This window comes from Spirillospora sp. NPDC049024 (assembly GCF_040649235.1).
GTDB lineage: Bacteria > Actinomycetota > Actinomycetes > Streptosporangiales > Streptosporangiaceae > Spirillospora.
Genome location: NZ_JBEZFD010000013.1, coordinates 113,530 through 169,094, shown reverse-complemented (window position 1 = coordinate 169,094; position 55,565 = coordinate 113,530). Strand labels below are relative to the sequence as shown.

51 protein-coding genes and 3 tRNA genes (2 of these 54 only partly in view) are annotated in these 55,565 nt (G+C 73.1%); 21 read left to right on the top strand and 33 right to left on the bottom strand.

The genetic code is table 11. The annotated features are described in order from the left end of the window. The 6 genes from AB0C21_RS24525 to AB0C21_RS24500 all read left to right on the top strand — a co-directional run. Positions 1–608, top strand: the 3' portion of a protein-coding gene (locus tag AB0C21_RS24525) for a DoxX family membrane protein (protein ID WP_500207191.1). 442 nt of this gene lie to the left of the window's left edge; the window shows 608 of its 1,050 coding nt (coding positions 443–1,050); its start codon lies off the left edge, out of view; the stop codon is at positions 606–608. 108 nt (positions 609–716) lie between these two features. Beyond that, positions 717–1,310: a sigma-70 family RNA polymerase sigma factor gene (locus AB0C21_RS24520; protein WP_500207189.1), complete on the top strand. Its 594-nt coding sequence runs from the start codon at positions 717–719 to the stop codon at positions 1,308–1,310. Further along, positions 1,307–2,029: an anti-sigma factor family protein gene (locus tag AB0C21_RS24515; protein ID WP_500207188.1), complete on the top strand. Its 723-nt coding sequence runs from the start codon at positions 1,307–1,309 to the stop codon at positions 2,027–2,029. Before AB0C21_RS24520 ends, AB0C21_RS24515 begins: the two co-directional genes overlap by 4 nt. An 86-nt stretch (positions 2,030–2,115) precedes the next feature. Continuing rightward, positions 2,116–3,387 (top strand): 3-phosphoshikimate 1-carboxyvinyltransferase, encoded by a 1,272-nt coding sequence (gene aroA, locus AB0C21_RS24510; RefSeq protein ID WP_500207187.1) that lies wholly within the window; start codon positions 2,116–2,118, stop codon positions 3,385–3,387. 17 nt (positions 3,388–3,404) lie between these two features. Beyond that, complete coding sequence (gene rsgA, locus AB0C21_RS24505) at positions 3,405–4,412, top strand: ribosome small subunit-dependent GTPase A (RefSeq protein ID WP_500207350.1); 1,008 nt, start codon at positions 3,405–3,407, stop codon at positions 4,410–4,412. Positions 4,413–4,469: 57 nt separating this feature from the next. Next, the gene (locus AB0C21_RS24500) at positions 4,470–5,972 is read left to right on the top strand and encodes an FAD-binding oxidoreductase (protein ID WP_500207185.1); all 1,503 of its coding nucleotides are present in this window, start codon (positions 4,470–4,472) and stop codon (positions 5,970–5,972) included. On the opposite strand, the gene AB0C21_RS24495 is transcribed toward AB0C21_RS24500, so the two are convergent. Next, positions 5,969–6,811, bottom strand: coding sequence for a hypothetical protein (locus tag AB0C21_RS24495; RefSeq protein WP_500207183.1), 843 nt, complete (start codon positions 6,809–6,811; stop codon positions 5,969–5,971). The two genes, AB0C21_RS24500 and AB0C21_RS24495, sit on opposite strands and share 4 nt — an antisense overlap. Before the next feature lie 135 nt (positions 6,812–6,946). Here AB0C21_RS24495 and hisN point away from each other — a divergent pair, with 135 nt between their 5' ends. The 3 genes from hisN to lhgD all read left to right on the top strand — a co-directional run bounded on the left by hisN (position 6,947) and on the right by lhgD (position 9,334). Next, the gene (gene hisN, locus AB0C21_RS24490; protein ID WP_149264960.1) at positions 6,947–7,750 is read left to right on the top strand and encodes a histidinol-phosphatase; all 804 of its coding nucleotides are present in this window, start codon (positions 6,947–6,949) and stop codon (positions 7,748–7,750) included. Positions 7,751–7,885: 135 nt separating this feature from the next. Then, positions 7,886–8,077: a tail-anchor membrane protein gene (locus AB0C21_RS24485; RefSeq protein WP_141577897.1), complete on the top strand. Its 192-nt coding sequence runs from the start codon at positions 7,886–7,888 to the stop codon at positions 8,075–8,077. Between the two features lie 66 nt (positions 8,078–8,143). After that, the gene (lhgD, locus tag AB0C21_RS24480; RefSeq protein WP_500207181.1) at positions 8,144–9,334 is read left to right on the top strand and encodes an L-2-hydroxyglutarate dehydrogenase; all 1,191 of its coding nucleotides are present in this window, start codon (positions 8,144–8,146) and stop codon (positions 9,332–9,334) included. Here lhgD and AB0C21_RS24475 read toward each other — a convergent pair. Both AB0C21_RS24475 and AB0C21_RS24470 read right to left on the bottom strand, forming a co-directional pair. After that, positions 9,331–10,815, bottom strand: a complete 1,485-nt coding sequence (locus tag AB0C21_RS24475; RefSeq protein ID WP_500207180.1) for a carboxylesterase/lipase family protein — start codon at positions 10,813–10,815, stop codon at positions 9,331–9,333. The two genes, lhgD and AB0C21_RS24475, sit on opposite strands and share 4 nt — an antisense overlap. A gap of 70 nt (positions 10,816–10,885) precedes the next feature. After that, on the bottom strand, positions 10,886–11,518 hold the full coding sequence (locus tag AB0C21_RS24470) for a TetR/AcrR family transcriptional regulator (RefSeq protein WP_500207178.1): 633 nt from the start codon (positions 11,516–11,518) through the stop codon (positions 10,886–10,888). A 102-nt stretch (positions 11,519–11,620) separates the two neighbouring features. Between AB0C21_RS24470 and AB0C21_RS24465 the strand changes: the two genes are divergently transcribed. Continuing rightward, complete coding sequence (locus tag AB0C21_RS24465) at positions 11,621–12,475, top strand: oxygenase MpaB family protein (protein ID WP_500207177.1); 855 nt, start codon at positions 11,621–11,623, stop codon at positions 12,473–12,475. Positions 12,476–12,532: 57 nt separating this feature from the next. Here AB0C21_RS24465 and AB0C21_RS24460 read toward each other — a convergent pair whose 3' ends face one another. The 8 genes from AB0C21_RS24460 to AB0C21_RS24425 all read right to left on the bottom strand — a co-directional run bounded on the left by AB0C21_RS24460 (position 12,533) and on the right by AB0C21_RS24425 (position 23,956). Then, on the bottom strand, positions 12,533–13,342 hold the full coding sequence (locus AB0C21_RS24460; RefSeq protein ID WP_500207175.1) for an SDR family oxidoreductase: 810 nt from the start codon (positions 13,340–13,342) through the stop codon (positions 12,533–12,535). A gap of 2 nt (positions 13,343–13,344) precedes the next feature. After that, positions 13,345–14,697, bottom strand: a complete 1,353-nt coding sequence (locus AB0C21_RS24455) for a cytochrome P450 (RefSeq protein WP_500207174.1) — start codon at positions 14,695–14,697, stop codon at positions 13,345–13,347. Between the two features lie 99 nt (positions 14,698–14,796). Next, entirely contained in the window at positions 14,797–17,766 is a 2,970-nt protein-coding gene (locus tag AB0C21_RS24450; protein ID WP_500207172.1) for an AMP-binding protein, read from the bottom strand. A 140-nt stretch (positions 17,767–17,906) separates the two neighbouring features. Continuing rightward, complete coding sequence (locus AB0C21_RS24445; RefSeq protein WP_500207171.1) at positions 17,907–18,269, bottom strand: hypothetical protein; 363 nt, start codon at positions 18,267–18,269, stop codon at positions 17,907–17,909. 105 nt (positions 18,270–18,374) lie between these two features. Beyond that, a complete protein-coding gene (locus tag AB0C21_RS24440) occupies positions 18,375–20,024 on the bottom strand; it encodes an AMP-binding protein (RefSeq protein ID WP_149264969.1) in 1,650 nt (549 codons plus the stop codon). 134 nt (positions 20,025–20,158) lie between these two features. After that, positions 20,159–20,527 (bottom strand): DUF3054 domain-containing protein, encoded by a 369-nt coding sequence (locus tag AB0C21_RS24435; protein ID WP_500207169.1) that lies wholly within the window; start codon positions 20,525–20,527, stop codon positions 20,159–20,161. 9 nt (positions 20,528–20,536) lie between these two features. Further along, positions 20,537–21,853: an FAD-dependent oxidoreductase gene (locus AB0C21_RS24430; protein WP_500207168.1), complete on the bottom strand. Its 1,317-nt coding sequence runs from the start codon at positions 21,851–21,853 to the stop codon at positions 20,537–20,539. 66 nt (positions 21,854–21,919) lie between these two features. Further along, positions 21,920–23,956 carry an AAA family ATPase gene (locus AB0C21_RS24425; RefSeq protein WP_500207167.1) on the bottom strand — a complete coding sequence of 679 codons (2,037 nt, stop codon included), beginning with the start codon at positions 23,954–23,956 and terminating at the stop codon, positions 21,920–21,922. 93 nt (positions 23,957–24,049) lie between these two features. On the opposite strand from AB0C21_RS24425, the gene AB0C21_RS24420 reads away from it, so the two are divergent. Further along, positions 24,050–25,030: a hypothetical protein gene (locus AB0C21_RS24420; RefSeq protein ID WP_500207165.1), complete on the top strand. Its 981-nt coding sequence runs from the start codon at positions 24,050–24,052 to the stop codon at positions 25,028–25,030. Between the two features lie 9 nt (positions 25,031–25,039). After that, on the top strand, positions 25,040–25,933 hold the full coding sequence (locus AB0C21_RS24415; RefSeq protein WP_500207164.1) for an alpha/beta fold hydrolase: 894 nt from the start codon (positions 25,040–25,042) through the stop codon (positions 25,931–25,933). Positions 25,934–26,084: 151 nt separating this feature from the next. Here AB0C21_RS24415 and AB0C21_RS24410 read toward each other — a convergent pair. From AB0C21_RS24410 to AB0C21_RS24400, 3 genes are all read right to left on the bottom strand, one after another. Continuing rightward, a tRNA-Met gene (locus AB0C21_RS24410) sits at positions 26,085–26,158 on the bottom strand. 265 nt (positions 26,159–26,423) lie between these two features. Next, positions 26,424–26,498: transfer RNA gene (locus tag AB0C21_RS24405), tRNA-Met, on the bottom strand. A gap of 8 nt (positions 26,499–26,506) precedes the next feature. Beyond that, positions 26,507–27,166 carry a TetR/AcrR family transcriptional regulator gene (locus AB0C21_RS24400; RefSeq protein WP_500207162.1) on the bottom strand — a complete coding sequence of 220 codons (660 nt, stop codon included), beginning with the start codon at positions 27,164–27,166 and terminating at the stop codon, positions 26,507–26,509. 61 nt (positions 27,167–27,227) lie between these two features. Here AB0C21_RS24400 and AB0C21_RS24395 point away from each other — a divergent pair, with 61 nt between their 5' ends. Next, positions 27,228–28,433 (top strand): cytochrome P450, encoded by a 1,206-nt coding sequence (locus AB0C21_RS24395; protein WP_500207160.1) that lies wholly within the window; start codon positions 27,228–27,230, stop codon positions 28,431–28,433. Positions 28,434–28,438: 5 nt separating this feature from the next. On the opposite strand, the gene pruA is transcribed toward AB0C21_RS24395, so the two are convergent. Together pruA and AB0C21_RS24385 are read right to left on the bottom strand one after the other, a co-directional pair. Beyond that, positions 28,439–30,070 (bottom strand): L-glutamate gamma-semialdehyde dehydrogenase, encoded by a 1,632-nt coding sequence (pruA, locus tag AB0C21_RS24390; RefSeq protein WP_500207158.1) that lies wholly within the window; start codon positions 30,068–30,070, stop codon positions 28,439–28,441. 9 nt (positions 30,071–30,079) lie between these two features. Then, on the bottom strand, positions 30,080–30,988 hold the full coding sequence (locus AB0C21_RS24385; protein ID WP_500207156.1) for a proline dehydrogenase family protein: 909 nt from the start codon (positions 30,986–30,988) through the stop codon (positions 30,080–30,082). Positions 30,989–31,105: 117 nt separating this feature from the next. Between AB0C21_RS24385 and AB0C21_RS24380 the strand changes: the two genes are divergently transcribed. Beyond that, the gene (locus tag AB0C21_RS24380; protein ID WP_500207155.1) at positions 31,106–32,194 is read left to right on the top strand and encodes a PucR family transcriptional regulator; all 1,089 of its coding nucleotides are present in this window, start codon (positions 31,106–31,108) and stop codon (positions 32,192–32,194) included. Positions 32,195–32,199: 5 nt separating this feature from the next. Here the strand turns inward: AB0C21_RS24380 and AB0C21_RS24375 are convergent, their stop codons facing one another. Next, positions 32,200–33,822 carry an acyl-CoA synthetase gene (locus tag AB0C21_RS24375; RefSeq protein ID WP_500207154.1) on the bottom strand — a complete coding sequence of 541 codons (1,623 nt, stop codon included), beginning with the start codon at positions 33,820–33,822 and terminating at the stop codon, positions 32,200–32,202. Positions 33,823–33,875: 53 nt separating this feature from the next. Then, positions 33,876–34,478, bottom strand: coding sequence for a TetR/AcrR family transcriptional regulator (locus tag AB0C21_RS24370; RefSeq protein WP_500207152.1), 603 nt, complete (start codon positions 34,476–34,478; stop codon positions 33,876–33,878). A 108-nt stretch (positions 34,479–34,586) separates the two neighbouring features. Here AB0C21_RS24370 and AB0C21_RS24365 point away from each other — a divergent pair, with 108 nt between their 5' ends. Continuing rightward, positions 34,587–35,579 (top strand): aldo/keto reductase, encoded by a 993-nt coding sequence (locus AB0C21_RS24365; protein ID WP_500207150.1) that lies wholly within the window; start codon positions 34,587–34,589, stop codon positions 35,577–35,579. 275 nt (positions 35,580–35,854) lie between these two features. On the opposite strand, the gene AB0C21_RS24360 is transcribed toward AB0C21_RS24365, so the two are convergent. The 4 genes from AB0C21_RS24360 to AB0C21_RS24345 form a co-directional block, all read right to left on the bottom strand. After that, a tRNA-Met gene (locus AB0C21_RS24360) sits at positions 35,855–35,928 on the bottom strand. Positions 35,929–35,977: 49 nt separating this feature from the next. After that, entirely contained in the window at positions 35,978–37,027 is a 1,050-nt protein-coding gene (locus AB0C21_RS24355) for a YlbL family protein (RefSeq protein WP_500207148.1), read from the bottom strand. A gap of 27 nt (positions 37,028–37,054) precedes the next feature. Continuing rightward, positions 37,055–37,498, bottom strand: coding sequence for a molybdenum cofactor biosynthesis protein MoaE (locus tag AB0C21_RS24350; RefSeq protein ID WP_500207146.1), 444 nt, complete (start codon positions 37,496–37,498; stop codon positions 37,055–37,057). Between the two features lie 33 nt (positions 37,499–37,531). Continuing rightward, complete coding sequence (locus AB0C21_RS24345; RefSeq protein ID WP_500207144.1) at positions 37,532–38,062, bottom strand: PPA1309 family protein; 531 nt, start codon at positions 38,060–38,062, stop codon at positions 37,532–37,534. Positions 38,063–38,180: 118 nt separating this feature from the next. Between AB0C21_RS24345 and AB0C21_RS24340 the strand changes: the two genes are divergently transcribed. Then, the gene (locus tag AB0C21_RS24340; protein ID WP_500207143.1) at positions 38,181–41,081 is read left to right on the top strand and encodes a UPF0182 family membrane protein; all 2,901 of its coding nucleotides are present in this window, start codon (positions 38,181–38,183) and stop codon (positions 41,079–41,081) included. A 110-nt stretch (positions 41,082–41,191) separates the two neighbouring features. Here AB0C21_RS24340 and AB0C21_RS24335 read toward each other — a convergent pair whose 3' ends face one another. Next, positions 41,192–42,274 (bottom strand): NAD-dependent epimerase/dehydratase family protein, encoded by a 1,083-nt coding sequence (locus tag AB0C21_RS24335; RefSeq protein WP_500207141.1) that lies wholly within the window; start codon positions 42,272–42,274, stop codon positions 41,192–41,194. An 89-nt stretch (positions 42,275–42,363) separates the two neighbouring features. Between AB0C21_RS24335 and AB0C21_RS24330 the strand changes: the two genes are divergently transcribed. The 3 genes from AB0C21_RS24330 to AB0C21_RS24320 all read left to right on the top strand — a co-directional run bounded on the left by AB0C21_RS24330 (position 42,364) and on the right by AB0C21_RS24320 (position 44,773). Beyond that, positions 42,364–43,812, top strand: a complete 1,449-nt coding sequence (locus AB0C21_RS24330; RefSeq protein ID WP_500207139.1) for a zinc-dependent metalloprotease — start codon at positions 42,364–42,366, stop codon at positions 43,810–43,812. After that, a complete protein-coding gene (locus AB0C21_RS24325; RefSeq protein ID WP_500207138.1) occupies positions 43,809–43,985 on the top strand; it encodes a hypothetical protein in 177 nt (58 codons plus the stop codon). Before AB0C21_RS24330 ends, AB0C21_RS24325 begins: the two co-directional genes overlap by 4 nt. A gap of 236 nt (positions 43,986–44,221) precedes the next feature. After that, entirely contained in the window at positions 44,222–44,773 is a 552-nt protein-coding gene (locus AB0C21_RS24320; protein ID WP_500207349.1) for an NUDIX hydrolase, read from the top strand. 29 nt (positions 44,774–44,802) lie between these two features. On the opposite strand, the gene AB0C21_RS24315 is transcribed toward AB0C21_RS24320, so the two are convergent. The 3 genes from AB0C21_RS24315 to AB0C21_RS24305 form a co-directional block, all read right to left on the bottom strand. Next, the gene (locus AB0C21_RS24315) at positions 44,803–45,483 is read right to left on the bottom strand and encodes a DUF2064 domain-containing protein (protein ID WP_500207136.1); all 681 of its coding nucleotides are present in this window, start codon (positions 45,481–45,483) and stop codon (positions 44,803–44,805) included. Then, complete coding sequence (locus AB0C21_RS24310; protein WP_500207134.1) at positions 45,480–46,070, bottom strand: M48 metallopeptidase family protein; 591 nt, start codon at positions 46,068–46,070, stop codon at positions 45,480–45,482. Before AB0C21_RS24310 ends, AB0C21_RS24315 begins: the two co-directional genes overlap by 4 nt. Positions 46,071–46,208: 138 nt before the next feature. Beyond that, entirely contained in the window at positions 46,209–47,009 is an 801-nt protein-coding gene (locus AB0C21_RS24305) for an enoyl-CoA hydratase/isomerase family protein (RefSeq protein ID WP_500207132.1), read from the bottom strand. A gap of 173 nt (positions 47,010–47,182) precedes the next feature. Here AB0C21_RS24305 and AB0C21_RS24300 point away from each other — a divergent pair, with 173 nt between their 5' ends. Further along, complete coding sequence (locus AB0C21_RS24300) at positions 47,183–48,514, top strand: ABC1 kinase family protein (RefSeq protein ID WP_235037284.1); 1,332 nt, start codon at positions 47,183–47,185, stop codon at positions 48,512–48,514. Positions 48,515–48,805: 291 nt separating this feature from the next. Here AB0C21_RS24300 and AB0C21_RS24295 read toward each other — a convergent pair whose 3' ends face one another. From AB0C21_RS24295 to AB0C21_RS24275, 5 genes are all read right to left on the bottom strand, one after another. Continuing rightward, on the bottom strand, positions 48,806–49,018 hold the full coding sequence (locus AB0C21_RS24295; protein WP_149263529.1) for a hypothetical protein: 213 nt from the start codon (positions 49,016–49,018) through the stop codon (positions 48,806–48,808). A 97-nt stretch (positions 49,019–49,115) separates the two neighbouring features. Further along, positions 49,116–49,394 (bottom strand): WhiB family transcriptional regulator, encoded by a 279-nt coding sequence (locus tag AB0C21_RS24290; protein WP_052357680.1) that lies wholly within the window; start codon positions 49,392–49,394, stop codon positions 49,116–49,118. 119 nt (positions 49,395–49,513) lie between these two features. Continuing rightward, on the bottom strand, positions 49,514–49,897 hold the full coding sequence (locus AB0C21_RS24285) for a hypothetical protein (protein WP_500207130.1): 384 nt from the start codon (positions 49,895–49,897) through the stop codon (positions 49,514–49,516). 224 nt (positions 49,898–50,121) lie between these two features. Beyond that, positions 50,122–51,012: an acyl-CoA thioesterase II gene (gene tesB / locus AB0C21_RS24280; RefSeq protein ID WP_149263527.1), complete on the bottom strand. Its 891-nt coding sequence runs from the start codon at positions 51,010–51,012 to the stop codon at positions 50,122–50,124. Positions 51,013–51,063: 51 nt separating this feature from the next. After that, entirely contained in the window at positions 51,064–53,130 is a 2,067-nt protein-coding gene (locus AB0C21_RS24275; RefSeq protein ID WP_500207128.1) for an ATP-dependent DNA helicase UvrD2, read from the bottom strand. A gap of 130 nt (positions 53,131–53,260) precedes the next feature. Between AB0C21_RS24275 and AB0C21_RS24270 the strand changes: the two genes are divergently transcribed. Next, the gene (locus AB0C21_RS24270) at positions 53,261–53,542 is read left to right on the top strand and encodes a mycoredoxin (RefSeq protein WP_149263525.1); all 282 of its coding nucleotides are present in this window, start codon (positions 53,261–53,263) and stop codon (positions 53,540–53,542) included. Between the two features lie 263 nt (positions 53,543–53,805). Here AB0C21_RS24270 and nudC read toward each other — a convergent pair whose 3' ends face one another. Together nudC and AB0C21_RS24260 are read right to left on the bottom strand one after the other, a co-directional pair. Further along, positions 53,806–54,759: an NAD(+) diphosphatase gene (nudC, locus tag AB0C21_RS24265; RefSeq protein ID WP_500207127.1), complete on the bottom strand. Its 954-nt coding sequence runs from the start codon at positions 54,757–54,759 to the stop codon at positions 53,806–53,808. Positions 54,760–54,779: 20 nt separating this feature from the next. Further along, positions 54,780–55,565 carry the 3' portion of a dipeptidase gene (locus AB0C21_RS24260; protein WP_500207347.1) on the bottom strand. Its footprint extends 606 nt past the window's final position, so 786 of the gene's 1,392 nt are visible here — the last part of the coding sequence; the start codon falls outside the window, past its right edge; the stop codon is at positions 54,780–54,782.

Here is a 55,565-nt window from a genome sequence, read left to right as displayed (position 1 = left end):
TCAAGAGCGGCGCGGAGGCCAGGGCGATGCGCCGCGAGGCCGCCGTGACGCTGCGGGAGGCGCGCCGGGAGGCGGCCCGGCAGGTGCGCGTGGCCCGCGCCGAGGGCGGGCGCAAGGCCGCCAAGCAGGCCGCCAAGGCGTCGAGGAGCGCCAAGGGCGCCCGGTCCGGCGGCGCGTTCCGGCTCGGCAGGGCGACCGGCGTGCTCAAGACCGCGAAGGCGGGCGGCAAGGCCGGCGCCAAGGCGGGCGGCAAGGCGGGCACCGTGCTCAAGAGCGCCGGAGCGGGCGCCGCGGTCACGGCGAGCAAGGCCGGCGGCGCGCTCAGGACCGCCGGGACGGGCGCCGCGGTCAAGGCGGGCAGGACGAGCGGCGTGCTCAGGACCGCCAAGACGGGCGCCAAGGCCGGCATCGCGGTCAAGGTCGCCAAGGCGGCGGGCGACGCGTTCAAGTTCGGACGCCGTCCGAAGCCGTCCAAGGCCGCACGGGCGGGCCGGACCATCAAGGCCGGGACCGCGACGCAGGCGGCGAAGGCGGCCAAGGCCGGACGGACCGTCAAGGCGGGGACCGCCGCGCAGGCGGGCAAGGCCCTCCACGCCGTGAAGCGGTGACTTCCCGAAGAGAACCTTAAAAGAGTCTCAAGGACGTTGAACCGCGGGCCGGGGCGGTTCCGTACTGCCAGAGGACCGCCCTTCCAGAACGACGGAGACGCCCCGGCCATGGCAGTTCCCGGATCGACCGGCCGCCAGAGCGGCGGCCTGCGGAGCCTGCTCCGCCGCCCCGGCGCGGCGCGGGCCGCGCAGGACGCGGCCGACGAGGAGATGGTGGCCGAGCTGTACCGCGAGTACCATCGGCCCCTCCTCGCGTTCGTCTTGCGGCTGACGGGCGGCGACCGCCCGTGGGCCGAGGACGTGGTGCAGGAGACCATGATCAGGGCGTGGCGCAGCGCGGACCGGCTCGACGACCGGACCTCCTCGCTGATGCCGTGGCTGGCCACGGTCTCCCGGCGTATCGTGATCGACAACCGGCGGATGCGCGAGGTCCGGCCGCCGGAGGTCGGCGACGGGCCCCTGGAGAACCTCCCCATGGCGGACGAGATGGACGCGCTGCTGCGCAGGGTCGTGGTGACCGAGGCGCTGGAGTCGCTCTCCCCCGCGCACCGGCAGGCGCTGACCGAGACGGTGCTGCGCGACCGGACGGTGAACCAGGCCGCCGAGTACCTGGGCATCCCGGTGGGGACGGTCAAGTCCCGCGTGTACTACGCGCTGCGCGCCTTGCGCGTGTCCTTGGAGGAGAGGGGGGTGACGTCATGAGTTCCCAGGTCGAGCACACCGATGTCGGCGCTTACGCGCTGGGCCTTCTCGAAGACGGCGATCGGCGGGCGTTCGAGGCGCATCTGCGAGGGTGCGGGTCGTGCCAGGCCGAGCTGGGCGAGCTGTCCGGAACGGTGGGCGCCCTCTCCGAGCTGGCGCCCGCGGCGGGGCCGGTCCCCGGACCCCGCCGGGCGGAAGGGGGCGGCGAGCCGTCCGCACCGCCGGCGGAGGTGATCGACATGGTGCGGCGCCGGCGCCGGTCCGACCGGCGGTTCCGGCGCGGCGCCTACATCGTCGGCACGGCCGCCGCGGCCACGGCGCTGGCCGCGGGCATCGGCATCGGCGCGGCCGTGGACGGCGAGGCCCCCGCTCCGAAGCCGCCCGCGACGCAGGCCGTCACCGGTGAGAAGTTCCACGCCGCGAACGCGAGCACGGGCGCGTCCGGCACCGTCGGGCTGGTCGACAAGGGCTGGGGGACGCAGGTCGGCCTGGAGCTGAAGGGCATCCGGGGCCCGCTGAAGTGCCACCTGGAGGCGGTGTCGCGGGACGGCCGGCGCACCGTCGTCGCGGGCTGGCGCGTCCCCGACAAGGGCTACGGCGTCCCGGACCAGCCCAAGCCCCTCGTCATGCAGGGCGGGACCGGGCTCACCCGCGAGGAGATCGACCACTTCGAGGTCCGGCTGGACGACGGCGGGACGCTGCTGACGATCCCGCTCTGACCGCACCCGCTCCGCCCGCTCCCGCTCGGCTCGCTCCCGGTCCGATCGTCCCGCGTCCGCCGCTCCCGGCCCGATAACCTTGGGGCATGTCCTCTCCGCCCTGGTCCGCCCCGGTCGCCCATGCCCCGGTGGACGCCACCGTGCCGCTGCCCGGCTCGAAGTCGATGACCAACCGGGCGCTGATCCTGGCCGCGCTCGCGGAGGCGCCCGCCTGCATCACCCGGCCCCTGCACAGCCGCGACACCGAGCTCATGGCGGGCGCCCTGCGCGCCCTCGGCGCGGGCATCGGGGAGGACGGCGCCGACTGGCAGGTGCTGCCGGGGCGCCTGGAGGGCCCGGCGCGCGTCGACGTGGGGCTGGCCGGGACCGTGATGCGGTTCCTGCCGCCGGTCGCCGCACTGGCGTCGGGCGAGGTGGCCGTCGACGGCGACCCCCGCGCCCGCGAGCGCCCGATGGGCCCGATCATCACGGCGCTGCGGGCGCTCGGCGCCGAGATCGACGACGGGGGCCGCGGCGCGCTCCCGTTCACCGTCCGCGGCTCGGGGGCGGTGCCCGGCGGCCAGGTAGTGATCGACGCCTCGGCGTCCTCCCAGCTGGTGTCGGGGCTGCTGCTGGCCGCGCCGCGGTTCGACAAGGGCGTGGAGGTCAGGCACGAGGGGCCGCCGGTGCCGTCCGCGCCGCATCTGGCGATGACCGTCCAGATGCTGCGGCAGGCGGGCGCGGAGGTCGAGACGGGGCGCGACGTGTGGCGCGTCGCGCCCGGCCCGCTGCGCGGCGGCGAGTGGGTGATCGAGCCGGACCTGTCGAACGCGGCGCAGTTCCTCGGCGCGGCGCTGGTCACCGGGGGCCGCGTGACGATCCCCGACTGGCCGGCGGAGACGACCCAGCCCGGCGACGCGCTGCGCGGGCTGCTCGCCGCGATGGGCGCCGAGGTGACCCGCGGGCCGGACGGCCTGACCGTGCGCGGCGGGGACGGGTTCGGCGGCCTCGACGCCGACCTGCACGAGGTCGGGGAGCTGACGCCGGTGCTCGCGGCCCTCGCCGCGCTGGCCGGCTCGCCGTCCCGGCTGACCGGCGTCGCGCACCTGCGCGGCCACGAGACCGACCGGCTCGCCGCCCTGGTCGCCGAGATCAACGGGCTGGGCGGCGACGTCCGGGAGCTGCCCGACGGGCTGGAGATCCGCCCGCGCCCGCTGCGCGGCGGCGTCTTCCGCACCTACGACGACCACCGGATGGTGATGGCGGCGGCACTGCTCGGATTGGCCGTTCCCGGCATCGAAGTGGAGAATCCAGACACCGTGGGCAAGACTCTTCCGAACTTCACTCGGCAGTGGGCGTCGATGCTGGCGCCCGCCTGACAGCAGGGACCGGACCACTGGCACGACGAACGAGCGACTACGACGAGGACGACGTCCGGGTGCGGCCCGGGCGCCGCGGGTCGCGGCCGCGCACCCGCCGCCGTCCCGCGCACGAGGACGCCTCGCCCGGGTTCGTGACCGCGGTGGACCGCGGCCGGTACCGGGTCCTGATCGACCCGGGCACCGACGACGAGCGCCCCGTCATCGCGATGCGGGCCCGAGAGCTCGGCCGCAAGGGCGTCGTCGTGGGCGACCGCGTCGCGCTGGTCGGGGACGTGTCCGGCGCGCAGGACACGCTGGCCCGGATCGTGCGGGTGGAGCCGCGCACCTCCGCGCTGCGCCGCACCGCCGACGACACCGACCCGTTCGAGCGGATCATCGTCGCGAACGCCGACCGCCTCGTCATCGTGACGGCGCTGGCCGACCCCGAGCCGCGCCCCCGGATGATCGACCGGCAGCTCGTCGCCGCCTACGACGCCGGCATGGCCCCCCTGCTCTGCCTCACCAAGGCCGACCTCGCCTCCCCGGAGGGCCTGGTCGCCGAGTACGCGCCGCTCGGCGTCCCGTACGTGGTGACCCGGCGCGGCGCCGACATCGGCGAGCTGCGCGCCCACCTCGCCGGACGCACCAGCGTCCTCGTCGGGCACTCTGGCGTCGGCAAGTCGACGCTGGTGAACGCGCTGGTCCCGGACGCCGAACGCGCGGTGAGCCACGTCAACGCCGTCACCGGCCGGGGCCGCCACACCTCCTCCTCCGCGATCGCGCTGGAGCTGCCCGGCGGCGACGGCTGGATCATCGACACCCCGGGCGTGCGCAGCTTCGGCCTCGCGCACGTCGACCCGGAGAACGTCCTCGGCGCGTTCGAGGACCTCGCCGAGGGCGCGGCCGAACGCTGCCCGCCCCGATGCGACCACCTCCAGGACGACTGCGGCCTCGACGGCTGGGTCGAGGAGGGCCACGCCAGCCGGGCCCGCCTCGACTCGCTGCGCCGCCTCCTCGCCAGCCGCGAGGGCGAGCCCGAATAGTCCGCGGCGCCGCGGATCCCGGCCCGCGCGGGCGGGGCGTAGCGCCACAATGGGCGCATGGAGCGGCGAGCGATGCTCAAGGCGGCGGCCCTCGGCGGACTCGGGCTCGGCGGGCTCGGCCTCGCCGGGTGTTCCGAGGAGCGGCCGTCCCCGCCGAGGCGCCCGCCCCCGTCGCCGAAGCCGACCGGGCCCGCCGACTGGAACGCCCTGGAGCGCGGCCTGGACGGCAGGCTGGTCCGCCCGTCCGACTCCTCCTACAAGGAGGCGAGGCGCCTTTACATCCCGCGCTACGACCGCGTCCGCCCGGCGGGCATCGCCTACTGCGAGACCCCGCAGGACGTCTCGGAATGCGTGGCGTTCGCCACGGTGAAGCGGATGCCGGTCGCGGTGCGATGCGGCGGGCACAGCTACGCGGGCTGGTCGACGGGCACGGGCCTCGTCATCGACGTCTCCCCCATGGACGCCGTGAAGCGCGACGGCGACCGCGCGACGGTCGGGGCCGGGACCAGGCTGATCGACCTCTACGACAAGCTCGCCGACGACGGCGTGGGCGTCCCGTCCGGGACGTGTCCCACGGTCGGGGTGGCGGGGCTGACGCTGGGCGGCGGGTTGGGCGTGACGTCCCGCGCGTACGGGCTGTCGTGCGACGTCCTGGAAGCGGTCCAGCTCGTCACGGCGGACGGACGGGTCCTGGCCTGCGACGCGCGGCAGAACCCCGACCTTTTCTGGGCGTGCAGGGGCGGAGGCGGCGGCAACTTCGGCGTGGCGGTGTCGTTCACGTTCCGGACGCACGAGGTCGGCGACGTGACGCCGTTCAGCATGCGCTGGCCGTGGCGCAAGGCGGCCGACGTGGTCCGCGGCTGGCAGCGCTGGGCGCCGGCGGCGCCCGGCGAGGTCTGGACGAGCCTGCATCTCGACACCGGCCCCGATGAGGGCACGCCGAGCATCGAGGTGGCGGGCCTCGCGCTCGACGGCGCGAGCGGCCCCATGGAGCGGCTCACGGCCGCGATCGGGGCGGACCCCGTCTCGTCCACCGCCCAGAGCCGTCCCTACATGGACGCGATGAAGTTCATGGGCGGCTGCGCCGGGCAGTCGGTGGAGCAGTGCCACGGGGAGGGCGCCCTTCCCGGGCAGCGCCCCGGCGGCGCCTTTCCCCGCACCGAGTACTCGGGGAAGTCGCACATCGCCTACAGGCCGCTCCCGGACGACGCGATCAGCGCTCTGCTGAGCCGGTTCGACAAGGGCAACGACGTGCGGAACCGGTCGGTGCTCATGGACGCGATGGGCGCCGCGATAGCGCGGACGGGGCCGGGCGACACCGCCTTCCCGCACCGGAAGGGCCTGTTCTGCGTCCAGTACCTCGCACCCGACGACGCCTGGCTGTCGGCCACGCACGGCGCGATGGAGCCATATCTGGGCGGGGCCGCCTACGTGAACTACATCGACGCCGGCCTCAAGGACTGGGCGCACGCCTACTACGGCCCCAACTTCGATCGGCTCAGGAAGGTGAAGGCCGCCCACGACCCCGGACGGCTGTTCCGCTTCCCGCAGTCCGTCTAGCCCCGCTCCCCCTCGACGAGGCCGCGCGCCTTGGCCTCGGCCGCGTCCAACGCCTGGACGTGCGAGAGCGCGAGTTCCTCCACGGACCGGTTCATCGCCTCGACCACCTGGCTGAACGCGCTCTCCTCCGCGCCCCGCAGCGCCGCCCGGACGGTCGCGGACCGGGCGCCGAGCGCCGACCACTCCAGCTCCAGCCGCGCGACGGCCTCGTCGAACGCCCGGGACGTCTCGGTCCCGGCGTCCCGCAGGTCGTCCGGGATCGGGCCCGGCCCCGCCGTGCGGGCGCGGCCCGACAGCGTCGAGATCCGGCCGGCGAGCGCCAGCCCGTCGTGGGCCAGCGGGAGGACGTGGTGGACCAGGTCGGTGACCGGCTCGGCGAGCTGCTCGATCCGCGTGAGCAGCAGCTGCGTCGCCTCCTCCAGGGCCTTGGAGGTGCGCGCGGCGACCCGCTCGGCGACCTCCTGCTGCTGCCGGGTCAGCGCCGGGACGATGTCGCGGTCGAGCCGGCGCCGCAGTTCCCTCTCCCCGGGGCCGCCGTCGCCCGCGCGGTCCGTCCAGTCGGCCATGATCCGTTCGACGCGCTCCCGGACGGACGCGGCGATCTCCGCGTTGACCTCCTCCAGGGATTCGGCCACGCGGCCCTTGAGGCTTTCCACCCGTTCGTACAGCGCCTCGCGCTTGAACGGATCGTTCAGCTCGCTGAGCTGCGCGTTCAGCCGGCGGGAGACGTCGATGACGTGCTCGGCCAGGGGGACGAGGCGGTCGGCGAGCTCGTCGAGCGTCTCCGCCCGGCGGGGGTCGGTCAGCTCGGCCACCCACTCGGGGAGATCGTGCGCCATGGCCCCCATGCTGCCACCACCCGTCCCGGTATGCGGGGTATCGCGTCCGGCGCGCCGCAGCTGGCCGTCCGAAACGCCGGAAGGGCCCGGGTGGGTGTGTCTGGACAGGCGTTGATCAGGGTAGCGTTGCACGCCGTGGCGGGCTATTCCGATGACCTGCGTCTCGCGCATGTGCTGGCGGACGGGGCCGACGACATCACGACCAGGCGTTTCCGCGCGCTCGATCTCGACATCGAGACCAAGCCGGACCTGACGCCGGTCAGCGACGCCGACCGCAGCGTGGAGGAGCAGATCCGCGGCACGCTGAAGCGGGCCCGCCCGCGCGACGCGGTCCTCGGCGAGGAGTACGGCAGGACCGGGTACGGCAACCGCTGCTGGATCATCGACCCGATCGACGCGACGAAGAACTTCGTGCGCGGCGTCCCGGTGTGGGCCACCCTGATCGCGCTGATGGAGAACGACGAGATCGTCGTCGGGGTGGTGTCGGCGCCCGCGCTGAACCGCCGCTGGTGGGCGGCCCGGGGCGGCGGCGCCTGGACGGGCCGGAGCCTGACCCGCGCCACCCGCATGAGCGTCTCGTCGGTGAGCGAGTTGTCGGACGCGTCGCTGTCGTTCTCCAGCCTCAGCGGCTGGGAGGAGCAGGACCGGCTCCCCCGGTTCCTCGAACTGACCCGCTCGGTGTGGCGGACGCGGGCGTTCGGCGACTTCTGGTCGCACATGATGGTCGCCGAGGGCGCCGTCGACATCTCGACCGAGCCCGAGGTGTCGCTCTGGGACCTCGCCGCGCTCCAGGTCATCGTGGAGGAGGCAGGCGGGATGTTCACCGACCTGTCCGGCGTGCCGGGCCCGGACGGCGGCAGCGTCGTCTGCACGAACGGCAAGCTTCACGCCGAGGTCCTGCGGACCCTCGGCGGCGGCCAGCTCTCCCTGCGCATCTGAGGCGGTATCCGCCACCGGCTCCGGACCGGGGCCGCTTGACCATGGCGTTTCGCCGGACTCGCGACATATCGTGGAACAGCGGTCGCCGTACGGCCGTTCATACCTATGAGGGCGGCCCGTCAACGGAGGTACCAGATGTCGACCCAGACCAAGCTAGTGATCGGCGGCGTCGTCGTCGGCTTCCTGACCCTGTTCGTCTTCCCGTGGTGGCTGAGCGCGCTGATCATCCTCGGCGTCCTCGGCGCGCCGCTCGTCGGGTACATGATGCTCGACCCGTCCCAGCGCAAGCGGGTGCGGGCGCAGGGGCGCAAGCGCCTCGGGAGCTGAGCCGCGAGCGCCCCGGGAGGTGAGCCGGCCGGAGGCGGCGAGGCCCGCTCCCACTAGGGTGCGGGTGTGGCGGAGACACGGGTCGGCGTCGTCGGCGCGGGCATTCTCGGGCTGGCGATCGCGCGCCGGCTGACGCTGGAGCGTCCAGGGCTGAAGGTGACGGTCCTGGACAAGGAGGACCGTGTCGCGGCCCACCAGACGGGCCACAACAGCGGCGTCGCCCACGCGGGCCTCTACTACGCGCCGGGATCGCTGAAGGCGACCCTCTGCAGGCGCGGCATCGGCCTGCTCAAGGAGTACTGCGCGGACCGCGGCCTGCCCTACGAGGAGTGCGGCAAGCTCGTGGTCGCGCGCGACGCGTCGGAACTGGCCGCGCTGGAGGAGATCGAGCGCCGGGCGACGGCCAACGGCGTCCCCGGGCTGCGGCGGCTGGCGGGCGGCGAGATCGCCGAGGTCGAGCCGCACGCGGCGGGCGCGGCGGCGCTGCACTCCCCCACCACGGCGATCGTCGACTTCCCGGCGGTGGCCCGCGCGTTCGCCGCGGACGTGGCGGAGGGCGGCGGCGAGGTCAGGCTCGGCTTCGAGGCCGTGCGGATCGGCCGGGCGGGCGACCGCGTCACGGTAGCGTCCCCGCACGAGGAGCTGGCCTTCGACCGGCTCGTGGTGTGCGCGGGCCTCCAGTCCGACCGGGTGGCGCGCCTGGCGGGCGACGCCCCCGCTCCGGCGATCATCCCGTTCCGCGGCGAGTACTACCGGCTCGTCCCGTCCCGGACGGACCTGGTCCGCGGCCTCATCTATCCCGTGCCCGACCCGCGCTACCCGTTCCTCGGCGTGCACTTCACCCGGCGCGTGGACGGCGGCGTGGACATCGGCCCGAACGCCGTCCTGGCCCTCGCCAGGGAGGGCTACCGGCGCCGCGACGTCCGCCCCGCGGACCTGTGGGAGACGGTCCGCTGGCCCGGCTTCCGCCGCCTGGCGCGGCGGCACTGGCGGACGGGCGCGCGGGAGCTGTACGGGTCGGCGGTCAAGCGGGCGTTCGTCGCCGAGGCGCGCGGCTTCGTCCCCGAGCTGACCACCGCGGACGTCGTACCGGCGCCCGCCGGGGTCCGCGCGCAGGCGGTGGACCCCGACGGCTCGCTCGTCGACGACTTCCGCATCGGCCGCCTAGGCCCGATCACGACGATCCGCAACGCCCCGTCCCCCGCCGCGACGTCCTCACTGGCCATAGCCGAACACGTAGTGGACGACCTGCTCTAGTCCCAGAGCTTGCGGTCGCGGGAGTGCGGGTCGGGGACGATCTCGTCGGCGGGGGCGTCGAAGACCATTACTGGGCGGGCCTCCGGGTCGAACGGCTGCCAGCCGGGGTCGCCTTCGGCGGCGAAGCGGGTCCAGGCGCGGTGCATCCGGTCGGCGAGCCCCTGCGGCGGGTTCGGGCCGGTCAGCCCCTGCCCCTCGGCGGTGAGGTTGTCGAACACGAAGCCGAGCTCCAGGGCGTGGCAGGCGCCGAGGTCCTGGTTGGGCGACCGCCACGCGAACTCGTACATCCAGGTGCGCCCGCCGGACGCCGCGTGCCCGGCCGCGGCGCGGTGGGCGGGGATGCGGAACAGGCTGTCGGTGATGATCGCCGCCATCAGCTCGCCGGGCGCCATTTCCGGGTGGTGGGCGCGGTAGGCGGCCGGCAGGTCCGGCGGGACGCCCATGCCCGCGGTGACGGCCCCGACCAGCTCGTCGGTGAGGGCGGCGGCGATCCCCGTGGGCATCAGGAAGAGCCGGAACTCCTCGGTGGTGTAGCCGATGAGCAGGTCCACGTCCCGCCCGGCGCCGGCGGCGATGGCGTCCTCGGGGCGCCGGGCGATCAGCTCGCCGTCCAGGACGGGCGTCAGCGCCATGCCGCCCGCGGCGGTGGTGGCGCCCCAGCGCCCGGGGTCGGGCAGCGCCGCGACCTCGGCGGCGACGGCGTTCTGAACGGGGATGATCGCGGCCGGGTCGAGGGCGGCGAACGCCTCGGCGGTGGGCTCGACGCCGAGGCGGACCGCCATCTCCTTGACGACGAGGAGGGCGTCGTCCGGGTCCTGGGCGATGCTGCCCGCGCCGCTCTGGGCGATGGCGCGGTGGAAGAGGCCGAGGTCGAGGGAGAGCAGGGTGCTGACGCTCATCGCGCCCGCCGACTCGCCGAACACGGTGACCCGGGCGGGGTCGCCGCCGAACGCGGCGATGTTGTCGCGGACCCACTCCAGCGCGGCGATCTGGTCGAGCAGGCCCCGGTTGAGCGGGGCGCCGGGCAGGTGCGCGAAGCCCTCGACGCCGAGCCGGTAGTTGATCGTCACGCAGACGACGCCGTCGCGGGCGAAGGTGTGGCCGCTGTAGACGGGGACGGCGCCCGACCCGTTCCGGAACGCGCCGCCGTGGATCCACACCATCACCGGAAGGCCCGCGTCGTCCGGTCCGGAGCCTTCCGGGACGCGGGGAGTCCACACGTTCAGGTTGAGGCAGTCGTCGCCCGGGATCTCGGGGTCGGGCAGGAGCGAGGCGAACACCTTGGGGTAGCCGGGCTTGGGCGCGGTCGGCCCGTACTCGAAGGCGTCGCGGACGCCGTCCCACGGCTCCGGAGGGCGGGGCGCCCGGAAGCGGTTCGGCCCGAACGGCGGCGCCGCGTAGGGGATGCCGAGGAAGGCGGTGACGCCGTCCCGTGCCGTGCCCCGCACCTTCCCGTAGGTCGTCCGTACGACATCCGCCATGCCGCGCCTCCGGTTCTAGAACGCAATTCGACAGCCAGAGCGTACGGGACACGCCGCCCCCGGGGAACGCTCAGCTCATGCCGGGGTGAAGCATGCGCGTCAAGTAGTCGCGGGCGAACGTTCGGATGGCGTCTTCGCTGTCGAGGGCGAGGCCGCCGCCCGGTATGAGGAGGAGCGACACCGCGAGCCGGAGCAGGACCTCGGCCACGGTGTCGTGGTCCTCGGCGTCGCCGGGGCGGGCGCGGCGCAGCCGGTCGGCGAGGATGTCGCGGGCCGCGAGCATCACCGCGCCGCCGTTCATGCTGAGCTGCGGCAGGAACGCCTCGGGCTCGCTCTGCAGGACGCGCGCCAGCAGCGGGTGCGTGCGGGCGCTGCGCAGGCCGACCACGAAGCCCTCGACGACGGCGTCCTCCGGGGAGGCGAGGTCCTCGGTGGCCTCCGAGATCGCGGTGAGGAAGCGGCGGCACTCGCGCAGGATCACGGCCTGGAGCAGCTGCTCCTTGTTGGTGAAGCGCCGGTAGATGGTGGTGCGCGCGACCCCGGCCCGCTTGGCGACGTCCTCGACGCTGACCCGGCGCAGCCCGTAGGTCTCGAACTCCGCGAGCGCGGCGTCCAGGATGCGGGTGTCGAGATCGTCGGCGCCGGTGTCCGGCGCCGCCAGCCGGGCCCGCAGCCCTTCCCTGATGCTCGCGTCCGTGGTCATGCCCGCACCCTAACCGCCGGGGGACCCGTGCCCCGCCACTGGATGAAACACAGTTACAATAATCGTCGATCTGTACTTCTGTCCCGACCCCCGGCGGTGCACATGACGGACGAGGCCGACGCGCGGACCCCGGCCCCCCTCGGGCCCGGCTCACTGACCTGGCGGTACTTCGGCGACACCCGGATGCTCCTCGTCGGCCCGCGGGCGGCCGTGCTCCAGAACATGCTCCCCGCGCTCGGCCAGGGCGTCCTCGACCACTCGGTGTTCTTCTCCGAGACGTTCGCGCGGCTGAAGCGGTCCGCCGGCCCCATCCTCGACACCGTGTACGGCGGGGAGCGGTCGCCCGAGACGGGCCGCAAGGTCCGCGACTACCACCGCGGCATCAAGGGCACGATGCCGGACGGCTCCCGCTACCACGCGCTCGATCCCGAGACCTACTACTGGGCGCACGCGACCTTCCTCGACAACATGCTGTACGGCGTCGAGACCTTCATCCGGCCGCTGGGCGAGGACGAGAAGCGCCGGATCTACGAGGAGTCCAAGACCTGGTTCCGCATGTACGGGGTCAGCGACCGGGCCATGCCGGAGGACTGGGAGGCGTTCCAGGCGTACTGGAAGCGGATGCTGGACGAGGAGATCGTCCCGCACAAGACGGCCCGGTACGGCGTCGGCTACGTGAAGAAGGGGCTCCCCCGGCCGCCGAAGGTGCCGGCGCCGGTGTGGCGGGCGGTGTCGCCGCCGCTGAACGCGGTCGCCCGGTTCATCACGGTCGGCGGCCTGCACCCGCGGATGCGCGAGCTCCTGGACCTGCCGTGGAGCGCCGCCGACGAGCGCCGCCACCGGCGGTTCGCGGCGGCCGTCCGCGCGGCGGGGCGGGTGTGGCCGCTGCTGCCCGAGTCCGTCCGCTACCTGCCGCAGGCCCGCCGCGCCTTCCGCAGGGCGCGCCAGAAGCGCTGAACCGCGGCGTGCCGCCCCTGTGGAGGCTTCCATGAGGGCGGCACGCCGCAGGCGGGGCTAGGAGCCCGAACGGATGCGCGAGTCGTAGGCCTTGCGGGCGTCGGGGTCGTACTCCAGGAAGATCTTGTCCAGGCCGAGGCGCCGGGAGGTAGCCTGCCGTACCCGCTCGGGCAGCAGCGCGCCGAGCCGGACCTGCGTGCCGAGCTTCTTCGGCACGGCGACCTGCGGGCGCGGCTTGCCGATCAGCTCGACGACGGCCGCGGCGATGTCCTCGGGCTCGCAGTTCTTCTGCCCCTTCGGACTGCGCGTCCCGGCGGTCAGCTCGGTGTTGGTGAAGGTGGGCAGGACGGCGCTGACGTGCACGCCGCGGTCCCGCACCTCCAGGCGGGTCGCCTCGGTGAACCCGACGACGGCGGCCTTGCTGGCGTTGTAGAGCGCGAGGCCCGGGGTGAACATGACGCCGGCGAGCGAGGCGATGTTGATGATGTGGCCCTCGCCGCGCGGCAGCATCCGGCCGAGGGCGAGCTTGGTGCCGAGCATCACGCCGTGCACGTTGATGTCGATGCAGCGGCGGGCGTCGGCGTCGCTCTCGTCGGTGACGGGCCCGATCGGCATGATCCCCGCGTTGTTGACGACGACGTCGAGCGGCCCGGCGGCCTCCTCGGCCTTGTCGAGGAAGGCGGTGAACGACTCGCGGGACGTGACGTCCACGACGAGGCCGGTCACGCCGAGCGACTCGGCGGCCTCCTTGACGGCGGTCTCGTCGATGTCGCCGATGACGACGGTGGCGCCCTTGGCCTTGAGGGCGCGGGCGGTGGCGAGGCCGATCCCCCGCGCGGCCCCGGTGATGGCGACGACCTTGCTCATGTTCACTGCTCCAGTGGTTCGAGGCGGACGGGCAGGCCGTCCTTGGGCGAGGGAAGGGACGTGGTGTCCAGGGGCCATTCGTACCGCGCGGGAACGCTCCAGCGGTACCGCTGGAGAACCTGGTGCAGGATCGTCTTGACCTGCATCCCCGCGAAGTGGAGCCCGATGCACTTGTGCGCGCCGCCTCCGAACGGCGCCCACGCGTACTTGTGAGCCTTGTCCTCGCGGCGCTCCGGGGAGAACCGCTCGGGGTCGAACCCGTCGGGGTCGTTCCACCATTCGGCCATGTGGTGGTTGCTGAGCATCGGCACCACGACGGTCGTCCCCTCGGGGACGTGGAAGCCGAGGACGGAGGTGTCCTTGACGACCTTGCGCGGCAGCGCCGGGACGGGCGTGACCAGCCGCATCGACTCCTTCATCACCATGTCGATGCCGGTGAAGGCGTCCAGGTCGTCGAAGCCGGGCCGGGCCTTGCCGAGTTCGAACGACTGCTCGCGCAGCCGCTCCTGCCACTCGGGGTACTTGGCCAGGTAGTAGGCCATCGTCGTCAGCGTGATGGTGGTGGTGTCGTGCGCCGCCATCAGCGCGAAGATCATGTGGTTGACGACGTCCTCGTCGGTGAACCGCTCGCCGTCGTCGGTCTCGGCCTGGCAGAGCGCCGCGAACAGGTCGCTGCCGCCGCCCTCCCGCTTGGCCGGCAGGTGCCGGTAGAAGAACTCCTCCAGCACCTTGCGGGCCCGCAGGCCCTTGTGCCAGCGCAGCCCGGGGACCGGGAACCGGACGTAGGCCGTCCCCGCCCGGACGGCGTCGATGAACGCGCCGTTGACCCGCGCGCGCTCGGCGTCGTCCAGTTCGACGCCCATGAAGACGTCCACCGCGAGGTCGAGCGTGAGCTTCTTGATGTGGTCGTAGACCTTGAAGCCCTGCCCGGGCTCCCACGATTCGACGCCCTTGACGATGCCGGGCGCCATCGCGTCCATGTAGGAGTGCAGCCGGGGGCGGGTGAACGCCTGCTGCATGATGCGGCGGTGGTGCAGGTGCTCCTCGAAGTCCAGGAGCATGATGCCGCGGTTGAAGAACGGGCCGATGAAGTAGCTCCACGCGGGCCCGTTCGCGAACGCCTTGTCCCGGTTGACGAGGACGACCTCGGCGGCCTCGGGGCCGTGCACGGTGACCATCCGCTGGCCGAGCAGCCATCCCCACGAGACCGGGCCGTACTCGGCGTACCGCTTGCGGGCCATCCCGATCGGGTCGCGCATCACCGCGAGCGTGCTGCCGATGTAGGGGACGCCGGGGACGCCGGGCACCGGTTTCAGCTCGCTGCCCTGCGGCGGCGGCGCGAGAACGCTCGTCATGACCCCTCCGGACGCGTGCAACAAATATGCGAAATCTGTCGCTTTGTTCTAACGCAACGGCCGGGCGTAAGTCCAGACTTATCCGCGGTGACTTGGGCGTCAGCGGGCCTCGCGGGCGGGCGGGGCCTTGAGCAGCCGGCGCCGCGCCGCGTCCGTCAGCGGCCGGTACGCGCCCGCCTTGTCCCGGTAGAAGGCGCGCCCGTCGCCCGCCGCCGGGACGCCCTCGTCGCGCAGCGGCACCGTCCACAGCCGGTTTCCCGCCGTGACCGGCATCTCGTCCACGATCCGCACGACCGCGGGCCGCAGCCCCGGCTCCACGCGCAGGAGCGCCTCCGACAGGTCCACCGGCTTGACGGCGTTCTCCGCGGAGCCGCCCCGGGCGGCCGCGGGCGCGGACCGCAGGCTCACGGCCGCCGCGGCCAGCTCCGTCTCCCCCACCGGGATCCCGTAGACGGCCACGGCGTCGACGTAGGGCAGGTCGCCGAGCGCGTCCCGGATCGGGCCCGGCGGGACGATGCCGTCGGTGGTGCGGATCAGCTCCGCCTCCCGCCCGACGAGCCAGTAGTCGCCGTCGGCGTCCCGCCGGAACAGGTCCCCGGTGATCGTCCAGGCGTCCTCGGGCCGGAACACGCCCCGCACGGGGCGGGCCGCCGACCCGATCGCCGACAGCCGCACCCGGGCGAGGAGCATGCCGATCTCGCCGGGCCCGCACTCGACCGCGAACCCGTCCGGCCCCTCGGCGAGGCGCCCGCTCTCCAGGTCGTAGCGGGCGAGCCGCACCTCGGCGCTGCCCGGCAGCGGCCGCCCGAGCGCCCCGGGCTTCTTGCCGCTCAGGTTGACCAGCACCGCCTCGCCCTCGATGGAGGCGTAGAACTCCAGGACCCGCGCGGGCGCGAACCTCTCCTCGATCCGCCGCCACAGGCCGCGCGGCATGCCCGACCCGATGAACAGCCGGATGGCGTGGTGCCGCTCGGCCGGGTCCGGCGGCGCGTTCACCAGGTCGCGCAGCGACATCCAGGTGTAGGAGGCGACGGTCACGCCGTAGCGGCGCGCCTCGTCCCAGAACGCCTGCGGGTCGAACCCGGCGTCCGTGCGGGCGCTCGCGAGCGCGAGCCGCGCCCCGCCCGCGACGGCGCCTCCGAGGCTCATCAGCAGCGCGGACGGGTGCTGGAGCGGCGTGAGGCTGTAGACGGTGTCGGACGAGGAGAGGGAGGCCGAGGACGCCGTCCCGAACGCCGACAGGGCCCAGCGCCGGTTGGTGATGCGGCTGGCGCGCAACCGGTCGCCGTCGCCGCGGAAGACGACGAAGGCGAGGTCGCCGGCACGGCCGGGGTTGGGCCGGTACCACCCGGGCAACTCGACCCGGTCCGGGTCGATCGCCTCCATGTCCATCAGCGGGCCGCGCTCGCCGCGTCCCGCGCCGCCCAGCAGGAAGCCGGGCACGTCCTCCAGCTCCGCGGCGGCCGCGGCATGCTCGGGGTCGGCGATGACCCGCGTGACCTGGCCGAGCCGCGCCTCGGCGGCCGGATCGCCGTCGGGCCGCAGCAGCACCGCGACGGCGCCGAGCCGGTTGAGCGCGGCGACGAGCGCGAGCGCCGTCGGCCGGGTGCCCATCAGGACCCCGACCGCGTCGCCGCGCCGCACCCCGATGTGGATCAGGCCGCGGACGACGGCGTCGATGCGGCGCTTGGCGGCGTCGTGGGTGTGCCCGCGCCCCTGGTACAGGAAGAAGACCTCGCCGGGCATCCGGCGGGCCTGCTCGTCCAGCAGCAGCCCCATGGACATGCGGGTGTCGGACTGGATGCGCTCCAGCCGCGCCAGCCGGGGCAGGTTCTGCGCGGCCTCGCCGCCGATCTGGCGCGTCCCGTGCACGGCCCGCGACGCGGTCCGGTACGCCGACCGCGCGGCGCTCGCCCCGATGCCCATGGCGAGCTGGAGCCCGTACCCGGCGGGGCCTCCCGGCAGCCCGGCGGACTCGGCCTCCTCGTCCCCGGCGACGGGCGCGACGATCTCCGGCAGCTCCGCCTCGCCCTCCCGCCACCGCGCCCACGCGGCGACGGCCGGCCACGTCCGCGCGATCGCGAGGCTGCCGACGACGAGCCCGAAGTGCCCGGCGCGCAGGGACGCCTCGTACACCTGGGCGCGGGGCGCGGCCCGCCGGATCCCGCGCACCATCGGCGGGGCGGCGATCTCGTCGACCTCCCCGACGAACGTCAGGACGGGGCAGGTGATGTCGGCGAGCGTGACGAGCCGGTCGCCGATGAGGAACCCGCCGGTCAGCATGCGGTTGTGCTGGATGAACTGGCGGATGAACTCCGCCAGCGCGGGGCCGGGCCACGACACCCAGCCCTCCCGCTCCAGGAACCGGCGCTGCCGCTCCCGGGGCGCGAGCCGCTCCCGGTCGTGCAGCTGCATGATGAAGTCGACCCGCGAGCGCACCGACTTCACCGGGCTGAGGAGCTGGAACCCCATGCGCGTGACCCACCCCGGCACCGCGAACCCGCCGAGCAGGGCGTCCGGTATCCGCTCGACCCCTTCGGACGCGAGCCAGCTCGGCAGCCCGAACGGGAGCCCGACGCTGGTGTCGGCGGGGCTCCCGAACGTCACCACGGACTCGATGCCCTCGCTGCGCCGGTACGCGGCCGCCTGGTAGACGAACATGCCGCCCTGCGAGTACCCGGCGAGGTGGACGTCCCGCCCGGTCATCTCGCGGATCCGGTCCACCGCGTCGCTGACCGCGAGGACGTGGTCGCTGACCGTCCGCTCCAGCCCTCCCGGTTCCCGCTCGGGAGCCCCGAAGTCCACCACCCACGGGTCGACGCCGAGGTCGCGCAGCACCCGCACGGCGCTGACCCGCGAGGAGATGTCGTACACCTCCGCGGTGATCATGAGCGGCGGGACGAGCAGCATCACCGGCCCGCCGCCCGCGTCGGGGAAGTAGTGCCGCAGCCGGTAGACGCGCTGCTCGGTCACCACCTCGCAGGGCGACGCGTCCTCGTCGGTATCGAAACCCCCGAAACGCGCGACTTCCAAGGCATTTTGGGCGGTGGATCCCAGGCGAGATCCCACCTTCAGGAGCGGAGCGACGCGGGGGGTGAGGGGGGTAGTCCCCCCTCGAATAGCACGGAGGAGCGTCTTGGCAACAGCCGGCATCGTCGACCTTTCAGAGCGTCAACGACATGTTGTCCTGTTATCGCCACCTTTAGCAATCAGGCGGCGGAGGCGCGCCGCGCGAGCGCCACGACGCTGCACACCAGGCCGACCACGAGCCCGGCGGCCTGGAGCAGGGTCGCCGCGAACGCCACGGTCTCCCCGGGCGCGCTCAGCGCGTCGCGCGCGTTGGGCGCGGCGGTGGCGCCCACGGTGAGGAAGGCGGCGGCGACGGCCGGGACGGCGAGCGCCCACCTCGGCCGGGCGAACAGCGCGATCGCGGCGGCGACGGTCAGGATGATCAGTCCGGGCGGGACCGCCGGGTAGTCCATCCCGCCGGCGATCTGCATGGGGATCGCGGCGGCCGCGACCGCGAGGCCGGCGGCCGCCAGCCTCCGCGCGCCGGACGAGGCGACGTACATGAGGGCTCCTCTCTCACGGGGTGAAGGGCGACACCATCGTGAGAGAGGGCCGTGCACAGCGTCGTCGTCCAGGGGGAGGCTTCGCCGCTACGCCCGGGGGCGTACTCAGGTGATGATCCGCGCGCCCTCCATGTGGCCGCCCTGGAGCCTCTCCCACATGTACCGGCGGCGGGGCTTGCCGCTGGAGGTGCGCTGGATCAGCCCGGCGCCGACGACGATCGTCAGCTCCACGTCGTCCCCGATGCGCCGCCGCAGCATCTCGCGCACCCCGCCGATCCAGGCCTCGTCCTGCGTCTCGGCGAACAGCGCGAGCCCCTTGCGCCCGGCCCCGGGGACGCCGACCACGACGATGCGGCCCTTCCCGAGCCCGCTCACCTCGGCGACCTTGGACTCGAGGTCCTCGACGTAGACCGAGCGCCCGCGCACCTTGATGCTGTCGCCCATCCGCCCGAGGACGAACAACTGCCCCTCGTGGAAGAACCCGGCGTCCCCGGTGTAGACCTTGCCGTCCATGAACCGGGTCGACTTGGCCTCGGCACCCGCGTAGTACCCCGGGCAGGCGGAGGGGCCGCCCACGACGATCTCGCCGAGGAGCCCGCTCCCCAGCTCGCGCCCCTCGTCGTCGACGATGGCGACGGGCACGTCGTCCTCGGGCGTCCCGCAGCCGACGACCCAGCCGGCCTTGGCGCCGAGCGACCCGGCCCCGAGCGCGTGCTGGTCCAGGATCCGGACGGGCTCCCCGAAGGCCAGCGCCTCCGGGTCGGGCCGGACCGCCAGGGGGCTGCGCGGGGCGTCGTCCATGGTGACGAGGAGCGTGGTCTCGGCCATCCCGTAGGCGGGCTTGAACATCGTCCGGGAGAACCCGAACGGCTCCATGAGCTGCGCGAACACCTCGAGCGTGTGCGGGTCGATGGGCTCGGCGCCGATCAGCGCCATCTTCCACCCGGACACGTCGAGCCCCTCCAGCTGCTCGGGCTTGACCCGCCGCGCGCAGTAGGCGTAGGCGAACGGCGGCGCCGCGGTGTGCGCCGCCTCCCCGAAGCACCGGAGCCACCGTGCGGGGTCGCGGATGAAGTGGTCGGGCCGCATCAGCTTCAGCATCCCCTGCCGCGCGATGGGCGTGATGAAGCAGCCGATGAGCCCCATGTCGTGGTACAGCGGCAGCCAGGAGGCCGTCACGTCGCCGTCCTCGTACCCGGCCATCCGCGTGATCAGGTCGACGTTGGCCTCCAGGTTGTCCCAGGTGACCATGACCCCGCGCGGCGACCCGCTGGACCCGGAGGTGAACTGGAGCAGGGCGAGCTCGCCCGCGGGCCGGACCTCGGCCTCCTCCTCGGCCTGCCGCGGCTTCCAGGGCTCCCCGTCGACCCCGGCCTCGGCCATGGCCCGCCGCGCGTAGTCGGCCAGCCCGTCGGAGGCGACGACCAGCGCCGGCGAGGCCTGCCGCAGGATCGCCGCCACGTGCGCGACGTAGTCGTCCCCGTCCTGGAACAGCGGCGGAGTGATCAGGCACACCGTGGCCCCCGCGGCCCAGACCGCGAAGTACGTCTCGACGCAGGTGAAGTCCGTCGGCAGGATGAGGCACACGACGTCGCCCGGCCGGACGCCCTCCTCGATCATCGCTCCCGCGGTGCGTCGCGCGGCCGACGCCAGCTCACCGTAGTCGCGGAACTCCCAGCCCCCGTCGTCGGCAGCCAGGTGAACGCCGCGTCCGGTGTTCGGCTTGTCCAGCCAGTCGCGCAGCGCAGATGGCATCGTGTCCCCTTCACAGGAAAGGCTCGCGCCCGTACATAACTCGCGGGTAACTTCACCAGGGCGGCGCGACCCCGTCAACCGGTTCGATCAGCAAAGAGACCAACCGGTCATTTGGCTGTGTCCCACAAGCCGCCTCAGACGCCGGCGGAGACCTTCCGGGCCGCGACGATACGGGCGCCCGCCCGCCACCCGAGCAGGGCCGCCCCGAGGAACACCGAGGCCACGATCACGAACGCGACGGCCGTCCCCTGCCCCGCCACCGCCCGGAGCACCATCCCCACGGCCACGGTCGAGACCCAGACCCCGACACCGACCGGCCAGACCCGTTCGGGCCGGCGCCACGCCCGCATGGCGCCCCACCCGGCGCCGAGCCCCGCGAGGAACGGCCAGGCGGTGGACGCGAACCCGGCCAGACTGGCGGCCTCGTCGTGCGACGCCCGCCCGATCGCGACGAAGACGAGCACGCAGCAGACGTCCACCGGCCCGGCCAAGGAATTCCGCATGCCCCCAGGCTAGGCGCCCGCGCCCAGCACCCGCGCCACGATGGAGGGACGCATCAGGGCCGGGGGCGGGTCGAGCAGGCCGACGACGCGGAAGAACTGCTCGGCGACGTCGGTGTCGCGGGCGGCGGCGGCCTGGACGCGGTCCACGTAGGCGTTCATGACCCTGATCGCGGGGCCGCGCCGGCCTTCGACCTCCGGCATGGACAGGTCGGCGGCGACGGCCATCCGCCACGGGTCGTTCAGCGCCTTGGCCACGGCGCGGAAGTACCGCCTGGTCAGCCCGCGCGGCCCCGCCGCCAGGCAGCGGCGCAGCACCTGCGCCTCCAGGCAGGCCACGGTCATGCCCTGCGCGTAGATCGGGTTGAAGCTGCACAGCGCGTCCCCGGTGACGAGCAGGCCGTCGGGCAGCCCCCGCGCCCGCTCGTAGCGGTTGCGCAGGTCGGACGGGTACCGGTGCGAGGCGATCCCGTCCAGCGCCTCACCGGCGAGGATCGCGTCGAACACCTCCGGCGGCGCGAGCGTCCGGACGAAGGCGAGGAAGCCCGCCTCGTCCGCGGGCGGACGGTTCGCACCGTCCAGGCCCGCGACGGTGAGCAGGTACCGGTCGCCCTCGACGGCGACCATCGCCATGCCGCGCGGGCTGCCCGGCCGGGGGCCGACGACGACGGCCTTGCCTACGCCGGAGTCCAGCGGCAGCCGGACGGGCCGGGTGGCGTAGGCGACCCCGATCCTGACCTCCTCCTGCGGGACCGGGCCGTGCCCGAGCCGCTCCAGCCAGTACCGGGTGCGTCCGGCGCGTCCCATCGCGTCCACGACCAGGTCGGCGCGGACCTCCTCGGCGGCGGCGCCGGGCGTCCGCGGCATCACCTGGACGCCGGTGATCCGGCCGGGCCCGGCCGTGAGCAGCCCGACGACGTCGCGTCCTTCGGCGAACCGGACGCCGGGCAGCGCTCCGACGCGTTCGCGGACGACGTCCTCCAGCAGCGGCCGGCTCGCCTGGATCGCCCGTTCCGAGCCGGGCCGCCGGGCGAGCGTGTGGCCGCCGAGGGCGAAGTGGTGGTCGACGCCGGGGTCGGCGACGACGGCGCCGCCGCCGATCAATGCCGCCTCGGCGCCGGGCAGGAGCTCCTCCAGGATCCGCTGCCCGCGCGGCAGCAGGATGTGGGCGTGCCGGCCCTGCGGGACGCCTTTGCGGGATCGCCCGTTCAGTCCTTGGTCGCGTTCGACGACGGTGACCCGCTCATAGGCCCCGGCCAGGGCCCGGGCGGCGAGCAGCCCCGCCATGCCGGCGCCGAGCACCACCGCGTGTTCTCCGATGCTTCGCATCTCGTGCCTCCCGTTGTCGGTCGATGAGGCGACGATGCGGCGGCCCGCTGTCCACCTGCCAGGCCACTAGCTGTCCACGTGGTGTCCGGTTCCGTAGAGCTCCTTCTCCCACAGCGATGCGGCGATCCGTTCGACGGCCCGGTTGCGGTGCCGCCGGTAGGTGCTGAACGGCAGCCCGAGCATCTCGGCGGCCCGCTCCTGGGTGGCCGCCGGGCGCAGGAACGTGCGGTCGACGACCCGGTACAGCGACTCTTCGCGCGGATCGTTCCGCAGCGCCTCGGCGGCCTCTTCGAGCAGGCCCCGCAGTGCCGCGCCGGGGTCGTCGGCCGACCGGACCAGCCGCGACCGCAGGAGCGGGTTCCCGGCGAGCCGGTCGGGGCGGCGCAGGTCGCGCAGCGCGGCGCGCACGGCGTCGGCGAACTCGGGCTGCGACAGGACGAGCTCGGGCGCGGCGGCCGTGGCCGCGGTGACGGGTGCGCCGAGCTCACGCTCGGCGGTGAGGGACAGCCAGTCGTCGACGCCGAGCACCCGCCAGTCGTGCGCGTACACCTCGTAGAGCGTCCCGCCCACGCGGTAGGACGCGTCCGGCGCGTGGTGGAAGTCGAAGAAGGACAGGAGCGGGTCCCAGTACTCCCGGTCCGACGGCACGGTGACGAGGTCCCAGGCCTTGCCGCCGCGGGTGATGACCTCCTGGCCGTGCCAGAGCCGGATCATGGTCTCCGACCTGGAGGGCCGCCGTCCCGGCTCGGTGTCCACGAAGAACCGCCAGGCGAGCACGCTCTCCCCGGGCCGCGGCGGGCCGTGCCGCGCCGCATGGCTCCACATCGCCCGCGTCCCCGGATCGGCCTGGAGGTCCTCCTCGTCGGCCTCGTGCAGGGCCAGGTAGGCCGCATACCCGAACGGCTCGCCCGCGTCGTCCCGGAACACGCCGAAGGCGCCCGGCTGCCGCTCGATCCACCGCGCCGCGAACCGGGCCTGCTCGGGCCCCTGATGCTCGCGGGTCATGGCGAGGACGGTCTCGGCGTCGCCGGGGCCGAGTCCCGAGACCGACAGCCGCCCGAGCCCGCCGAGCCGCCAGTAGCCCTTGACGACGGGGTGGTCGCGGCTGAGGAACATGATGTCCGCGACGGCCCGGTGCCGGACGAGCTCGTCCTCCCGCGCAGCGCGGGCCCGCTCGACGAGGTGGGCGCGCAGCGCCCGGTGCAGCGCCGCGTACCCGTCCGGGTCGCGCCAGCGCAGGTCGGCGTCGAGGATGTCGCGGACGACGTCGTGCGGGAACACCCCGAACTCGCGCTCCTCGACGAACGACAGGGTCCGCAGCCATCCGAACAGGGGCCCGGCGTCGTCGCCCACCATGGCGCGCAGCAGCTCCTCGGTGGTGAACCGCGCGTGCGCGCAGATCTGCAGCGCCTCCCGGTGCCGGGGCCCGGGCACCTCGTCGACCAGCCGCCCGAGCAGCGCGCGCACGACGTCCGGCACGCCGCTCAGCGCCCCCGGCACCTCCCGCCGCCGCCGGATCATGTCGACGAGCAGGGAGAGGGTCAGCGGATGCCCGTGGGCCAGCCGCAGGATCCGCTCGTGCAGCTCGGCGGGGACGCCCTCGACGTCCAGGTAGGCGCGCGTGTCGTCGGGGCTGAGGTTGCGCAGCGAGACGACCCGGAGCAGCTCGTGCCATCCCGCGTCGGCGACCCACCGGGGCGACGGCGCGTCCCGGCCCGCGATGACGACGACGGTGTCGGCGGCCAGCCCAGGGACGAACCGCTCCCGGATCCAGTCGTCGAGGGGCGCGAGCAGCTCGTAGGTGTCGACCAGGACCGCGTACCGCCCCCGCGGCGCCTCGACGGCCCGCAGGAAGGCCCCGGCCTCGGGTGTGATCGTCCGCGCGTCGACCAGCACGGGCGCGACCCCCGCCCGCCGCGCCGCCTCCGCCATCTCCCCGAGCAGCGCGCTCTTGCCGACCCCGCCGGGCCCGTGCAGGAACAGCACGGAGAAGTCACCGTCCGCGAGCGCCCCGCGGAACAGCTCGATCTCCCCGCTCCGCCCGACGAACCGCCGCCGCCGGGCCCGCCGCAACCGGTCCCCGACCGTCCCACCCTCGGCCACCGAAGCCTCCAGGAACCAAGACCACCGCATCCCCACGGTAGACCCGCACCCCACTGGCCGAGGTCCCCCCGGACGCCCTGTCATGATCGCGCGATGGAACTCGACTGGCGCTACTTCCGCCGGCTCTACGAGGAACTGCTGGACCACGACGACACCGAAGGGGCCCGCCGCCACCTGGCGGACCGGCGCCGCACGGCGGCCGCCCATCTGGCCGAGCTGGCTCCGCTCCGCCGGCGGGAGCCGGTCCCCGCCGGCGGGTACACCGTGGAGGACGAGCAGTTGTGGCGGCTCACGAAGCTCTACGCGCTGAGCAGGATCAGCGACTACCTGATCGAGCTCTCCTGCCCCGAAGGGGACCCGCCCCAAGGTTTCGGCGTAACCGGAGGACGCCCGGTCATCGAGGGCAGCACCGCCCACAGGATGGAGTTGGGCGGATGGCGGACGACCGCCACCCCCGGCCGGCACGGCCCCCGCAAGCTGGACCGGGCGGCCCTGACCATGCACACGGAGTTCCTCACCGGGATCGGCCTGACCCCCTTCGACCAAGCCCAGGCGTTCTCGCCCTTCCACCATGAGATCTTCGCCGTGGTGCAGGACCAGACCTCGACGAAGGTGACCGTCGAGGAGGTGCTGTGGCCGGGCTTCTGGTTCGGCGACCTGCTGTTCAGCCGCGCCGGTGTCCGCGTGCGCGCCCCACGCCACCTGATCGACGCCGAGGTGGCCACGACCTCGACCCTGTACTTCACCTTCCGCCGGGACCCGCGCCCGACCGACGACCTGTCGCACGGCTGGGGTTCGAACTCGCAATGGCGCACGGCCTTCCCCCGCTTCTACGCCGACGAGGACGGCCTGCACTTCAACTGGGACGGCACGGTCGACACCGGCGAGGACCCTCCGCAGGACCCGCCTCACCACCCGGACGCCGCGCGCCCGCTGGACCAGCGCCGGGAACTGCTCCTGCACCGCTGCTTCGTCCGAAGCGCACTCCCCCAGGACGAGGACGAGCGCTTCCCTTACGAGGACCGTTTGACCCTCACCACCGCCGAGTGGATGCACCCGTCACTCGACCGATGAGTTCTCGACGTGGCGGAGGTCGACATGGGCATGGCTACTGCACACACGCTCGGGACGCCCGAGGCCGACCTCGTCTACGACGTCCGCGGACCGCTGCCGCCCGCCGACGGCCGCCCGCCGCTGCTCATGATCGGCCAGCCGATGGGCGCCGCCGGCTTCGGCACGCTGGCGTCGCACTTCCCCGACCGCACCGTGGTCACCTACGACCCGCGCGGCCTGGGCCGCAGCACCCGCAAGGACGGCCGGGTGGACCAGTCACCGGAGGTCCAGGCCGGCGACGTCCACGCGCTCATCGAGGCGCTCGGGGCCGGTCCCGTGGAGCTGTTCGCCAGCAGCGGCGGCGCGGTGACCGCGCTCGCCCTGGTGGCCGCGTACCCCGATGACGTGGCCACCCTGGTGGCGCACGAGCCGCCGCTCATGGCGCTGCTCCCCGACGCCGAGGCGGCCGAACGCGCCCGGGCCGACGTCCGGGACGTCTACCAGGCCAAGGGCTCGGGCGCGGGTATGGCGGCCTTCATCATGATGACCTCGTGGCGCGGCGAGTACACCGACGACTACTTCGCCCAGCCGGCACCGGACCCCGCTGCGTTCGGCATGCCGACCGACGACGACGGCACCCGGGAGGACCCGCTCCTGAGCGACCGGTCATGGGCGGTCAGCAGCTACCGCCCCGACGCCGCCGCGCTCACCGCGTCCCGTACCCGCATCGTGATCGCGGTGGGCGAGGAGACAGGGGACACCTTCACCGGCCGCACCTCAGTGGCGGCCGCCGACCTGCTGGGCCAGAAGCCCACCGTCTTCCCAAGCCACCACGGCGGCTTCCTGGGCGGCGAGTACGGCCAGGCAGGCCAGCCGGAAGCCTTCGCGCAGAAACTGCGCGAGGTCCTATCCACCCCGAACTGACCCGAGGGGGTCTAGGGGCGGAGCCCCAGGGGCGGGCGGGTGGGGGATGGCGGCGGCACCAGGGGGCTCCGGGGGATCGTCCCCCAGGAAATGGCGAAGGGCCCCCTTGGGGAGCGGGCGAAGCCCGCGACCAAGAGGACCCTAGGACCAGTAGCGGGGGCAGGATTTGAACCTGCGACCTCTGGGTTATGAGCCCAGCGAGCTACCGAACTGCTCCACCCCGCGGCGATGGCTTAACTCTATGGGGTGGGGATGGCTTAGGCAAACAGATTCGGAAGCAGCACGGACGATCGCCGGAACCCGAGGGGACGAGGGGCGGAACCCGAGGGAGGCGAGGAGCGAAGCCCGAGGGGGGGATAGGGGCGAAGCCCCAGGGGCGGGCGGGTGGGGGATGGTGGCGGCACCAGGGGGCTCCGGGGGATCGTCCCCCGGGCGAAAAGCGAAGGATCCCCGGGAAGCCGCAAAGCGGCGACCAGGGGATCCCGATCCGTAGCGGGGGCAGGATTTGAACACTGCGACCTCTGGGTTATGAGCCCAGCGAGCTACCGAACTGCTCCACCCCGCGGCGATGACTTAACGGTACGGGGGTGGGTTCGTGGCGGGCAAACGGTTTATCGCGGGGGCTTGGAGGGCGGCGGTCAGCATGGCGGTGAGGTCGGTGGTGAAGGTGTCGTGGTCGGGGTCGGGCGGGGGCGTGTCGGTGGGGTGGGTTCGGGTGGCGCGGTCGGCGAGGGCGGCGGTGAGGAAGGCGATGAAGAGGGAGATGCGTTCGAGGGCGAGGGGTTCGGGGAGGGCGGCGCGGCAGGCGGTTTCGAGGAGGTGGAGCTGCTGCTGGAGGGCGGTGCCGTGGAGGACGGGCGGGGGGCGGTGGTCGCGGATTCCGGCGCGTCCGGCGAGTTGGGCGGTGATGCGGAGGAAGTCGCGGCCGTGGGGGGTGCGGAGTTCGTCGGCGGTGGGGCGGACGACGGCGTCGACGATGGCGTGGAGGTCGTCTGGGCGGAGGCCGGGGAGGGTGGCGGCGCGGGCGGGTTCCATGCGGGTGACGCCGGCGCGGAGGATGGCGTCGAGGAGGCCGTCGCGGGAGCCGAAGTGGTAGGTGACGGCGGAGTCGTTGGCCTGGCCGGCGAGGGCGACGATGTCGCGGGTGCGGGCGGCGTCGATGCCGTGGGCGGCGAAGAGGTGGGCGCCGGCGCGGATGAGGGCGTCGCGGGTGGCTCTTGCGTCCTTCGGCACGCCGATGATACTAACAGGGAGCGTTAATAACGACGCCTGTTAGAACCTCGGAGGCCCGGCCATGGCGGACGTCTACGACCCCTTCGATCCCGGGTTCCAGGCCGACCCCTATCCGGCGTACCGGCGGCTCCGGGACGAGGAGCCGGTGCACCGCCACGAGGATCCGCCGTTCTGGACGCTGTCGCGCTTCGACGACGTCTGGGCGGCGACGCGGGACGCGGCGACGTTCTCCTCGGCGCAGGGCCTGACGTTCTACCCGGACGAGATCGGCACGCTGGGCCTGGCCCCGACGATCGTCATGCTGGATCCGCCGCGCCACACCGTGCTGCGGCGCCTGGTCAGCCACGGGTTCACGCCGCGCCGGACGGCCGAGCTCGAATCGCTGCTGCGGGATTTCGTCCGCTCCCGGATAGCGCTGATGGAGCGGAAGGCCGCGGACGGCGAGACTCCCGACCTGCACCGGGACTTCTCCTCGCCGCTGCCGACGTTCGCGCTGGCGCACCTGCTCGGCGTCCCGGAGGCCGACCGCGCGCGGTTCGATCCGTGGGTGTCGGCCCTCACGACCTTGCAGGACGAGGGGTTCGGCCTGCGCTCGATGCAGGACGGCGCCGTGCAGGCGGTGGCGGAGATGTTCGGCTACTTCAGCGACGTGATCGCCGCGCGCCGCGCCGACCCGTCCGGGGATCTGATCAGCGCGCTGACCGCCGCCGAGGTGGACGGGGAGCGCCTCACCGACTGGGACGTCCTCGGCTTCTGCTTCGTCATGGTGGCGGGCGGCAACGACACGACGGGGAACCTGATCTCGCACGGCGTGGCGCTGCTGGACGGCGACCACGCGCAGCGGGAGCGGCTGGCGGCCGACCCGTCGCTGATCCCGAACGCGCTGCTGGAGTTCCTGCGCCTGGAGAGCTCCGTTCAGGCGCTGGCCCGGACGACCACCCGCCCGGTCACGCTGCACGGGACGGAGATCCCGGAGGGTGAGAAGGTGATGATGCTGTTCGGGTCGGCGAACCGGGACGAGCGCGAGTTCGGCCCGTCCGCGGGCGAGCTGGACGTCGCCCGCGCGATCCCGCGCCACCTGGGCTTCTCCAGCGGCGTGCACTTCTGCATCGGGTCGCACCTGGCCAAGCTCCAGGCCCGCGTAGCGCTGGAGGAGCTTCTCCAGGCCCACCCCCGCACAGGAGTGGACCTGGAGAACGCGGAGCGCATCCGGTCCCCGTTCACCCGCGGCTGGGCGTCGCTCCCGGCCACGGGCGTCGGGGCCTGAGGCGCCTACTGCATGTGCGGGTAGCGGTAGTCGGTCGGCGGGACGAACGTCTCCTTGATCGAGCGGGGGGACGTCCAGCGCAGCAGGTTGAACACCGAGCCGGCCTTGTCGTTGGTGCCGGACGCCCGGGCGCCGCCGAACGGCTGCTGCCCGACGACGGCGCCGGTGGGCTTGTCGTTGATGTAGAAGTTGCCGGCCGCGTACCGGAGGACCTCGGCGGTGTGCGCCGCGGCGGCCCGGTCGGTGGCGATGACGGCGCCGGTGAGCGCGTAGTCGGCGACCGACTCCATCTGGGCGAGCATCTCGTCGTACCGCTCGTCGTCGTAGACGTGGACGCCGAGGATCGGGCCGAAGTACTCGGTCCGGAAGATCTCGTTCTCGGGGTCGCCGGACACGAGCACGGTGGGCCGCACGAAGTAGCCGACGGAGTCGTCGCAGGTCCCGCCGGCGACGATCTCGACGTCCGGGTCGGCCTGGGCGCGCTCGATGGCGGCCTTGCTCTTGGCGAAGGCCCGCTCGTCGATGACGGCGCCCATGAAGTTGGACAGGTCGGCGACGTCGCCCATGGTGAGCCCGTCGACCTCCGCGGCCAGCTCCTCCTTGAACCCGTCCTCCCAGATTGAGCGCGGGACGTAGGCGCGGGACGCGGCGGAGCACTTCTGGCCCTGGTACTCGAAGGCGCCGCGCACGAGCGCGGTCCTCAGCACGGCCCGGTCGGCGGACGGGTGCGCGACGACGAAGTCCTTGCCGCCCGTCTCCCCCACGACCCGCGGGTAGCTCCGGTACTTCTCGATGTTGGCGCCGACCGTCTTCCACAGGTGCTGGAACGTCTTGGTGGAGCCGGTGAAGTGGATCCCGGCGAGGTCGGGGTGCTGGAGCGCCACGTCGGACACCGCGAGCCCGTCGCCGGTCACGAGGTTGATGACGCCGGCGGGGAGCCCGGCCTCCTCCAGGAGCCTCATGAGCAGCACGGCCGAGTACGTCTGCGTGGGCGACGGCTTCCACACGACGACGTTGCCCATCAGGGCGGGCGCGGTCGGCAGGTTCGCGGCGATCGCGGTGAAGTTGAACGGGGTGATCGCGTAGACGAACCCCTCCAGCGGCCGGTGGTCGGACCGGTTCCACACGCCGGGGCTGCTGATCGGCTGCTCGGCAAGGATCCGCCGGGCGAAGTGCACATTGAAGCGCCAGAAGTCGACGAGCTCGCAGGGGCTGTCGATCTCAGCCTGCTGGACGGTCTTGGACTGCCCCAGCATGGTCGCGGCCAGCAGGGTCTCCCGCCACGGCCCGGCGAGCAGGTCGGCGGCGCGCAGGAAGATCGCGGCCCGGTCGTCGAAGGACATCGCCCGCCATGCCGGCGCGGCCTCGAGGGCGGCGGCGATGGCGTCCCGGGCGTCCTCCTCGGTCGCGGTGCCGAACGTCCCGAGCACGGCGGCGTGCCGGTGCGGCTGGACGACGGCGACCTTGGCGCCCGCCCCGAGCCGCCGCTCGCCGCCGATCGTCATGGGCAGGTCGATCGGCGCCTCGGCGGTCAGCTCGGCGAGCTTCGCCTCCAGCCGGGCCCGCTCGGCGCTGCCGGGCGCATAGCCGCGCACCGGCTCGTTCGCCGGTGTCGGAACGTTGGTGACGGCGTCCATGGAAACTCCTTAGCGGGAGACGAACGAACGGAGGAAGAAGGCGAGGTTGGCGGGCCGCTCGGCGAGCCGCCGCATGAAGTAGCCGTACCAGTCGGCGCCGTAGGGGACGTAGACGCGCATCCGGTGGGCCTCGGCGAGCCGCCGCTGCTCGGCGGTCCGGATGCCGTAGAGCATCTGGAACTCGTAGGACGCGGGCGAGCGCTCGGCGGCCAGGGAGCGCGCGATCTCGATGATCCGGGGGTCGTGGCTGGCGACCATCGGGTACCCGTCGCCGCGCATGAGGTCCCGCAGCGCCCGCACGTAGGCGCGGTCGACCTCGTGCCTGCTCTGGTAGGCGACCGACGCGGGCTCGGCGTAGGCGCCCTTGACCAGCCGCACGCGGGACCCCTCGCCCACCAGGTCCCGCAGGTCGCCCTCGGTGCGGCGCAGCATGGCCTGGACGGCGACCCCCACCCACGGGAAGTCGACCCGCAGCTTCCCGAGGATCTCCAGCGTGGAGTCGACCGTCGTGTGGTCCTCCATGTCGAGGGTGACGGTCATGCCGACCCGCCCGGCCGCGGCGCAGATCTCCCGCGCGTGGTCGAGCGCGAGGTCGCCGGGCAGCGCCTGCCCGAGCGCGGACAGCTTCACCGAGGCGTCGGAGCCCCGGGCGAGCCCCTGCCCCTCGAACGCCTCGAACAACTCCAGGTAGGCGTCCCGGGTGGCGCGCGCCTGGGCGGGCTCCCGGGTGTCCTCCCCGAGGTGGTCGAGGGTGACCTCGAGCCCGCCGTCCCGCAGTTCCCGGACGGCCGCAAGGGCGGCGTGGAGATCGTCCCCGGCGACGAACCGGTCGACGACTCCCCTGGTCAGCGGCACGGAGGTGATGACGTCGCGCATCCGGCCGCTGCGCGCGGCGGCGAGAAGAAGCGGGCTGAGCATGGAACCCTCCAACGTCAAGGAACACCTCGCACGTTAGGAGCACCGCCGCGCGGCCCCTATAGTCAAACGCCACTTTCAGAGCGGCCCGTCCTCATACAGATGTACGAAGGGATCGCGATGGCACCCGATCTGCAGGAAATCGTGGAACAGGCGGCCGACCTCCTGCGCGCGCCCGCGACCCTGGAGGACCGCGACTTCCATCTGGTCGCCTACGCCGCGCACGGCGACACGATCGACCCCGTCCGGATGAACTCGATCCTGCACCGCCGCGCCACCGAGGCCGTCCGCGCCCGCTTCGAGCGCCACGGCATCGCCCGCGCGACGGGCCCCGTCCGCATCCCGGCCGACGCCGCCCTCGGCCAGCTCGCCCGCCTGTGCCTGCCCGTCCGCTGGAACAACGTCACCTACGGCTACCTCTGGCTGCTGGACGACAAGGAGCGCATCACCGACGCCCAGGCGGCCAGGGCCATGCCCCTGTGCGAGCGCGCCGGCCTCCTCATGGCCCGCCAGGCCCGCGAGCGCGACGACCTCGGCTGGAAGGTCGCCGACCTGCTGTCCACGCACCCCGGCGTCCGGACCCAGGCCGCCGACGACCTCACCGACGCCGGAGCGGCCGACCCGCCCCTGACGGTGGCCGTCCTGCGGACTCCCAGCCCCGAGCCGCTCAACCCGTGGCTGCTCCCCCACTCCGTCCTGGCGACGGTGTGGCAGCGCGACCACGTCCTCCTCGTCCCCGTGGGCAGCGCACCGACCGCTCTGGCCCGCGCTCGCCGCCTCCTGGAGGAACGCAACACCCCCGTCCACACGGGCGTGTACTCGCCGTGCCCCACCCTGGACGACGTCCACGAAGGCTGGCTCCGGGCCCGCGTGGCCGCCCGCACAGCCGCCCCTGGCGAGATCCGAGACTGGACGTCCCTGGGCGTCCTCCGCCTCCTGCGCACAGCGGGCGACGAGGCCCTGGCCCAGACGACCCAGACCCCGGGCACCGAGCGCCTCCTAGCGCACGACGACCTCGCGAAGACGGCCCGCACCTACCTGGACCTGGCGGGCAACGTCCAGCTGACGGCGAAGGCCCTGAACATCCACCGCCAGACCCTCTACCACCGCCTGCGCCGCATAGAGGAGCTGACGGCCCTGACCCTCACCAACGGCCAGGACCGCCTGACACTCCACCTGGCCCTGACCCTGGCCCCCCACCTGACCTAAAGGCCTCAGGCCTGAGCGAGCCCGGCATGCCGGTCCCGCAGATCCCGCTTGAGGATCTTGCCGCTGGGGTTCTTGGGCAGCGCGTCGGCGAGGACCACGTACTTGGGGCGCTTGTAGGGGGCGAGCCGCTCGCGGGCGTGCGCGTGGACGTCGTCCACGGTCAGCGCGGCGCCCGGCTTCGGCACGACCACCGCGGTGACGGCCTCGATCCAGTGCGGGTGGCTGATCCCGAAGACGGCGACCTCGGCCACGCCCTCCAGCTCGTAGACGGCCTCCTCGACCTCCCGGCTGGCGACGTTCTCGCCACCCGTCTTGATCATGTCCTTCTTGCGGTCGACCACCGAGAGGTAGCCGTCCTCGGTCATGATCCCGAGGTCGCCGGAGTGGAACCACCCGTCCCGGAACGCCTCGGCGGTCTTCTCCTCGTCGCGGTAGTACCCGAGCGCGGCGTGCGGGCTGCGGTGGACGATCTCGCCGACCTCCCCGACCCCCACGGGCGCGCCGTCGTCGTCCACGAGCATGGTCTCCACGTTGATGGCCGCGCGCCCCGCGCTGCCGGCCCGTTCGAGCTGCTCGTGCGGCTTCAGGATGGTGGCGAGCGGCGCCATCTCCGTCTGCCCGTAGAAGTTCCACAGCCGCACGTCAGGCAGCCGCCGCATGAGCTCCCGCAGCACCTCCACGGGCATGGGCGAGGCCCCGTAGTAGCCCTTCTTCAGGCTCGACAGGTCGCGCCGGTCGAAGTCCGGGTGGCGCAGCAGCGAGATCCAGACGGTGGGCGGGCAGAAGAGCTTGGTCACCTTCTCCCGCTCGATCGTCTCCAGCAGGGCCGCGGGGTCGGGCGCCGGCAGGATGATGCTGGTGGCGCCGAGGTAGACGTCGACGGAGAAGAAGCAGTCGAGCTGCGCGCAGTGGTACATCGGCAGCGAGTGCACCTCGACGTCGTCGCCGCTCATCTCGCCGTCGACCACGCAGCTCACGTACTGGCTGATGAGGGACCGGCTGGTCAGCACCACTCCCTTGGGCCGCGACTCGGTCCCCGAGGTGTACATGATCCGCAGCGGGTCGTCGTCCTCCACGAGCACGTCCGGCGCGGCCGAGGGCCCCTCACTCCACCAGGCGTCGACGTCCTCCCACCCCTCTCCGGGCGCCGCGCCCGACAGCGGGATCCACCCGCGCACCCCGTCCTGGACGCCGGCCGCGGCGAGCGCCTTCTCGGCGGTCGCGGCGAGCGCGTCCTCCGCGACGATCCCGGACGCCCCCGAGTGTCCGAGGATGTAGGTGATCTCCTCGGCGTTCAGCATGAAGTTGATCGGCACGAGCACCACGCCGAGCTTCGCCGTGGCGAACGCCGTCACCGCGTACTGCCAGCAGTTGTGGCTGAGCAGCGCGAGCCGGTCCCCCTTGCCGAGCCCCCGCGCCGCCAGCGCGTGCGCGGCCCGGTTCACCGCGACGTCGAACTCCGCGAACGTGACCCGGAGATCTCCGCTGACGACGGCCGGCTTCCGAGGATCCCGCCGGGCAGTCCGATGCAGGAGATCTCCGACGGAGTGCTGACGAGCCCGCCCCACAACAGACACAAGGCCACCTTCCCCACAAAACCGCAGGTGAGAGCAATATGGCCAGATCATAACCACACACCCCCACACCCCCACCACCCCCGAAAGGGGGTCGCGGAACGGCCTCAGAGACGCTCAGGGTGAGGGGTCCCGGCGCCGCGGAGCAGGGTGTCCACGACGAGGGTCGCGAGGGCGTCCGTGTCCTCCCCGTCCCGGTTCTTGGCCGCCTCGTGGATCAGCGCGTAGTAGACGCGGCGCGTCCAGGGGATGTCGACGTCGGCGCGGAAGACGCCCGCCTCTTGAGCGCGGCGGAACATCCGCTCGCACGTCTCCCGAACGTCGGCGTACACCTTCGCCACCTCGGGGTCGGCCGAGGAGGCCTGGCTCATCGCGAACCCCCAACCGACCTTGACGCTGAGGACGTTCGCGGTCGTCTGGTAGAGGGCGACCAGGGGCGGCGCCGTGTCCGGGTGGGCGGCGTCCACCGCGTCGGCGAACCGCCGGGCGGCCCACTCCGCCAGGGCCTCGACCAGCGCCTCGCGGGTGGCGAAGCGCCGGTGGACCGTGGTGCGGGCGACGCCGGCGGCCTCGGCGATCTGCTCCATCGTGGCCGCCGGATCGCGCCCGAGGGTGCGCTCGGCCGCCTCCAGGATCGCCGTCACGGTCCGCTCGGCGTCCGCCCGCATCGGCCGCCCGAACCCACCTCTCACCTGACGCTGAGTAGCCATGAGCAAAAGCATACGACACAGTCACACTTCAACCCGAACTTGCTACATCAATGTTGCAAGTTGTACCGTCTCCGCATCAAGGTCGACGCATACAAGCGGGAGCAACCCATGGAGTACACCCGTCTGGGCCGGAGCGGCCTCTCGGTGTCCCGGCTGGTCCTCGGCACCATGAACTTCGGCACGAGGACGTCCGAGGCGGACAGCAACGCGATCATGGACCGGGCGCACGAGCACGGCATCAACTTCTTCGACACCGCCGACATCTACGGCGGCGAGGACGGCGCGGGCCGCACCGAGCAGATCATCGGCCGCTGGTTCGCGACCGGCGGCGGCCGCCGTGACAAGACCGTCCTCGCCACGAAGGTCTACGGCCCGATGGGCGACGGCCCCAATGACAGGGGCCTGTCCGCCCTGCACATCCGGCGCGCGGTCGAGGCGTCCCTGAGGCGTTTGCAGACCGACTACATCGACCTGTACCAGATGCACCACATCGACCGGGCCACGCCGTGGGACGAGATCTGGGAGGCCTTCAGCGTCCTGCACGCCCAAGGGAAGGTGCTGTATTTCGGCTCGTCCAACTTCGCCGGCTGGCACATAGCGCAGGCGCAGGAGGCAGCCCGGAACCGGCACTTCCTAGGCCTGGTGAGCGAGCAGTCGATCTACAACCTGATGTCGCGCTGGGCGGAGCTGGAGGTGCTGCCCGCCGCGCGGGAGTACGGCCTGGGCGTGATCCCGTGGTCGCCGCTGCACGGCGGCGTCCTAAGCGGCGTCCTACGCAAGGAACGAGAGGGCAACGCCGCCCGCAGCGGCACGGGCCTATGGGCCGCCGCACTGGAGAAGCAGCGGGAGTCCGTCGAAGCGTACGAAAAGCTGTGCGCCGCCCAAGGCGAGGACCCCGCCCACGTCGGCCTGGCCTGGCTCCTGGCCCAGGAGGGCGTCACCGGCCCGATCATCGGCCCCCGAACCCTGGACCAACTGGACGGCACGCTCCGCGCCCTGGAGATCACTCTGGCCCCCGAAACCCTGGCGACCCTGAACGAGATCTTCCCACCCCCCGCCCCCAACGGCCCAAAGCCCGCCCCCGAGGCCTACGCCTGGTAACCCCCGCAGGCCGCCGAGGAGAAGCGAAGGGCGAAGCCCGAGCGGGATCTAGAGGCGAAGCCCCAGGGGACTGAACCTGAGGAGAACCCAGTACCGGACCCCGAGGAGAAACGAAGGGCGAAGCCCGAGGGGGGATAGGGGCGGAGCCCCAGGGGCGGGCGGGTGGGGGAGGCGGAGGAACGGGGGGATCCGGGGGGTCGCCCCCCCCGGGCGAAATGCGAAGGGTCCCCCTGGGGAAGCCGCAAAGCGGCGACCAGGAGGACCCTAAGGACCAGTAGCGGGGGCAGGATTTGAACCTGCGACCTCTGGGTTATGAGCCCAGCGAGCTACCGAACTGCTCCACCCCGCGGTGATGTTTTAAGTCTATGGCATCGGAGGGAGTGGTTCGTACGGGTCGGTCAGCGGGTGCAGGCGGGGACGGTGCCTTTGCCGCTCGTGAGGGCGTTGAGCGCCTGGACGGTGCTGTGGAGGGTGTCGGCGCGGATGAGGCGGAGGCCGTCGGGGCGGGAGCCGACGGCGTCGGCGCAGTTGTCCTTGGGGGTGATGAAGACGGTGGCGCCGGCGTTGCGGGCGGCGATCATCTTCTGCTGGATGCCGCCGATGGGGCCGACGGCGCCGTCGGGGGTGATGGTGCCGGTGCCGGCGATGAACTTCCCCTGGGTGAGGGGGCCGGGGGTGAGCTTGTCGACGATGGCGAGGGAGAACATGAGGCCGGCGGAGGGGCCGCCGACGTCGCCGATGCTGATGTCGATCTTGAAGGGGAACTTGTACTGGTCGGAGAGGACGATGCCGACGACGGCGCGCTTGCCGCTGGGGTCGGCGACGGTCTTGAGGGTGGCCTTGGCCTCGGTGGCGCCGCGCTTGTAGGTGAGGGTGACGGGGGTGCCGATCTGGCGCTTGGCCATGGTGCCGGTGACCTGGGAGACGCTGGTGACGGCGGCGCCGTCGAGGGCGGTGATCTCGTCGCCGGGGCGCAGGACGCCGTCGGCGGGGCGGCCCTTCTGGACGCCGTCGACGACGACGCGGGTGGTGACGGGGATGCCGAGTTCGTGGAGGGCGGCGGCCTCGGCGTTCTGCTGGGAGTCCTGCATCGCCCGGGTGTTCTCCTGGTCGACCTGCTTGGGCGACTCGTTCTTCGGGAAGATCGTCTCTTCGGGGACGACGGCGGTGTCGCCGGCGATCCAGCCGCGCAGGGCGGTGAAGAGGTCGATGCGCCCGCCGGGGCCGCCGCGGTAGGTGACGGTGGTGAAGTTGAGGTGGCCCTGGTCGGGGTAGGTCTGCCGGCCGTCGATCCTGATGAGGGGCTGGCCCTTGTCGTTCGTGCCGAGGGTGTTGCTCGTGGGCCCGGGCATCAGCGCGACGTAGGGGACGCGCATGACGGAGCCGATCAGGGCGAGCACGAGGACGAGCACGCTCGCGAGGCTGAGCGTGGCGGCACGACGAGACATGCCGGAAACTCTATGCGGTTCGGGCGCTCAGCAGGCTCCGACCCACTCGTCGCCTCCGTCGGCGAAGGTCTGGTGCTTCCAGATGGGGACGGTGGCCTTGAGGTCGTCGATGAGGCGGCGGCAGGCGGTGAAGGCCTCGTCGCGGTGGGGGCAGGACGCGGCGACGACGACGGCGATGTCGCCGATGTCGAGGTCTCCGACGCGGTGGAGGGCGGCGAGGCCGAGGACGGGGAGGTCGGCGGCGACCTTCTCCATGACGGCGCGGAGTTCGCGTTCGGCGGTGGGGTGGGCGCTGTAGGAGAGGGCGGTGACGGCGCGGGCGTGGTCGGTGTCGCGGACGGTGCCGACGAACACGGCGGTGCCGCCGGCGCCGGGGGCGCCGACGGCGGCGTACACCTCGTCGACGGACAGGGGCGTGTCGCGCACGCCGATCAGCCGGATGACGCCCTCGCCGGTAACGCTGTGGCTCACGTCCCGCAGGCTACCTCTCCCGGGCGATCACGTTCACTCCGGTGTGCCGGGCTCGTCGGGTTCGAAGGTGGCGGCGAGGGCCTCGGCGAGGGCGGGGACGAGGTCGGGCCCGGAGAGGACCTCGTCTTCGGTGTCGTGGCGGCGCAGCCGGAGGGCGGCGTGCCGGGCGCCGTCGCGCAGCACGCCGACGATCATGCGGACGTCCTCGCGCCCGGGGTGGGAGGCGGCGAACTCGGCGGCCTCGGCCTCGTCCTCGGGGATCTCGTCCTCGGCCTCGGGGGGCAGGACGATCCGCTCCATGACGAGGGCGCAGCCTTCGACGGCGTCGGGCCAGGCGATGGTGGCGAGGGCGTCCTCGATGCCGGCCTGGTCGGGCAGGGCGGGCTGTTCGAGGGCGGCGAGGGTGTCGGCCGCGGGGTCGAGGCCGAGCTGCTCGGCGAGCTCGGGTTCGGCGCGGCGCAGTTCTGAGCTGCGGACGAGGGCGTAGATGCGGGGCGTGCTGTCCCAGCCCTCCTGGGCCGAGTGACGTTCGAGGTCCAGCACGACTTCTTCCAGAAGACTCACGGGCCCATCTTTCCCCCATTCGACACGGGGAAATGCGGGAACCCCGCTCCCAGTCGGTAAGTTGCATCTACAGCACCGGCGGGCGGCCGGTGGGAGAGATCTCGATCGGAGGGGCCACTTGACCTTCCGGACTCCCGGTTTCGGGCGCCGGCTCGGCACCGGACGGACACGGCTGCTGCTACCGGTGCTGGTGGCGCTGGCGGCGCTGCTGGTCGCGTTCCTGGTCTTCACGGCCGTGTACACCGATCTGCTCTGGTACCGCTCGATCGGTTTCTCGTCGGTCTTCACGACGCAGCTCCAGGCGAAGGTCGTCCTGTTCTTCGGGGCGGGGCTGCTGATGGCGCTGGTGGTGGGCGCGAACGTCGTGGTGGCGTACCGGCTGCGCCCGGCGTACCGGCCGCTGTCGGTGGAGCAGCAGGGCCTGGAGCGGTACCGGGCGGTGATCGATCCGCGGCGGCGGCTGATCGCGTGGGCGCTGCTCGGGATGCTGGGGGTGCTGACGGGGTCGTCGGTGGCGGGCCAGTGGCCCGTGTGGCTGGCGTTCCTCAACCGGACGCCGTTCGGCGTGCGCGACCCGCAGTTCCACAAGGACGTCTCGTTCTACGTCTTCACCTACCCCTTCCTGCGCCTGGTCATCGGGGTGGTCTTCGCGACGGTGATCCTGTCGATCCTGGCCGCGGTGATGGTGCACTACCTGTACGGGGGGCTGCGGCTGCAGGGGCCGGGCGACAAGGCGAGCCCGCCCGCGCGGGCGCACCTGTCGGTGCTGTTCGGCCTGTTCATCCTGCTGAAGGCGGTCGCGTACTGGTTCGACCGGTACGGGCTGGTGCATTCGGAGCGGGGGGCGGCGACGGGCGCGTCCTACACGGACGTGAACGCGCTGCTGCCGGCGAAGACGATCCTGGCCGTGATCGCGCTGCTGTGCGCCGCCATGTTCTTCGGCAACCTGCTGCGGCGCGGCATGATGCTGCCGGGCGTGGGGTTCACGCTGCTGGTGCTGTCGGCGATCCTGCTGGGCGGGGTGTACCCGCTGCTGATCCAGCAGTTCCAGGTGAAGCCCGACGAGCTGGCCAAGGAGCGCCAGTACATCCAGCGCAACATCGAGTTCACGCGCCAGGCGTACGGGGTGGACGGGGCGAAGGTCGTCCCCTACGGAACCCAGCCGGTGACCGACAAGAAGGCCCTTCAGGACGAGGCGGCCAAGCTTCAGCAGAACGGGGTGCGCGTCCTCGACCCGAACGTGGTGGGCGAGACGTTCCAGCAGTTGCAGCGCATCCGGCCGTTCTACCGGTTCCCCGACACCCTGGACGTGGACCGCTACCAGGTGGACGGCAAGCTCGTCGACACGGTGGTGGCGCTGCGCGAGCTGTCGGGCGCGCCGGTGGGGCAGCGCAGCTGGGTGAAGGACCACATGGTCTACACGCACGGCTACGGGTTCGTATCCGCCTACGGCGACCGCTTCGCCTTCACGGAGCCGGACTTCATCACCAAGGACATGCCCGCGACCCCCAACCAGGCGATCAAGGTGGCGCAGCCGGAGATCTACTTCGGGGAGCGCTCGCCGCGGTACTCGGTGGCCGGCGGGCGCGGCCAGCAGGAGCTGAACTACCCGGACAACAGCCCGTCGGGGCAGAAGAGCAGCACCTACGACGGGCAGGGCGGCGTGCCCATCGACTCGTTCGCGCACCGGCTGCTGTACTCGGCGAAGTTCCAGGACAAGAACCTCCTGCTGTCCGGGGCGATCAACAAGAACGCGAAGATCCTCTACGACCGGTCGCCGCGGCAGATGGTGCAGAAGGCGGCACCATGGCTGACGCTGGACGGCGACCCGTACCCGGTGGTGGTGAACGGCCGGATCCTGTGGGTGGTGGACGGCTACACGACGTCCAACGGCTACCCGTACTCGGAGCAGATGAGCCTCGGCGAGGCCACCCGCGACACGATCACCGACACGCGGTCGGCGGTGGCGCGGCAGGCGAACGACCACATCAACTACCTGCGCAACTCGGTGAAGGCGACCGTCGACGCCTACGACGGCACCGTCCACCTGTACCAGTGGGACGAGAACGACCCGATCACCAAGACGTGGATGAAGGTGTTCGACGGCACGGTCCAGCCGCGCTCGTCGATCCCGCCGGAGCTGGAGGCCCACTTCCGCTACCCGCAGGACCTTTTCAAGGTGCAGCGGAAGGTCCTCACGAAGTACCACGTGACCGACCCGTCGGCGTTCTACAACGGGGAGGGCTTCTGGGAGGTGCCGGAGGACCCGTCCGCGAAGGGCAAGCGGCAGCCGCCCTACTACCAGAGCCTGCGGATGCCGGGCCAGGACGCCCCGTCCTTCTCACTGACCACGGTGTTCAACCCCCGCGGCAACGGGCAGCTCGCGGCGTTCATGTCGGTGGGGTCCACGCCGCGCGACTACGGGCAGATCCAGATCCTGCAGATGCCGCGCAACGCGCAGCCGGCGGGGCCGGGCCAGGTGCAGAACCTGTTCGAGACCGACCCGAAGGTGAAGGACGACCTGTTCAAATTGCGGCAGAACGGGACCAAGACTGTCCCGGGCAATCTGCTGACGATCCCGTTCGCGGGCAGCCTGCTGTACGTGGAGCCGATGTACACGAAGGCGGCGGGCGGCTCGGAGCACCAGCCCTATCCGATCCGTGGCAAGATCCTGGTGCGGTTCGGGGAGGGCATCGCCGCGGCCGACACCCTCGATCAGGCGTTGACGCAGGTGCTCGGCGGGTCGGGCGCCCCGGCGCAGTCGGGGTCGCCGGGCACGCCGGACGATCAGTTGAGCGCGCCGGCGAAGAAGGCGATCGAGGATCTGAAGGCCGCCGTGACCGACTACGAGAACGCCCAGAAGAAGGGCGACTACCCGGGCATGGGCGAGGCCTGGAAGCGGATCAAGGACGCGCAGGCGGCGCTGTCGGCCGCGGGCCAGGAGCCGAAGACCTCCCCCAGCCCGTCGCCGTCCGCCTCACCGTCCGCCTCGCCGAGCGCCACGCCCCCGTCGAGCTGACGGCGCCGTCCGGCTGACGGCCCCGTCGAGCCGGCGGGGCCGTCACGCCGAGGTCGCCGCCGCGCCGAGGGCCGGGTCGTTCCGGCCCTTACGGCAGGCGGCGCCCGGGCTCAGCGGCGGCGCCTGCGGGCGCGCCGGATGGCGGCGGCGGCGCCGATCGCGGCGACGGTGGCGCCCGCGGCGGTCGCCATGGTGGCCTCCTTGCCGCCGACGCGGCGGCCGACGACGGCGTGCCGTCCCGCGGTCTCCTCCATCACGGCCCGGAGGGCGGCGGCGTTGTCGTAGAGGGGCTTCCAGCCGGCGGCGCGCAGCCGCGCGCAGTCGACGACCCACGGGTAGGCGACGTAGTGCAGGTCGGTGGCCGGGGCGGGGGTCATGCCGAGCCGGTGCAGGCGCTGCGCCATGCCGAAGGTGAGGGCGGCGGGCAGCTCGAAGGCGCGCTTGCCGGTGATCTCGGTCACCTCCTCGGGGCCGAGCCAGCCCTCGCAGCCGACCGCGACGGGGCCGGGCACGTTCTCGGTGACGACGACGTCCAGGGCGGACGCGAGGTCCTCGATGTGGCAGAACTGCCAGCCGGGCGTGCTGCCCTTGACCGACAGCAGCCGCGGCGCCTCGAAGTGGCGGGTGACGACGGTGTCCACGCCGGGCCCGGCGAGCGCGGCGGGGCGGACGACGGTGACCTCGACGCCGGGGTGGGTGAGGTGCGCGGTCGCGGCCAGTTCCTCGATCTCCAGGAAGTCGCCGGCGATGGAGGTGCTGGCCTCGGCGAGCAGCGGCGCGTCCTCGCTCAGCGGCACCTCGTTGCCGGGCCCGGCGCCGTACACCATCGCGGACGTGACGAGCACCACGCGCCGGACGCGGGCCGCGGCCGCCGCGGTGACCACGGTCTGGGCGCCGCGGACGTTGTGGGTGCGGCGCTCGCGCGGGTCCACGTCCGGGGACCGCTCGAGGTCCAGGTTGACGATCACGTCGACGTCGGAGAGCCGGCCGGAGAGCAGCGGGTCCCTGATGTCGACGACACGCCAGGTGACCCCGGGCACGTCGCCACGGTGCCCGTCGATGGCGACGATCTTGCGGATCTCTTCCCGTTCGGCGAGCCGGGCGGCCAGCAGCCGCCCCGCGCCGGAGGCCGCGCCGGTGACGGCGACGACCGGGCCCTTGCTACGCCGAGGGCGAACCTTGCCCGTTGCCACGGAGGTGCCCCCTTCCTTGAGTACGCGACCTTGCCGGGACCGGCTAACGTTGCGGATATGAGCCCATCATGCATCCCAGGGGCAAACCGATGAGTGACACTCCGTTCGGCTTCAACCGTCCCGGGGGCGGCGACGACGACGACCGGCCCCAGGATCCGTTCAAGGGCATGGGCGGCGACATGGCCCAGTTCGCCGACATGCTGCACCGGTTCGCGGACATGATCGGTGCGCAGGGCGCGGGCGGTGAGGGCGGCGGCCCGCTCAACTGGGACCTGGCCAAGAACATCGCCCGGCACACGGTGGTGGAGCAGGGCGACCCGTCGGTCGTGGACACCGAGCGGCGCCAGGTCGAGGAGGCGCTGCGCCTGGCGGAGCTGTGGCTCGACGAGCGGACGACGCTGCCCGCCGGGATCCGCACGCCGCAGGCGTGGAGCCGGTCGGAGTGGATCGAGCAGACGCTCCCGGTGTGGGCGAAGGTGTGCGACCCGATCGCGGCCCGGATGGTCGACTCGATGGGCGGTGCCCTCGGCGGCGGCGAGATCCCGGCCGACGTGCAGGCGATGGCGGGCCCGCTGATCGGGATGGTCAAGCAGATGGCCGGGGCGATGGTCGGCGGGCAGGCCGGGCAGGCGCTCGGCGCGCTGGCCCGCGAGGTGACCGGCTCCGCCGACGTGGGTCTGCCGCTCGCGCCGGACGGCGTCGGCGCGCTGCTGCCCGCGGGCGTCGAGGCGTTCGGTGCGGGCCTGGAGGTCTCCTCCGACGAGGTCCGGCTCTACCTGGCGCTGCGGGAGGCCGCGCACCAGCGGCTGTTCGCGCACGTGCCGTGGCTGCGCTCGCACCTGCTGGGCGCGGTCGAGGAGTACGCGCGCGGCATCACCGTCGACCTGTCGGGCATCGAGCAGGCCGTGCAGGGGCTCGACCTGAGCAACCCGGAGGCGCTCCAGGAGGCGCTCGGCGGGGAGATCCAGCTCCAGCCCGAGGAGACGCCGCGGCAGAAGGCGGCGCTGGCCCGGCTGGAGACGACGCTCGCGCTGGTCGAGGGCTGGGTCGACACCGTGGTGAACGAGGCCGCCGAGGGCCGGCTGCCCGGCTCGGTGAAGCTGGCGGAGGCGGTGCGGCGGCGCCGCGCGACGGGCGGCCCGGCGGAGCGGACGTTCGCGACGCTCGTCGGCCTGGAGCTGCGTCCGCGCCGGCTGCGGGAGGCGGCGGCGCTGTGGCGGTCGCTGACCGAGGCGCGCGGCACCCAGGGCCGGGACGCGATCTGGGACCACCCCGACCTGCTGCCGACCTCGGACGACCTCGACGACCCGGACGGCTTCGTCCACGGCCGCGACGAGATCGAGGGCCTGTCCGACATCGACCTGTCCAAGCTCGCCAAGGGGCTGGACGAGGACGAGAAGCCGGACGAGAAGCCGGACGAGAAGGACTCCGGCGAAGCGACCGACGCCGGGGAGGCCGAGAAGGGCCCGGACGGCGAGGAGCCCGGCGGCGATCCCGGCGGGGACCGCGGGCCCGACGGTGAAGGGCCGCGCGCATGAGCCGGGCGCGCCCGTCGCGGGTGAACGGCTGCATGTACGAGCCCGGCTCGTCCACGAGCGCGATCCGGAGGCGGATCGCGCGGGCGAGCCTGTGCTGGCAGCGCCCGCTCGACCAGGAGAGGCGGCGCCGCCGTCCCGACAACTCGCGCTACCCCCGCGTCGGCCGCACATGAGGAGGTCGCCGCGCAAGGGCCGCGGGCGCCCCGGCGCCCGGCACGACGACGGGCCGCCACGGGCGGGCGGCCGGTCGCCCGGCGGAGCGCAGGACATGGGCACCGCGAGCCGCGGGCCCGAGGCCGAGCCGCCCACCCACGCCTTCGAGCCCGACGCGGGCGCCGTCCGCCTCACGCCCGAGACGGCGGCGCCGGACAGGACATCCCCGGGGGCGCGGCCGCTGGGCACGCGGTCGCTGACGCCCGGGTTCCTGTACGGGGACGCCGTGCGCGTCCTGTCTGCCTGGCAGGCGCCCGATCCCGGGCAGGACGGGCTGCGCCTGGAGTTCCTCCGCCATCTGGAGGTGCACCCGGCCGACGGCATGTGGCGCGAGTGCGCGGACGGGCACATCACCGCCAGCACCGCCGTGCTCGACGCGTCCCGTACCCGGGTCCTGCTGACGCTGCATTCGAAGGTCAAGGCGTGGCTCCAGCTGGGCGGGCACTGCGAGCCGGGTGATCTCACGCTCGCGGGCGCGGCGCTCCGGGAGGCGACGGAGGAGTCGGGCATCGCGGGCCTGCGGCTGGTGCCCGAGCCCCTCCAGCTCGACCGGCACGAGGTCCGCTGCCATCCGCAGGGCACCTGGCATCTGGACGTGCAGTACGTCGCGGTCGCTCCGGAGGGCGCCCGGCACGCGGTGTCGGACGAGTCGGACGATCTCCGCTGGTTCCCGGTCGACGATCTTCCGGAGTCGGCCGACGCGGCGGTCCGGCGGCTGGTGGCGCGGGCGGTCGACGCGAGCGTGTGACGCCCCGCGGGCTGCCCGGCCCCGAGCCGTCAGCGGGCGAGCGGGTGGCCTTCGAGCAGGGCGCGGGTGTTCTCCCAGCCTTCCAGGCCGGGGTCGAGGAACCGCAGGTCGTCCGGGGTGCGCAGGCGGTGCCAGCCGGGGCCCTGCGGCACGAGCCCGGGGCGCGGCGCGGCGGCGCGGAGCCGGGCGAGGGCGTCCGGGGTGTCGAGATCGGTTTCGCGCAGGGCGGCGGCGAGCCAGCCGGGCAGCGGGAGGCGGGCGGCGAGGGCGACCAGGCCGTTACCGCGGGCGGCGGCGCCTTCGGCCTGGCAGGCGGCGGCCGGGGCGGTGCCGAGGGCGCGGAAGAGCTTGCCGATCAGCAGCGGCGGCAGGTCGGGCGCGTCCGGGGCGATCAGCGCGGCGGTGCCGGCGCCGAGGGCGTGCAGGGCCGCGAACGCGCCGGCGAGGGTGGGTTCCCGGACGATCGGCGTGCCGGGCCAGGTGACGGCCTCGGCGTCCGGCTGGTCGGGCGGGTCCAGGACGAGCGCGGGCGTGACCAGTTCGAGTCCGGCGACGACCTCGTAGGTGTCCTCGAGCAGCGCGAGCCGGTACTCCTCCGGGTCGAGGCCGGGCGGCGCGGCCGGGGAGCGGGGCGGCCACGCGAGCACGGCGGCGCAGCGCGCCTGGCCTTCGGGCCCCGGCTCCGGGGCGTCGGTCACCCGGTCGGTCACCCGGCGGCCTCGTGCGGGTACTCCCCGCCGCGGTGCAGGCCGTCGCCGTGGTGGATGTCCGCGACGTCGTCGGGCGCGTCCGCTTCGAGCGGCAGGTGCGCGGCGGCCGCGACGCCCTCCAGGTAGCCGCGGGCGCGGTCGGCCTTCGGGTAGTTGCCGACCAGCTCCCAGAAGTCGGCGCCGTGCCCGGGGATGAGCAGGTGCGCCAGCTCGTGGACGAGGACGTAGTCGACGACCCAGCCGGGCATGCCGCGCAGCCGCGTGGACAGCCGGATCGTGCCGTCGTCGGGAGTGCACGACCCCCAGCGGGTGCGCTGGTTGGCGACCCAGCGGACGCTGACCGGGTCGGCGCGGCCGGACAGGTAGCGGCGCGAGAGCTCGCGGGCGCGGCACTCGAGGTCGGCGTCGGAGGGCCGCCGCCGGCGCTCCCTCTCCTCGAGCCGTTCCAGGATGGTCGCGATCCACTGTTCCTCTTCGGCCTTGGTCAGCCTGGACGGAACCATCACCACCACCTTGTCGCCTTCACGGTAGGCGGACACGGTGCGCCTGCGCCTCGGGCTGCGGCGGACCTCAACGTTAGGGGGCACGGTCAGAACCGTACTCGAATTTTTGCGAAATCCACAGGGGGTGTTTGACGTTACCGCAGGTCAACCCCTACGTTTTGAAGGGTTCTTCCACGCTTTCACCAATCCGCGCGGATGGGCCCGGCGGTGCGCCCGCGCACTTTACTCGCCGGTGAATTGCGGGCTGCGCTTCTCGCGCTGCGCGGCGATCCCCTCCCGCATGTCCCGGGACGCCATCGTCACCGGCTGGGCGAGGGACTCCCAGCGCAGCGCCGACTCCATGTCGGGGTGGCCGCCGTTCGCCAGGGCGACCTTGGTGAGCCGGGTCGCGATCGGCGCCTGCGCGGCGATCCGGGCGGCGACGGCGAGGGACTCCTCCAGCACGTCCGGACCCGGCACCGCCCGGTTGACCAGGCCGTTCTCGGCGGCCTCGGCGCCGGTGAGGACGCGTCCGGCCAGCAGCATCTCGCGGGCCAGCGGCAGCCCGGCGACCTCGGGGAACAGCCAGGTCGCGGCCATTCCCGGGTGCAGGCCGAGCGCGGTGAACGGGGCGAGCAGCTTGGCGTCCCGCGCCGCGTACCGCAGGTCGCAGGCCAGCGCGAGGCAGAGGCCGGCGCCGACCGCGTGCCCGTTGACCGCGGCGATCGTCGGCACCTCCAGGTCCCGGATCGACAGCCACGTCCGGTAGAACTCCAGCATCCGGTCGCGCAGCGGCGGGACCGCCACGTCGCCGGCGTCGGCCAGCCAGGACAGCTCGCCGCCGGAGCTGAACGCGGTGCCCGCGCCGGTCACGACGACGCAGCGCAGCGCCGCGTCGCCGCGCAGGTCCTCGATCGCGCGCTTCCACGCGGCGGTGAGGCCGTCCGCCATCGCGTTGCGGCGGCCGGGGTCGTTGAGGGTGAGGACGGCGACCCCGTCGGGACGGCGGTCGATCAGCAGCACGTCGGCAGGCTCCGCGGACATGTCCGGCACCGTACCGCGCCCGCCGCGCGGCCGTCCGACCGCCCCCTCCGCCGCGTGAGAAAGCGCACACTTACGGAGTTCGCGCAGGTCAGCACGGTGTGCCGGTTCCGGCATCGGGGAGAGTTCGGCAGGGTTGTGGCGTGAACGACAGTCGATCACCGACAATGGGCGGCGTGAGCGATCTCCCCCGCCGCGCGGTGACGCGGTCAGCAAAGCTGGCGTCCCTCCCCATCGGCTTCGCGGGACGCACCGCCCTCGGCATGGGAAAGCGGACCTTCGGCCGCCCGGCCGAGGCGGTCGCGCTGGAGATCCAGGCCCGGACCGCCGAGCAGCTGTTCAAGGTGCTCGGCGAGCTCAAGGGCGGCGCGATGAAGCTCGGCCAGATGCTGTCGATCTTCGAGGCGGCGCTGCCGCCGGAGATCGCCGGCCCGTACCGGGCCACCCTGACCAAGCTGCAGGAGGCCGCTCCCCCGCTGCCGGTGTCGACCGTCCACAAGGTGCTGGAGGAGTTCCTCGGCGAGGACTGGCGGGACTACTTCGAGTCGTTCGACGACCGGCCGGCGGCCGCCGCGTCGATCGGCCAGGTCCACCGCGCGGTCTGGCACGACGGCCGGGCCGTCGCGGTCAAGGTGCAGTACCCGGGCGCGGGCAAGGCGCTGATCAGCGACTTCAACCAGCTCGCCCGGCTCGGCCGGCTGTTCGGGGTCCTGATGCCGGGCCTGGACGTCAAGTCGATGCTGGCCGAGCTGAAGGAGCGGGTGGTCGAGGAGCTCGACTACACCATCGAGGCCGAGTCGCAGGCGCGGTTCCGCGAGGCCTACCTGGACGACCCCGACTTCTACATCCCCGAGGTCATCGCGCAGTCCGGGAACATCCTGATCACCGAGTGGATGGACGGCACCGCGCTCTCGAAGATCATCAGCGAGGGCGACCAGGAGACCCGCGACCACGCGGCGCTGCTGTACTGCCGGTTCCTGCTGTCGGGGCCGAAGCGGTCGGGGATGCTGCACGGCGACCCGCACCCCGGCAACTTCCGGCTGCTGGCCGACGGCCGGCTCGGCGTCCTGGACTTCGGCGCCGTCGACCGCATCCCCGGCGGGTTCCAGAAGCGGCTCGGGCTGCTGCTGCGGATCGGCACGATGGCCGACATCGACGAGGTCGAGGAGGCCCTGCGCCGGGAGGACTTCATCCGCGAGGGCGTGGAGATCGACGCCGAGTCGCTGCAGGCGTTCCTCGCGCCGATCACCGAGCCGTTCGTCACCGAGACGTTCAAGTTCAACCGCGAGTGGCTGCGCGACATGGCCGCCCGGGTCACCGACCTGCGGCCCTCCAACGTCGTCCGGCAGCTGAACCTGCCGCCCGAGTACGTGATCATCCACCGGGTGCTGTCGGCGGGCACCGGCGTGCTGTGCCAGCTGGAGTGCGAGATCCCGGCCCGCGCCGAGTCGCTGAAGTGGGTGCCCGGCTTCGCCGACGACGCGGACGGCGAACTGGTCACCGGCTGACACCGCTCCAGGAGAAGCTCGGGGGCCCCGCGCACTGATGAGGTGCGCGGGGCCCCGCTGTTCGCGCGTCCGGTGAGTGGGCCACCGGACGCGCTCCACGCGCCCGCCGGGAGGCGTGCCGTCCGCCAAACCATCCAAGAAAGAACGGACGCCGGCCTGCTACCGGCGGGCCCTTCGTCTGTCTGCGCCGCGCCTTCGCGCCGCGTCTTTCGGGTCGTGTCGTGATCCTCTCGGGTCAGGACCCGGCCGGGGTCGTGGTCCGGCCGGGTCCTGGTCCGATCGGGTCGTCCGTCAGTGCCGCGGCTGCGGCGCGTGCGTGTACGTCCCGCCGGCCCCGGTGGGCGCGAGCAGGACGCGGCTCACCCGCGACGCCCTGGTCCGCGCCTCGCGGCGGGCACGCCGGAGCGCGAGCACGCGGGCGGCGAGCTCGTCGGGGACGGTCGCGGGTATTCGCTCACGGGACAGGTCCTGGCTGAGCAACGTCATTTCGCTGAGCATCGTCATCTCGTTCTCCCCTGCCGCCCGGAGGCGCGGTCCCCTCGCGGGGGCCGCGCCTCCGGGGTCGAATCGGCCGATCAGCGGCGTGGCGGGCATCGGTGCCTCACACCGCGACTTCGTCGGGCCGCGGGTGCTTGCGCGGGCGGCCACGGGGCCGCTTGCGCGGAACGATCACACCGCGGACGAACAGCTCGCCGCCCCAGACGCCCCAGGGCTCCTTGCGCTCGAGCGCCCCGGCGAGGCACTCCTTGCGGAGCGGGCACTCCAGGCACAGCGCCTTGGCGAGCTCGACGTCGGCGGGAGCCTCGGCGAAGAACAGCTCCGGGTCGGTCCGGCACGGAAGCGTGAGGTCCTCCTCGCTCACTGCGAGAGCCCCCTGCATCACAGTCACCCTTGTTCCTCTCGTTGGATCTCAACGGGTGTGTCGGTGGGTCTGGACAAAGAAGAAGGCCGCGGATCCGGTGTCTGGATCCGCGGCCTGGGGGCTTGCCGGTCTTCGTGCTAGACCGGTCGTCGCCTCCAGGGGTACGGACCCGACACGCCACCCGTGAAGGTGACGCCCACGTGGGCCGTGGCCGGAGCCGGAGCGCTCATGTCCTCGAGAAGGTGTTCGAAGACACTGCGGCCCTGGTCGTCCTGGATTCGCTGCTCGAAGCGCAGATCGCACAGATTCGTGCCGCGCAGCCCTCGCAGGTCGCGCAGCCCGCGCAGGTCGCGCCACTGCATGCCGCGCTCACGCTGTCGCATGACGGACGCCTCGACGACGGACGCCTCGAGATACGCGGCGGACTCGCCGGGCTTCGAGAGACGGGTCATCGGGGCGCGGGAGGCGCCGGAGCAGGCCGCGGTCCAGGACGACGCGGATTTGATCAACGTGTTGCTCACCGGACTGCACACCACCTCTCTGGCTCCTCGGGCCGGCTCCGGCGGATCCAAGATCCACACCGGTCGGCCGGTTGATTGCTCGCATCGAGCGTACGGGGATCGCGCCGAATCAAGCAAGATATTTTTGACCTGCGGTTTCGTGGGGGAATTCACCCGCGTTCCGCAGAACTCCACGCGCCTCGCGAGCGTCGAAACTCCCGGGAGCCGCGTACGGAACGATCATCTCACGAACGGTCGGCCGGGCGCTCGCGCACGGCGTCGGAGACCCGGACCAGCCCCTCCTGCATGACGGACACGACCAGCTCGCCCTCGCGGGTGAACACCTGGCCGCGGGCGAGCCCGCGGGCGCCGCCGGCGAACGGGGTGTCCTGGTAGTACAGCAGCCACTCGTCGGCGCGGAACGGCCGGTGGAACCACATCGCGTGGTCGAGGCTGGCGCCCATCGTCCGCTTGTCGCCCCAGGCCAGCCCGTGGTTGAGCAGGACGGTGTCGAGCAGCGTCATGTCCGAGGCGTAGGTCATGAGGCACACGTGCAGCAGCGGGTCGTGCGGCAGCTCGCCGTCCACTTTCAGCCACACCTTCGACTCCGGGGTGGCGAGGGAGGGGTCCTTGGCGGCCTCCCACGTCAGCGGCGTCGCGTGCCGGATGTCGAACGGGCGGCGGGTGACGAACTCGCGCGCCCCCACCTCGCCGAACAGCGGCGTGAGGCGGGTCAGGCCGTCCGGGAGCGTCTCCGGTGCGGGGGCCTCGGGCATCGGGGCCTGGTGGGTCGGGCCGTCCTCGACGATCTGGAACGACGCCGACAGCGTGAAGATCGCCTTGCCGTGCTGGACGGCGGTGACACGGCGGGTGGTGAAGGACCGCCCGTCGCGGACCCGGTCGACGGTATAGACGAGCGGGACGAGCGGATCGCCGGGACGGATGAAGTAGGCGTGCAGCGAGTGCACGGGCCGGTTCGCGGGGACGGTGCGCCCGGCGGCGACGAGCGCCTGCCCCGCCACCTGCCCGCCGAAGACGCGCTGCCGCCGCTCCTCGGGGCTGCGGCCGCGGAAGATGTCGTTCTCGATCTGCTCCAGGTCGAGCAGGTCCAGCAGTTCCTTCAGCGATTCCTTCACGGTGGCCAGTGTTCCCTATGGCCTTGAGTGAGCTGGCTCTCACCCTTGGTGTCAGTGCCCGCAGAGGCCGAGGACGGCGTCGCCGTACCGGTCGAGCTTCACCTTGCCGACGCCCGGGATGCGGGCCAGGTCCTCCAGCGACTCGGGGGCGTGCTCGGCGATCGCCTGGAGCGTCGCGTCGGTGAACACCACGTACGCGGGCACCTTCTGCTCGGCGGACACCTGGGCGCGCCACTCCTTGAGCGCGAGGAGGAGCTCCTCGTTCAGCTCGGAGGGGCAGTCCTCGCAGCGGCCGAGCTTGCGCTCGACGGCGGCGGTCAGCGGGCGGCCGCACACCCGGCAGGGCTGCGGCCCCTTGGCGGGGCGCCGCTTCGACCGCTCGACGCGGGCGGGCGTGTGCGTGGTGGTCTTGCCGGTCAGGCCGTCCAGGAAGCGGGACGGGCGGCGCGCCTGCGTCCCGCCGGGCGACCGCGCCAGCGCCCACGACAGGTTCAGGTGCACGCGCGCCCGCGTCACGCCGACGTACAGGAGGCGGCGCTCCTCCTCGATCTGCTCGGGCGTCTTGGCGTAGACGATGGGCAGCGTGCCCTCGGCCAGCCCGACGAGGAACACCGCGTCCCACTCCAGGCCCTTGGCGGCGTGCAGCGAGGCGAGCGTGACGCCCTCCAGCGGCGGCGCGTGCTGCGCGGCGGCGCGCTCCTCCAGCTCGGCGACGAAGTCGGGGAGGCCAGCCCTGGGGTTGTCGGCGGCCATGTCCTCGGCGAGCTGGGCCAGCGCGGCGAGGGACTCCCAGCGCGCGCGGGCCGCGCCCGCGCCCTCTGGGGGCCGGTCGGAGAACCCCGCCCCGCTCAGCACGTGCCGGACGGTCTGGATCAGGCCCATGCCGTCGGTCTCGGCGTCGGCGCCCGCCCGCGCCGCGCCGCGCAGCCGCACCACGGCCTCGCGCACCTCGGGCCGCTCGAAGAACCGCTCCGCGCCGCGCAGCACGTACGGGACGCCCACGGCCGCGAGCGCCGACTCGTAGGTCTCGGACTGGGCGTTGATCCGGAAGAGGATCGCGATCTCCCGCGCGGGGACGCCCTCCTCGATCAGCTTGCGGGCGCGCCGCGCGGCGTCGTCGGCCTCGGCGACCTCGTCGTCGTACTCGTTGAACACGGGCTCGGGCCCGTTCTCGCGCTGCGCGACCAGCTCCAGCTTGTGCCGCGCGCCCCGCGCCTGCCCGATCACCCCGTTCGCCAACCGGACGACCTGCGGCGTCGACCGGTAGTCGCGCACGAGCCTGACGACCTTGGCGTCCGGGTGCTCGCGGGTGAAGTCGAGCAGGTGGGACGGGGACGCGCCGGTGAAGGAGTAGATCGTCTGGTTGGGGTCGCCGACGACGCACAGGTCGTCGCGGTCGCCGACCCAGGCGTCGAGCAGCATCTTCTGCAGCGGGTTGACGTCCTGGAACTCGTCGACGACGAAGTACCGGTACTGCTCGCGGACCTGGTTGGCGACCTCGCGGTGCTCGGTGATGACGGCGGCGGTCAGCTCCAGCATGCCCTCGAAGTCGAGCAGGTTGCGCTCGCGCCTGAGCTGCTCGTACATCGCGTAGACGCGGGCCACGTCGACGACCTCGGCGGGCGGGCGGCGGCCCGCCTTCACGACTGCGCCCGGGTAATCCTCGGGGCGGTTCTGGGTGACCTTCGCCCATTCGATCTCGCTCGCGACGTCGCGCAGCTCCGTGCGGCCGAGGGAGAGCCGGCACGCCCGCGCCGCGTCCGCGACCAGCCCGATCTTCGAGTCGACGATCTTGGGCGCCTCGCCGCCGACGACGCGCGGCCAGAAGTAGCCGAGCTGCCGCAGCGCCGCCGCGTGGAACGTGCGGGCCTGCACGCCGGGCGCGCCGAGCTGCCGCAGCCGGCTGCGCAGCTCGCCCGCCGCGCGTGTGGTGAACGTCACGGCGAGCACCCGCTGCGGCGTCACCACGCCGGTGAGGGTGGCGTAGGCGATCCGGTGGGTGATCGCCCTGGTCTTGCCCGTCCCGGCGCCCGCGAGGACGCACACCGGGCCCTTCACCGCCTCGGCGACCGCCCGCTGCTCGGGGTCGAGCCCCTCCAGCACCGACTCAGCTGACATTCCCCCATACTCGCAGCCCGCCCCACCTGTATCAGCCATCTCCGCCGCCTGTGGACGACGCGGAATGCGAAGCGGTCACGTGATGTTCTTGCTAGGCATCAACCCCCGAGCGCAAGGAGACGCGGAACCGATGGCGACGCCGACGACCGACCGGGCCAAGGGCGCGGCCGGCCAGCTCACCATGTACACGACGTCCTGGTGCGGGTTCTGCCGGCGGCTGAAGAGCCAGCTGGCCCGCGACGGCATCCAGATGGTGGAGATCGACATCGAGCGCGACCCCGCGGCCGCCGAGTTCGTGATGAGCGTCAACGGCGGCAACCAGACGGTGCCGACGATCGTGTTCCCCGACGGCTCCGCCGCGACCAACCCCAGCGCAAAAGAGGTCAAGCGCCGCCTAGCGGAGCTTGCCTAGCGTTTTCTCCTCCTTCGGGCCTAAGGGCCGACCACCCCAGCCCGCACCGCATCCCCGCAACAACCTGGGGCCCCGCGATCGCGTCCGAAGGCAGATTCGAGCGAAGCAAGAACCTGATCGCGCAGCGAGCCGCAAGGCGAGCCGGAGCGATGCCAGCGATCGCCGCAGTGCCCGACGATGGAGGGCCGCCAGGCCCGAAGGAGGAGAGCACTGCAATAAGCACAGCAGGGCCGCCAGGCCCGAAGGAGGAGAGAAATGCCAGGCTAGAACGGCGGCATATGCGGGAGGTCGCCGCCGTACCAGCGCATGATGAGCTGGGCGGCGATCGACAGCGGGCCGGGCGCGACGATCTCGCCCGCGTCGATGGCGGCGCGCAGCTCGTCGCGGGTGTACCAGGCGGCGTCCAGGATCTCCTCCGGGTCGGGACGCAGCGGGAGGCCGCCGTCCGCCCGCGCGGTGAACCCGATCATGAGGCTCCGCGGCAGCGGCCACGGCTGGCTGCCGAGGTAGCGCACGTCGCGGACGGGCAGCCCGACCTCCTCCTGCACCTCCCGCGCGACGGCCTGTTCGAGGGACTCCCCCGGCTCGACGAACCCGGCGAGGATCGAGCGGCGGTCGGCCGGCCACTGCGGGCCGCGGGCCAGCAGGACGCGGTCGGCCTCGTCCGTCACCAGCATGATCACGGCGGGGTCGACGCGCGGGAAGTGCTCCGAGCCGTCCCTGGGGCAGACGCGCACGTGCCCGGCGGCGGCCGTGCGGGTCTCGGCGCCGCAGCGCGGGCAGTACCGGTGGGTGTCGTGCCAGTGCTCCAGGGCGACGGCGTGGGTGAGCAGGCCGGAGTCCCGGTCGCCGAGGAGGGCGCCGACGCGCCGGAGCCCGGCCGGCTGCGCCCCCTCGACGGCGGGCAGCGGGCCGGGCACCCCGAAGTAGGCGACGCCGTCGCCGTCGACGCCGAGGAGCCACCGCCCGCCGTCCGGCGCCTGCTCCGGCGGCACCAGGACGAGCGCGGGAGCGGGCTCGAAGACGACGAGCGCCCGCCCTTCGTGGACGACCAGGACGCGCGTCCTCGGGTCGGCCCACGCGGCGTCCAGCCAGGCCTCGTCGCGCCGGTTCAGCGCGACGCGGTCGAGCGTGCCGCGCGCGAGCGCCAGCCACTCCAGCGGGTCCTGCGAGATCTCCTGCCGAGCAGGCGGCGTCTCCAGCGGGGCGTCGGTCATCGTGCTCCTCTCCGCCGTGTTCAGCGCAGCGCGGTGGCGAGTTCTTCCCACAGGTACGCGGCGGCCTCGGCGCCCTTGAGCAGCAGCGGGATCTCGACCTTCTCGTTCGGGGCGTGGATGCGGTCGCCGTCCAGACCCACCGCGACGAAGACCAGCGGCGCGTCCAGGATGTCGGCGAGATCGGCCTCGGGGCCGCTGCCGCCCTCCCGGGTGAACAGGACGTCGGTCCCGAAGGCCCGCTCCATCGCGCGGCGGGCGGCCTTGACGCCGGGCGAGTCGATCGGGGAGAAGCAGGGCCGGACGCCGCCGTGCGGGGTGCGGACCTCGGCCTCGACGCCGGCCGGCGTCCGCTCGGCGACCCACTCCCTGAACTGCTCCTGGACCTTGCGGGGGTCCTGGCCGGCGGCGAGCCGGAACGAGATCTTGGCGTGCGCCTCGCGGGGGACGATCGTCTTGCCGCCCGGCCCGGTGTGCCCGCCCCACATGCCGTTGATCTCGGCGGTCGGCCGGGCCCAGACGCGTTCGAGGGTCGTGTAGCCCTTCTCGCCGTGGGCGGCGCGGCTGCTCCCGGCGGTGCGCAGCCACTCGGCCTCGTCGAACGGCAGCCGGGCGAACAGCTCCCGCTCCTCGTCGGTCAGCGGGACGACGTCGTCGTAGAAGCCGGGGAGGGTGACGCGGCCGTCGTCGTCGTGGAGGGCGGCGAGCAGCGAGGCCATCGCGTGGAGCGGGTTGGGGACGGCGCCGCCGAACGAGCCGGAGTGCAGGTCGCTCTCCGGGCCGCGCAGCGTGACCTCGGCCTCGGCGAG

Excerpts from the sequence above, each read along its gene's own strand:
- AB0C21_RS24385 (WP_500207156.1), bottom strand. The coding sequence starts at position 30,988 with ATGCTCAGCCCGCTTCTTCTCGCCGCCGCGCGCAGCGGCCGGATGCGC.
- AB0C21_RS24290 (WP_052357680.1), bottom strand. The coding sequence starts at position 49,394 with ATGCAGGGGGCTCTCGCAGTGAGCGAGGAGGACCTCACGCTTCCGTGC.
- AB0C21_RS24305 (WP_500207132.1), bottom strand. The coding sequence starts at position 47,009 with ATGTCCGCGGAGCCTGCCGACGTGCTGCTGATCGACCGCCGTCCCGAC.
- AB0C21_RS24355 (WP_500207148.1), bottom strand. The coding sequence starts at position 37,027 with ATGTCTCGTCGTGCCGCCACGCTCAGCCTCGCGAGCGTGCTCGTCCTC.
- AB0C21_RS24520 (WP_500207189.1), top strand. The coding sequence starts at position 717 with ATGGCAGTTCCCGGATCGACCGGCCGCCAGAGCGGCGGCCTGCGGAGC.
- AB0C21_RS24515 (WP_500207188.1), top strand. The coding sequence starts at position 1,307 with ATGAGTTCCCAGGTCGAGCACACCGATGTCGGCGCTTACGCGCTGGGC.
- aroA (WP_500207187.1), top strand. The coding sequence starts at position 2,116 with ATGTCCTCTCCGCCCTGGTCCGCCCCGGTCGCCCATGCCCCGGTGGAC.
- AB0C21_RS24455 (WP_500207174.1), bottom strand. The coding sequence starts at position 14,697 with ATGACGAGCGTTCTCGCGCCGCCGCCGCAGGGCAGCGAGCTGAAACCG.
- AB0C21_RS24460 (WP_500207175.1), bottom strand. The coding sequence starts at position 13,342 with ATGAGCAAGGTCGTCGCCATCACCGGGGCCGCGCGGGGGATCGGCCTC.
- AB0C21_RS24440 (WP_149264969.1), bottom strand. The coding sequence starts at position 20,024 with ATGCCATCTGCGCTGCGCGACTGGCTGGACAAGCCGAACACCGGACGC.
- AB0C21_RS24475 (WP_500207180.1), bottom strand. The coding sequence starts at position 10,815 with ATGGCGGATGTCGTACGGACGACCTACGGGAAGGTGCGGGGCACGGCA.
- AB0C21_RS24375 (WP_500207154.1), bottom strand. The coding sequence starts at position 33,822 with ATGATCTGGCCATATTGCTCTCACCTGCGGTTTTGTGGGGAAGGTGGC.
- AB0C21_RS24435 (WP_500207169.1), bottom strand. The coding sequence starts at position 20,527 with ATGCGGAATTCCTTGGCCGGGCCGGTGGACGTCTGCTGCGTGCTCGTC.
- AB0C21_RS24325 (WP_500207138.1), top strand. The coding sequence starts at position 43,809 with ATGAGCCGGGCGCGCCCGTCGCGGGTGAACGGCTGCATGTACGAGCCC.
- nudC (WP_500207127.1), bottom strand. The coding sequence starts at position 54,759 with ATGACCGACGCCCCGCTGGAGACGCCGCCTGCTCGGCAGGAGATCTCG.
- AB0C21_RS24485 (WP_141577897.1), top strand. The coding sequence starts at position 7,886 with ATGTCGACCCAGACCAAGCTAGTGATCGGCGGCGTCGTCGTCGGCTTC.
- pruA (WP_500207158.1), bottom strand. The coding sequence starts at position 30,070 with ATGGACGCCGTCACCAACGTTCCGACACCGGCGAACGAGCCGGTGCGC.
- AB0C21_RS24420 (WP_500207165.1), top strand. The coding sequence starts at position 24,050 with ATGGAACTCGACTGGCGCTACTTCCGCCGGCTCTACGAGGAACTGCTG.
- AB0C21_RS24445 (WP_500207171.1), bottom strand. The coding sequence starts at position 18,269 with ATGTACGTCGCCTCGTCCGGCGCGCGGAGGCTGGCGGCCGCCGGCCTC.
- AB0C21_RS24295 (WP_149263529.1), bottom strand. The coding sequence starts at position 49,018 with ATGACGATGCTCAGCGAAATGACGTTGCTCAGCCAGGACCTGTCCCGT.
- AB0C21_RS24395 (WP_500207160.1), top strand. The coding sequence starts at position 27,228 with ATGGCGGACGTCTACGACCCCTTCGATCCCGGGTTCCAGGCCGACCCC.
- AB0C21_RS24500 (WP_500207185.1), top strand. The coding sequence starts at position 4,470 with ATGGAGCGGCGAGCGATGCTCAAGGCGGCGGCCCTCGGCGGACTCGGG.
- AB0C21_RS24270 (WP_149263525.1), top strand. The coding sequence starts at position 53,261 with ATGGCGACGCCGACGACCGACCGGGCCAAGGGCGCGGCCGGCCAGCTC.
- AB0C21_RS24430 (WP_500207168.1), bottom strand. The coding sequence starts at position 21,853 with ATGCGAAGCATCGGAGAACACGCGGTGGTGCTCGGCGCCGGCATGGCG.
- AB0C21_RS24365 (WP_500207150.1), top strand. The coding sequence starts at position 34,587 with ATGGAGTACACCCGTCTGGGCCGGAGCGGCCTCTCGGTGTCCCGGCTG.
- AB0C21_RS24330 (WP_500207139.1), top strand. The coding sequence starts at position 42,364 with ATGAGTGACACTCCGTTCGGCTTCAACCGTCCCGGGGGCGGCGACGAC.
- AB0C21_RS24465 (WP_500207177.1), top strand. The coding sequence starts at position 11,621 with ATGACGGACGAGGCCGACGCGCGGACCCCGGCCCCCCTCGGGCCCGGC.
- AB0C21_RS24495 (WP_500207183.1), bottom strand. The coding sequence starts at position 6,811 with ATGGCGCACGATCTCCCCGAGTGGGTGGCCGAGCTGACCGACCCCCGC.
- AB0C21_RS24380 (WP_500207155.1), top strand. The coding sequence starts at position 31,106 with ATGGCACCCGATCTGCAGGAAATCGTGGAACAGGCGGCCGACCTCCTG.
- AB0C21_RS24470 (WP_500207178.1), bottom strand. The coding sequence starts at position 11,518 with ATGACCACGGACGCGAGCATCAGGGAAGGGCTGCGGGCCCGGCTGGCG.
- AB0C21_RS24370 (WP_500207152.1), bottom strand. The coding sequence starts at position 34,478 with ATGGCTACTCAGCGTCAGGTGAGAGGTGGGTTCGGGCGGCCGATGCGG.
- AB0C21_RS24275 (WP_500207128.1), bottom strand. The coding sequence starts at position 53,130 with ATGTCAGCTGAGTCGGTGCTGGAGGGGCTCGACCCCGAGCAGCGGGCG.